General features: G+C 60.6%; 55 protein-coding genes and 1 riboswitch (2 of these 56 running past the window's edge). Of the genes, 26 read left to right on the top strand and 29 right to left on the bottom strand.

The genetic code is table 11. The annotated features are described in order from the left end of the window. Positions 1-491, bottom strand: partial view of a molybdenum cofactor guanylyltransferase MobA gene (mobA, locus tag AC13QO_RS06070; protein WP_488540160.1) — the 5' portion only. It extends 139 nt beyond the left edge of the window; 491 of the gene's 630 nt are visible here — the first part of the coding sequence; its start codon is at positions 489-491; its stop codon lies beyond the left edge, outside the window. Between the two features lie 9 nt (positions 492-500). Further along, on the bottom strand, positions 501-1,409 hold the full coding sequence (locus AC13QO_RS06065) for a DMT family transporter (RefSeq protein WP_285196041.1): 909 nt from the start codon (positions 1,407-1,409) through the stop codon (positions 501-503). A gap of 331 nt (positions 1,410-1,740) precedes the next feature. On the opposite strand from AC13QO_RS06065, the gene AC13QO_RS06060 reads away from it, so the two are divergent. Continuing rightward, entirely contained in the window at positions 1,741-2,508 is a 768-nt protein-coding gene (locus tag AC13QO_RS06060; protein ID WP_488540159.1) for an SDR family oxidoreductase, read from the top strand. A 259-nt stretch (positions 2,509-2,767) separates the two neighbouring features. Here the strand turns inward: AC13QO_RS06060 and AC13QO_RS06055 are convergent, their stop codons facing one another. The 5 genes from AC13QO_RS06055 to AC13QO_RS06035 all read right to left on the bottom strand — a co-directional run bounded on the left by AC13QO_RS06055 (position 2,768) and on the right by AC13QO_RS06035 (position 8,179). After that, positions 2,768-3,550, bottom strand: coding sequence for a glucose 1-dehydrogenase (locus tag AC13QO_RS06055; RefSeq protein WP_488540158.1), 783 nt, complete (start codon positions 3,548-3,550; stop codon positions 2,768-2,770). Between the two features lie 182 nt (positions 3,551-3,732). Beyond that, entirely contained in the window at positions 3,733-4,521 is a 789-nt protein-coding gene (locus tag AC13QO_RS06050) for an SDR family oxidoreductase (protein WP_488540157.1), read from the bottom strand. A 124-nt stretch (positions 4,522-4,645) separates the two neighbouring features. Beyond that, positions 4,646-6,124, bottom strand: a complete 1,479-nt coding sequence (locus tag AC13QO_RS06045) for a sugar ABC transporter ATP-binding protein (protein WP_488540156.1) — start codon at positions 6,122-6,124, stop codon at positions 4,646-4,648. Between the two features lie 28 nt (positions 6,125-6,152). Beyond that, positions 6,153-7,082, bottom strand: coding sequence for a sugar ABC transporter substrate-binding protein (locus tag AC13QO_RS06040; RefSeq protein ID WP_085778401.1), 930 nt, complete (start codon positions 7,080-7,082; stop codon positions 6,153-6,155). Positions 7,083-7,198: 116 nt separating this feature from the next. Further along, positions 7,199-8,179: an ABC transporter permease gene (locus AC13QO_RS06035; protein ID WP_434713332.1), complete on the bottom strand. Its 981-nt coding sequence runs from the start codon at positions 8,177-8,179 to the stop codon at positions 7,199-7,201. A 212-nt stretch (positions 8,180-8,391) separates the two neighbouring features. On the opposite strand from AC13QO_RS06035, the gene AC13QO_RS06030 reads away from it, so the two are divergent. The 4 genes from AC13QO_RS06030 (at position 8,392) to AC13QO_RS06015 (ending at position 12,661) form a co-directional block, all read left to right on the top strand. Continuing rightward, positions 8,392-9,201 (top strand): transketolase, encoded by an 810-nt coding sequence (locus tag AC13QO_RS06030; protein ID WP_488540155.1) that lies wholly within the window; start codon positions 8,392-8,394, stop codon positions 9,199-9,201. Beyond that, positions 9,201-10,157 (top strand): transketolase family protein, encoded by a 957-nt coding sequence (locus AC13QO_RS06025; protein WP_488540154.1) that lies wholly within the window; start codon positions 9,201-9,203, stop codon positions 10,155-10,157. The genes AC13QO_RS06030 and AC13QO_RS06025 overlap by 1 nt, the downstream gene beginning before the upstream one ends. 65 nt (positions 10,158-10,222) lie before the next feature. Beyond that, positions 10,223-11,689, top strand: a complete 1,467-nt coding sequence (locus tag AC13QO_RS06020; protein ID WP_488540153.1) for an FGGY family carbohydrate kinase — start codon at positions 10,223-10,225, stop codon at positions 11,687-11,689. A gap of 21 nt (positions 11,690-11,710) precedes the next feature. Continuing rightward, on the top strand, positions 11,711-12,661 hold the full coding sequence (locus AC13QO_RS06015; RefSeq protein WP_488540152.1) for a sugar-binding transcriptional regulator: 951 nt from the start codon (positions 11,711-11,713) through the stop codon (positions 12,659-12,661). Between the two features lie 239 nt (positions 12,662-12,900). On the opposite strand, the gene moaA is transcribed toward AC13QO_RS06015, so the two are convergent. Further along, positions 12,901-13,947 (bottom strand): GTP 3',8-cyclase MoaA, encoded by a 1,047-nt coding sequence (gene moaA, locus AC13QO_RS06010; RefSeq protein ID WP_488540151.1) that lies wholly within the window; start codon positions 13,945-13,947, stop codon positions 12,901-12,903. 183 nt (positions 13,948-14,130) lie between these two features. Between moaA and AC13QO_RS06005 the strand changes: the two genes are divergently transcribed. After that, positions 14,131-14,505 (top strand): gamma-butyrobetaine hydroxylase family protein, encoded by a 375-nt coding sequence (locus AC13QO_RS06005; RefSeq protein WP_020921463.1) that lies wholly within the window; start codon positions 14,131-14,133, stop codon positions 14,503-14,505. A 28-nt stretch (positions 14,506-14,533) separates the two neighbouring features. Further along, on the top strand, positions 14,534-15,724 hold the full coding sequence (locus tag AC13QO_RS06000) for a low temperature requirement protein A (RefSeq protein WP_488540150.1): 1,191 nt from the start codon (positions 14,534-14,536) through the stop codon (positions 15,722-15,724). Between the two features lie 103 nt (positions 15,725-15,827). Here the strand turns inward: AC13QO_RS06000 and AC13QO_RS05995 are convergent, their stop codons facing one another. After that, entirely contained in the window at positions 15,828-16,295 is a 468-nt protein-coding gene (locus AC13QO_RS05995; protein ID WP_097601483.1) for a MarR family winged helix-turn-helix transcriptional regulator, read from the bottom strand. A 47-nt stretch (positions 16,296-16,342) separates the two neighbouring features. Here AC13QO_RS05995 and AC13QO_RS05990 point away from each other — a divergent pair, with 47 nt between their 5' ends. Continuing rightward, positions 16,343-17,317: an alpha/beta hydrolase gene (locus AC13QO_RS05990; protein ID WP_488540149.1), complete on the top strand. Its 975-nt coding sequence runs from the start codon at positions 16,343-16,345 to the stop codon at positions 17,315-17,317. Between the two features lie 36 nt (positions 17,318-17,353). Then, positions 17,354-17,965 carry a pyridoxamine 5'-phosphate oxidase family protein gene (locus AC13QO_RS05985; protein ID WP_221112528.1) on the top strand — a complete coding sequence of 204 codons (612 nt, stop codon included), beginning with the start codon at positions 17,354-17,356 and terminating at the stop codon, positions 17,963-17,965. Positions 17,966-18,154: 189 nt separating this feature from the next. On the opposite strand, the gene AC13QO_RS05980 is transcribed toward AC13QO_RS05985, so the two are convergent. The 3 genes from AC13QO_RS05980 to AC13QO_RS05970 all read right to left on the bottom strand — a co-directional run bounded on the left by AC13QO_RS05980 (position 18,155) and on the right by AC13QO_RS05970 (position 21,452). Then, a complete protein-coding gene (locus AC13QO_RS05980; protein ID WP_085778392.1) occupies positions 18,155-19,222 on the bottom strand; it encodes a GGDEF domain-containing protein in 1,068 nt (355 codons plus the stop codon). A gap of 237 nt (positions 19,223-19,459) precedes the next feature. Beyond that, positions 19,460-19,642: a hypothetical protein gene (locus AC13QO_RS05975; RefSeq protein ID WP_488540148.1), complete on the bottom strand. Its 183-nt coding sequence runs from the start codon at positions 19,640-19,642 to the stop codon at positions 19,460-19,462. Between the two features lie 202 nt (positions 19,643-19,844). Next, positions 19,845-21,452, bottom strand: coding sequence for a fumarate hydratase (locus tag AC13QO_RS05970; RefSeq protein WP_488540147.1), 1,608 nt, complete (start codon positions 21,450-21,452; stop codon positions 19,845-19,847). 248 nt (positions 21,453-21,700) lie between these two features. Between AC13QO_RS05970 and AC13QO_RS05965 the strand changes: the two genes are divergently transcribed. Beyond that, the gene (locus AC13QO_RS05965) at positions 21,701-22,528 is read left to right on the top strand and encodes a VCBS domain-containing protein (protein WP_488540146.1); all 828 of its coding nucleotides are present in this window, start codon (positions 21,701-21,703) and stop codon (positions 22,526-22,528) included. Between the two features lie 178 nt (positions 22,529-22,706). On the opposite strand, the gene fumC is transcribed toward AC13QO_RS05965, so the two are convergent. Continuing rightward, positions 22,707-24,098 (bottom strand): class II fumarate hydratase, encoded by a 1,392-nt coding sequence (fumC, locus tag AC13QO_RS05960; protein WP_085778389.1) that lies wholly within the window; start codon positions 24,096-24,098, stop codon positions 22,707-22,709. Between fumC and AC13QO_RS05955 the strand changes: the two genes are divergently transcribed. Next, positions 24,097-24,426: a hypothetical protein gene (locus AC13QO_RS05955; protein ID WP_285196032.1), complete on the top strand. Its 330-nt coding sequence runs from the start codon at positions 24,097-24,099 to the stop codon at positions 24,424-24,426. The two genes, fumC and AC13QO_RS05955, sit on opposite strands and share 2 nt — an antisense overlap. 75 nt (positions 24,427-24,501) lie before the next feature. After that, entirely contained in the window at positions 24,502-26,403 is a 1,902-nt protein-coding gene (locus tag AC13QO_RS05950; RefSeq protein ID WP_488540145.1) for a L,D-transpeptidase family protein, read from the top strand. A gap of 584 nt (positions 26,404-26,987) precedes the next feature. Here AC13QO_RS05950 and AC13QO_RS05945 read toward each other — a convergent pair. Continuing rightward, positions 26,988-27,692: an HAD family hydrolase gene (locus tag AC13QO_RS05945; RefSeq protein WP_488540144.1), complete on the bottom strand. Its 705-nt coding sequence runs from the start codon at positions 27,690-27,692 to the stop codon at positions 26,988-26,990. 238 nt (positions 27,693-27,930) lie between these two features. Between AC13QO_RS05945 and rpiA the strand changes: the two genes are divergently transcribed. From rpiA to AC13QO_RS05930, 3 genes are all read left to right on the top strand, one after another. Further along, positions 27,931-28,629: a ribose-5-phosphate isomerase RpiA gene (rpiA, locus tag AC13QO_RS05940; protein ID WP_097599179.1), complete on the top strand. Its 699-nt coding sequence runs from the start codon at positions 27,931-27,933 to the stop codon at positions 28,627-28,629. Positions 28,630-28,644: 15 nt separating this feature from the next. Continuing rightward, the gene (locus AC13QO_RS05935; RefSeq protein ID WP_085778385.1) at positions 28,645-29,220 is read left to right on the top strand and encodes a DUF2059 domain-containing protein; all 576 of its coding nucleotides are present in this window, start codon (positions 28,645-28,647) and stop codon (positions 29,218-29,220) included. 94 nt (positions 29,221-29,314) lie between these two features. Beyond that, positions 29,315-29,599 carry an acylphosphatase gene (locus AC13QO_RS05930; protein ID WP_488540143.1) on the top strand — a complete coding sequence of 95 codons (285 nt, stop codon included), beginning with the start codon at positions 29,315-29,317 and terminating at the stop codon, positions 29,597-29,599. A 40-nt stretch (positions 29,600-29,639) separates the two neighbouring features. On the opposite strand, the gene AC13QO_RS05925 is transcribed toward AC13QO_RS05930, so the two are convergent. After that, positions 29,640-29,858, bottom strand: coding sequence for a hypothetical protein (locus tag AC13QO_RS05925; protein WP_041678876.1), 219 nt, complete (start codon positions 29,856-29,858; stop codon positions 29,640-29,642). 202 nt (positions 29,859-30,060) lie between these two features. On the opposite strand from AC13QO_RS05925, the gene gor reads away from it, so the two are divergent. After that, positions 30,061-31,446: a glutathione-disulfide reductase gene (gene gor / locus AC13QO_RS05920; protein WP_488540142.1), complete on the top strand. Its 1,386-nt coding sequence runs from the start codon at positions 30,061-30,063 to the stop codon at positions 31,444-31,446. A 6-nt stretch (positions 31,447-31,452) separates the two neighbouring features. On the opposite strand, the gene AC13QO_RS05915 is transcribed toward gor, so the two are convergent. Beyond that, positions 31,453-32,736, bottom strand: a complete 1,284-nt coding sequence (locus AC13QO_RS05915; protein ID WP_488540141.1) for a pilus assembly protein TadG-related protein — start codon at positions 32,734-32,736, stop codon at positions 31,453-31,455. Between the two features lie 187 nt (positions 32,737-32,923). On the opposite strand from AC13QO_RS05915, the gene AC13QO_RS05910 reads away from it, so the two are divergent. Beyond that, positions 32,924-34,297: a class II 3-deoxy-7-phosphoheptulonate synthase gene (locus AC13QO_RS05910; RefSeq protein WP_183700154.1), complete on the top strand. Its 1,374-nt coding sequence runs from the start codon at positions 32,924-32,926 to the stop codon at positions 34,295-34,297. A 55-nt stretch (positions 34,298-34,352) separates the two neighbouring features. Here the strand turns inward: AC13QO_RS05910 and AC13QO_RS05905 are convergent, their stop codons facing one another. From AC13QO_RS05905 to AC13QO_RS05865, 9 genes are all read right to left on the bottom strand, one after another. Further along, positions 34,353-36,191 carry an ABC transporter ATP-binding protein gene (locus tag AC13QO_RS05905; RefSeq protein ID WP_488540140.1) on the bottom strand — a complete coding sequence of 613 codons (1,839 nt, stop codon included), beginning with the start codon at positions 36,189-36,191 and terminating at the stop codon, positions 34,353-34,355. Between the two features lie 177 nt (positions 36,192-36,368). Beyond that, positions 36,369-38,258 (bottom strand): bifunctional sugar phosphate isomerase/epimerase/4-hydroxyphenylpyruvate dioxygenase family protein, encoded by a 1,890-nt coding sequence (locus tag AC13QO_RS05900; protein ID WP_488540139.1) that lies wholly within the window; start codon positions 38,256-38,258, stop codon positions 36,369-36,371. Positions 38,259-38,403: 145 nt separating this feature from the next. Next, on the bottom strand, positions 38,404-39,132 hold the full coding sequence (locus AC13QO_RS05895) for an ABC transporter ATP-binding protein (protein ID WP_207242350.1): 729 nt from the start codon (positions 39,130-39,132) through the stop codon (positions 38,404-38,406). Between the two features lie 2 nt (positions 39,133-39,134). Then, a complete protein-coding gene (locus AC13QO_RS05890; RefSeq protein ID WP_488540138.1) occupies positions 39,135-39,881 on the bottom strand; it encodes an ABC transporter ATP-binding protein in 747 nt (248 codons plus the stop codon). Then, positions 39,878-40,861, bottom strand: coding sequence for a branched-chain amino acid ABC transporter permease (locus tag AC13QO_RS05885; RefSeq protein WP_488540137.1), 984 nt, complete (start codon positions 40,859-40,861; stop codon positions 39,878-39,880). Before AC13QO_RS05885 ends, AC13QO_RS05890 begins: the two co-directional genes overlap by 4 nt. Next, complete coding sequence (locus tag AC13QO_RS05880) at positions 40,861-41,739, bottom strand: branched-chain amino acid ABC transporter permease (RefSeq protein WP_488540136.1); 879 nt, start codon at positions 41,737-41,739, stop codon at positions 40,861-40,863. Before AC13QO_RS05880 ends, AC13QO_RS05885 begins: the two co-directional genes overlap by 1 nt. 58 nt (positions 41,740-41,797) lie before the next feature. Further along, positions 41,798-42,934 (bottom strand): ABC transporter substrate-binding protein, encoded by a 1,137-nt coding sequence (locus AC13QO_RS05875; RefSeq protein ID WP_488540135.1) that lies wholly within the window; start codon positions 42,932-42,934, stop codon positions 41,798-41,800. Between the two features lie 84 nt (positions 42,935-43,018). Beyond that, a complete protein-coding gene (locus tag AC13QO_RS05870; protein WP_488540134.1) occupies positions 43,019-43,804 on the bottom strand; it encodes a shikimate dehydrogenase family protein in 786 nt (261 codons plus the stop codon). 218 nt (positions 43,805-44,022) lie between these two features. Further along, positions 44,023-44,970 carry a LysR family transcriptional regulator gene (locus AC13QO_RS05865; protein WP_488540184.1) on the bottom strand — a complete coding sequence of 316 codons (948 nt, stop codon included), beginning with the start codon at positions 44,968-44,970 and terminating at the stop codon, positions 44,023-44,025. On the opposite strand from AC13QO_RS05865, the gene AC13QO_RS05860 reads away from it, so the two are divergent. Continuing rightward, positions 44,915-45,145 (top strand): hypothetical protein, encoded by a 231-nt coding sequence (locus tag AC13QO_RS05860; protein ID WP_488540185.1) that lies wholly within the window; start codon positions 44,915-44,917, stop codon positions 45,143-45,145. The two genes, AC13QO_RS05865 and AC13QO_RS05860, sit on opposite strands and share 56 nt — an antisense overlap. Next, the gene (locus AC13QO_RS05855; RefSeq protein ID WP_488540133.1) at positions 45,142-45,543 is read left to right on the top strand and encodes a GFA family protein; all 402 of its coding nucleotides are present in this window, start codon (positions 45,142-45,144) and stop codon (positions 45,541-45,543) included. The genes AC13QO_RS05860 and AC13QO_RS05855 overlap by 4 nt, the downstream gene beginning before the upstream one ends. Before the next feature lie 17 nt (positions 45,544-45,560). Here AC13QO_RS05855 and AC13QO_RS05850 read toward each other — a convergent pair whose 3' ends face one another. Then, positions 45,561-46,091, bottom strand: coding sequence for a DUF1003 domain-containing protein (locus tag AC13QO_RS05850; protein WP_085778378.1), 531 nt, complete (start codon positions 46,089-46,091; stop codon positions 45,561-45,563). A gap of 189 nt (positions 46,092-46,280) precedes the next feature. Between AC13QO_RS05850 and AC13QO_RS05845 the strand changes: the two genes are divergently transcribed. Both AC13QO_RS05845 and AC13QO_RS05840 read left to right on the top strand, forming a co-directional pair. Then, positions 46,281-47,960, top strand: coding sequence for an NAD+ synthase (locus tag AC13QO_RS05845; protein ID WP_488540132.1), 1,680 nt, complete (start codon positions 46,281-46,283; stop codon positions 47,958-47,960). A gap of 115 nt (positions 47,961-48,075) precedes the next feature. After that, positions 48,076-48,903, top strand: a complete 828-nt coding sequence (locus AC13QO_RS05840; RefSeq protein WP_488540131.1) for a TolB family protein — start codon at positions 48,076-48,078, stop codon at positions 48,901-48,903. Here the strand turns inward: AC13QO_RS05840 and AC13QO_RS05835 are convergent. Then, positions 48,900-49,964: a 3-deoxy-7-phosphoheptulonate synthase gene (locus AC13QO_RS05835; protein ID WP_488540130.1), complete on the bottom strand. Its 1,065-nt coding sequence runs from the start codon at positions 49,962-49,964 to the stop codon at positions 48,900-48,902. The two genes, AC13QO_RS05840 and AC13QO_RS05835, sit on opposite strands and share 4 nt — an antisense overlap. A 281-nt stretch (positions 49,965-50,245) precedes the next feature. Continuing rightward, positions 50,246-50,431: riboswitch (cobalamin riboswitch) on the top strand. 42 nt (positions 50,432-50,473) lie between these two features. Between AC13QO_RS05835 and bluB the strand changes: the two genes are divergently transcribed. Next, positions 50,474-51,163, top strand: coding sequence for a 5,6-dimethylbenzimidazole synthase (bluB, locus tag AC13QO_RS05830; protein WP_085778374.1), 690 nt, complete (start codon positions 50,474-50,476; stop codon positions 51,161-51,163). 3 nt (positions 51,164-51,166) lie between these two features. On the opposite strand, the gene AC13QO_RS05825 is transcribed toward bluB, so the two are convergent. Further along, positions 51,167-52,267, bottom strand: coding sequence for a DUF2865 domain-containing protein (locus AC13QO_RS05825; protein WP_085778373.1), 1,101 nt, complete (start codon positions 52,265-52,267; stop codon positions 51,167-51,169). 279 nt (positions 52,268-52,546) lie between these two features. Here AC13QO_RS05825 and AC13QO_RS05820 point away from each other — a divergent pair, with 279 nt between their 5' ends. From AC13QO_RS05820 to AC13QO_RS05810, 3 genes are all read left to right on the top strand, one after another. Continuing rightward, on the top strand, positions 52,547-52,909 hold the full coding sequence (locus AC13QO_RS05820) for a YciI family protein (RefSeq protein ID WP_488540129.1): 363 nt from the start codon (positions 52,547-52,549) through the stop codon (positions 52,907-52,909). After that, positions 52,906-54,144, top strand: coding sequence for an RNA polymerase sigma factor (locus AC13QO_RS05815; protein ID WP_488540128.1), 1,239 nt, complete (start codon positions 52,906-52,908; stop codon positions 54,142-54,144). Before AC13QO_RS05820 ends, AC13QO_RS05815 begins: the two co-directional genes overlap by 4 nt. 77 nt (positions 54,145-54,221) lie before the next feature. Further along, positions 54,222-54,593 (top strand): VOC family protein, encoded by a 372-nt coding sequence (locus AC13QO_RS05810; protein WP_183700175.1) that lies wholly within the window; start codon positions 54,222-54,224, stop codon positions 54,591-54,593. A 93-nt stretch (positions 54,594-54,686) separates the two neighbouring features. Here the strand turns inward: AC13QO_RS05810 and AC13QO_RS05805 are convergent, their stop codons facing one another. Continuing rightward, a complete protein-coding gene (locus AC13QO_RS05805; protein WP_488540127.1) occupies positions 54,687-55,283 on the bottom strand; it encodes a demethoxyubiquinone hydroxylase family protein in 597 nt (198 codons plus the stop codon). 153 nt (positions 55,284-55,436) lie between these two features. Between AC13QO_RS05805 and AC13QO_RS05800 the strand changes: the two genes are divergently transcribed. Continuing rightward, positions 55,437-55,526, top strand: the beginning of a protein-coding gene (locus AC13QO_RS05800) for a ribonuclease H family protein (protein WP_488540126.1). It continues 438 nt past the right edge of the window; the window shows 90 of its 528 coding nt (coding positions 1-90); the start codon lies at positions 55,437-55,439; the stop codon falls past the right edge of the window.

The following is a 55,526-nucleotide window of genomic DNA, read 5'->3' as shown; positions in this document are numbered from 1 at the left end:
AAGTCGCGCACGCGGCGTTTCTCGTCGGTAGCGATCCAGGCTTCCAGATCGGCGGCCAGTGTCACCGGCCAGAGACCGAAGACCGGATGGCTGCGGCCCTCGGAGGCGGCAATGGCGATCTGCGACGGGCGCTCCAGGGCTGCGGCCAGACGGGCGACGAGATCGATGGGAAAGAACGGGCAATCCACAGAGACGGTTACGACATGGGAAATCGCCGGAAGGCCAGCGCCGTAGACCATGGCCGCGTGAATGCCGGCCATCGGCCCGGCCTTGCCAGGAATGCGGTCGGGAACCGCGGCCACGTCCTCGGCGACTGCGTCAGCGTTGACAGCAACTGAGATGACCTGCTGCGAGAGACGGAGCAGCACATGGCGAAGCAGGCTCTCGGTTCCGAGCATCACCTCCGCCTTGTCGCGGCCCATGCGTTGCGAGCGGCCGCCGGCCAGCACGACGCCTGCTATGTCGGATCTGTCGAGCGGGAGTTCAGCCATTATCCTGCCTCAAACCGGTGAGCGCGGCGCCGATTCCTGCGCGATCGGGGGCACGCGGCGCTTGGCTTCACGATAGAACGTATAGAGGCCGGAAGCGATGACGATTGCGGCACCGAGGAGTGTCCAGCTGTCAGGCACTTCAGCGAAGAAGAAAAAGCCGAGCAGCGAGGAGAAGATCAGGCTGGTATAACGAAAGGGCGCGACGAAGGAAATTTCCCCGGTGCGCATGGCGAGGATCACGGACTGATAGCCGACGAGTACCAGCACTGAGGCGAGAAGGAGGTGTCCAAGGGAAGTCACGCTGACCGGCTGCCAGCCGCCGAGCACAGGAATGAGAAGCGCGCCGAAGAAGGAGATGGAGGTCGCGGTGATGACGGTGATCATCAACGATGGAATCTCCGGATCGATCGAGCGGGTGGCGAGATCGCGGCCGGCCGTCGTCATGACCGCACCGACGCAGAGGAGGGCGGCCGCGGTGAACCCTTCGGGGCCGGGGCGGATAATGATCATCACGCCAACGAGGCCGACGATGATCGCCGACCAGCGCCGCCAGCCGACAGGCTCCTTGAAGAAGAGCGCGGCGCCGAAGGTGACGACCAGCGGCAGTGACTGCAGGATCGCTGAGGCATTGGCGATCGGCATCATGCCGAGCGCGGTGATATAGGTGACGGCAGAGAGCATCTCGCAGATGATGCGGAGAATGATCATCGGCTTCAGCACGACGCGCCAGGAGCGCAGCGCGCCCATTTTCCTCGCGATTAGGTAGACGAGCAGGCTTGTGAAAAGGCCGCGCAGGAACATGATCTCGCCCGCATTCATATGGGCGATCACCGATTTGGAGAGTGCGTCGCTCGCGGAAAAGCCGGCCATCGCCATGCTCATATAGATGGCGCCCTCGGTATTGCGTGACCGCGACATGAAGAGATTCCCTTTACCTGTGCGCTCCTTCTTAGTCGGGATGATAAATGAAGGGAATCGAATGAATGTCACACCCTGGGATAAATCGATGATGCAGCGCACAATGACGCTGACGTTACGGCAGGCGACTATATGGAACTTGCGTCAAATGCCGATCTAGCTCACGAATCCGATGTGGCCAGTATAATTTCCTTCCCAACCCGGTTGCGAAACTGATCGCTGATCAAGACCATCCGCATTCGCGAGTTTTGCCTTTGCGCGCGGGAAACGGGTGGCTGCATCGACTGATGTCTGAGATCTGGGATGCCTCGACAACTGAGGAGAAACGGACATGACACTTCTGAACGACAAAACCGCGATCATCACCGGCGCAAGCTCGGGCATCGGCCATGCGGCCGCGAAGGTTTTTGCACGCCAAGGCGCGAGACTGGTAATCAACGGCCGGCGGCAGGAGGCGCTCGATGCCGTCGTCGCCGAGATCGAGGCAGAGGGCGGGGAGGCTGTCGCCATTGCCGGCGACGTCAGGGACGAGGCGCTGCAAGCAAGGCTGGCCGAAACAGCGGTTTCGCGGTTCGGCACGCTCGATATCGCCTTCAACAATGCCGGTGGACTCGGCGAGATGGGGCCGGTCGGAGGAGTGTCACTGGAGGGCTGGCGCGAGACGATCGAGACCAATCTGACGGCCGCCTTCCTCGGCGCCAAGCACCAGTCGGCGGCGATGGGAGAGGGCGGCGGTTCGCTGATCTTCACCTCCACCTTCGTCGGCTACACTGCCGGCATGCCCGGCATGGGCGCCTATGCGGCGAGCAAGGCCGGCTTAATCGGTCTCGTGCAAGTGCTGGCCGTTGAACTCGCGTCCCGCAAAATCCGCGTCAACGCGCTGCTGCCTGGTGGGACCGATACGCCTGCCAGCATCACTAACGCGCCCGATGCCACCGCGGAACTGCTCGCCTTCGTCAATGGGCTTCATGCGTTGAAACGCATGGCGCTGCCAGAAGAGATCGCCAATGCGGCGCTCTTCCTGGCGTCCGACCTGTCTAGCTTCGTGACGGGGACGGCGATGTTGGCGGATGGTGGGGTGTCGATCAGCCGGACGTAATTGGGTGAGGGGCGTTCATTTTGTCTTCGCTGGTGCTCAGCGAAGCCAGGCAATGAAGGACGTGCCGTGTGGCCCCCTCATCTGCCTGCCGGCATCTTCTCCCCGAGGGGAGAAGGGACTCGTGGCGGCGCCTTGCTCCCTCTTCTCCCCAGCGGTGAGAAGATGCCCGTCAGGGCAGATGAGGGGGCGAGGAGCGTCGGCGGCAAGCGAAAGGTATGTGGCTGCTTCAGGTTCCAGCTTCAATGCCTTCCCAGCCCGCCTACGACATGATCAACCCGCCATCGACATTGATCGTCTGGCCGGTGATGTAAGCGGCGTCGTCGCTGGCGAGGAAGGTCACCAGGCCGGCGACGTCCTCGCCGGAGCCGGCGCGTTTCATCGGGATGCCCTGGACCCATTCCTTCATCAGCTCGCCTGGGCCGTAATTGCCGAGCAGCTTGCCCCAGGCCTGGTCGTTGTAGGCCCACATGTCGGTCTCGATGATGCCGGGGCAGAAGGCGTTGACGGTGATGTTATCGGTCGCGACTTCCTTGGCGAGGCTCTGGGTGATGCCAACGACGCCCATTTTCGAGGCGGCGTAGTGCGGCGTGAAGATGAAACCGTCGCGGGCCTGGCCGGAGGCGGTGTTGATGATCCGGCCTCCGCGCTTGTGCTTGCGCATTCTTGCAATGGCCTCCTGAGCGCAGAGGAAAACGCCCTTGGTGTTGACGGCCATGACCTTGTCCCACTCGTTTTCGGTCAGATCCTCGACGCGGGCGATAGTGATGACGCCTGCGTTCTGGATAGAGACGTCGACGGTGCCGAATTCCTTTTCGGCGGCATCGTAGAGCGCGATGACGCTCGCCTTGTCGGTAACGTCACCGATGAAGGAGATCGCCTTGCCGCCTTCGGATCTGATCCCTTCGGCAACGCCATGGACCAGATCCTCATTTGCCGAAACGACGAGATTGGCGCCTTCGCGCGCAAAGCGCCTGGCGATGGCGGCGCCGATACCGCGGCTGCCCCCGGTGATGACGACAGTCTTGTTTTCGAAGCGTTTCATGCTCTTTCCTCGTATTCTGACACAAACAACAAATCTGGAAGCGGATGACGGCTGCTCGGCGTGAAGGGCGGGCAGACGACGATATCGCGCGCCGTCGTGCCCGTTGGTCCCTTCAGCACCTCGGTCTCAGCCAGGGAGGGAGGCGAGACCGTTCATTTTTCAGCTGCCGGCTTCTCATCTCATCACCAGCAGCAGAAACCGCCGTCGACGAGAAGATCGACGCCGGTCACGAAACTTGCTGCATTCGACAGAAGGAACACCGCCGGACCTACCATTTCGTCGACGGTTGCCATGCGCTGCATCGGCGTCTGCTCTTCGAAGAGCTTGGTCTGGTGGACCATCTCAGGACGGGTGTTCATCGGCGTTGCGGTGTATCCGGGGGAGATGGTGTTGACGCGAATGCCGCGGCCGACCCATTCCATGGCCATAGACTTCGACATATGGATGACGCCCGCCTTAGAGGCGTTGTAATGCGCCTGGCTCAGTCCCCGGTTGACGATCACACCGGACATGGAGGCGATGTTGACGATGGAGCCGCGTCCATTCTTCAACATTGCGCGGGCTTCGGCCTGGCAGGAAAGGAATATGCCTTTCAGGTTGATATCCATCAGCGTCTGATATTGGTCCTCTTCCATCTCCTCCGCCGGGTTGGCGTTGGCGATGCCGGCAGCATTCACTGCAAGGGTCAGGGCGCCGAGATCGGCTTCGGTGCGCGCGACGGCGTCTGCAAGGGAGGCTTTGCTCGTGACGTCAGCCGCAATCTGGATCGAGCGGCGGCCGGCGGCGCTGATATGTTCGGCTGTCCTCGCCAGTCCGTCATCGGTCCGGCGGTCGAGCAGAGCCACGTCGGCGCCGCATTGGGCAAGGCCCATGGCAATGCGCTGCCCGATGCCGCTGCCGGCGCCGGTGACGATGGCGACCTGGCCGCTGAGATCGAAAAGCTTCGGGGCGTTCAGAGTGATGTCGGACACCGCTCTTCCTTTCTCTGGTTGTTCAGAGCATTTCCGCTTTTCTTCGAATCACGCAAATGCCCTACCTCTTTGTTTTCACGCAATTCCTGACGCAAAACCGCTTCACACTTTTACCGGAATTGCTTTAGATGGTAGCGAGCTCCATGACCGAAACGTCATTCGCCTGGTCACGATTAAGAATTCCCGCCTGCTTGCCTTGGGCAAGCACGAGAATGCGATTGGAGACGCCGAGGACTTCCTCGAGGTCCGAGCTGACGACGATCACCGCCACGCCCTGTTTGGCGAGATTTACGATAATGTCGTAGATGCCGGCGCGGGCGCCGACATCAATGCCTCTCGTCGGTTCGTCGAGCACGACGACCTTCGGATCGCGCATGAGCCACTTGGCGATCACGACCTTCTGCTGATTGCCGCCTGATAGGTCCGAGGCGTATTGCTCGGCACGGCCCTTGACGCCGAACTTGGCGACGGCCTTTTCCGCAAAGGAGCGCTTGATGCGCGGTGTGATCCAGCCGCCGCCCAGTTTGTCGAGATTGGCGTAGACGATGTTCTCGCTGATCCGGTGCCCGACGACGAGGCCTTGCTCCTTGCGGTCTTCGGGAACCATCACGATACCCCTCGCGATCGCGTCCGCGGGATCGCGCAGGCTCAGTTCCTCGCCTTCCAGCCTGATCGAACCGGCGCTGATCGGATCTGCGCCCGAAATCGCACGCACCAGTTCGGTGCGGCCGGCGCCGACCAGCCCGGCGATGCCGAGAATTTCGCCGGCCCGCACCTCGAAGGTAACGTCACGGAACGAGTTATCAGGCGAACTCAGGCCGGAGACTTGAAGCACCGGGCGATCTGTCGGAACGGGCAGGGCGGGGAACAGGCGGTCAAGCGGGCGTCCGACCATGCTCTCGACAATGGTTCGCACCGGGGTGGCGCTGTCTGCGAATTCCTGCACCCGCTCGCCGTCGCGAAGGACGACGATGCGGTCGGTGATCTTCTTGATCTCTTCCATACGGTGGGAAATGTAGACGATGCCCACGCCTTCCGACCGAAGCTTGCGAACCTGTTCGAAGAGAGCTTCTGTCTCCGCGCCGCCGAGGGCGGCCGTCGGCTCATCGAGGATCAGCAGCTTTGCGTTGAGTGCCAGCGCCTTGGCGATCTCGATGAGTTGCTGATTTGCCGTGGAAAGGCCGGCGACCTTCCGCGTTGCCGGTATGTGAAGGTTCAAGCGAGCGAGCTGGTCCTGGGCGCGGCGAACCATCTGGGCACGATCGACTGCGCCGTTCTTCATCGGCCAGCGTCCGATAAAGACGTTTTCGGCGACCGAGAGTTGTGGCAGAAGCTGCAGCTCCTGGTGGATCAGGACAATGCCCTTGTCGATCGCCTCCCTGGGATTGGCCGGGGCATAAGGCTGCCCCAGCCATGTCATCGATCCTTCGGACGGCGTGCGGGAACCGGCTATGATGCCCGACAGCGTGGACTTGCCTGCTCCGTTTTCACCCAGAAGAGCAACCACTTCGCCGGGATAGACGTCCAGGCTGACATTCTTCAGCACTTGGAGCGGCCCATACCACTTGGATATGCCCCTCAGGGAGAGAACGGGATCAGTCATGGCACACCTCTTCAAGACCTCGGCTTTATCAGGGATGGTTGGCGATGAAGCCTGCGACGTTTTCCTTGGTTGTCAGCGTGGCATCCATGAGCTGGACCGGGGGTACCTTCTCGCCGGCGACAAGCTTGGCGGCATTTTCAACGGCGTCGCGGCCCATCTTCTGTGTCTGCTGAGTGGCCGTAACGTCGAAGACGCCCTTGCTGAGGGCTTCGAGCGCTGCGGTGTCGCCGTCGAAGCCGCCAACCACGATCTTCTGGGAAGGTTTCGCGACCTTGATCGCCTGGGCGGCGCCGAGTGCAAGAGCATCAGCCTGAGCGAATACGATCGAAACGTCCGGGTTGGCCTGCAGCATGTTCTGCATGATCTGGAAGCCTTCATCCTGGCTCCAGATGTTGGAGTACTGCTCGGCGACGACCTTCACATCCGGGTTGGCCTTAAGAGATTCACCGCAGCCCTTCGAGCGATCGACTTCCGGGGTCGTGCCCTTCTGGCCATGAATGATGACCATCTTCCCCTTGCCGCCGGCTTCCTTCAGGATATAGTCGCAGACGGCCTTGGCTGAGGCGACGGAATCCGTTGCGAGGAATGTGTCGCCCGGGGCCCCCTCCGCGTTGCGGTCAACGTTAACCACTGGGATGCCGGCATTCTTGGCGAGCTTGACCGGAACGCTCGCAGCGGCCGCACCTGCCGGAATGTAGATAAGCGCGTCGATTTTCTGGGTCAGAAGATCCTGGATCTGGTTGACCTGTGTCGGCCCGTCGCCCTTGGCGTCGACCGTGATGACCTCGATGCCGCGCTTCTTGGCTTCGGCCTCGACCGATTGCTTGATCTGGTTGAAGAAGTTTGCCTGCAGGTTGGCGACGGCGAGGCCGAGCTTCTTCAGTTCCGCCGCGTGTACCGGACCAAGCATGAGACCGAGCAGTGCGGCAGATGCGAGCATGGTGCGCGCTATTTTCATTGTAGTTCCTCCGTTGTTAATGGCACCCTCGGGTATGTCCTCCCCCTCGGGTTATTGATCCGCCCCGATCTTTCAGGGCGGAATTCCGGGTCCGCCAAAGCGGCGGAGCCTGCTCGTCAGGCTCGACGCCGACGAATGGTTTCAGCGCCGACCGCAAGCACGATGACGATGCCGATGATCACCTGCTGAAGAAACGGTGAGACGTTGAGAAGATTGAGACCGTTGCGCAGCACTCCGATGATGAGAACGCCGATCAGAGTTCCTCCGATGCCGCCGGCACCGCCGGAGAGCGACGTCCCGCCGATAACGACTGCGGCGATGGTATCCAGCTCATAGCCGAGACCACTGGACGGCTGAACGGAATCCAGCCGGGCGGCGAGCACGACGCCTGCAAGCCCCGCGAGGACCGCACTCACGACATAGACGCTGATCGTTACAAGCGGAACATTGATGCCGGCCAGGCGCGCGACCTCGGGGTTTCCGCCCACCGCATAGAGCATGCGACCTTCGGACCGGAAGTGCAGGAAAAGCCATGCCGCCAGAACAACCGCAAGCATAAGAAAGACTGTGGCAGTCATGACGCCAAAGTGGCGATCGATCGCCAGCATCATGAACCAGTCGGGGAAGCCGACGATTTGCTGGCCGTCGGTGATCATGTTGGCGACGCCGCGGGCGGCCGACATCATTGCCAGGGTGGCGATAAAGGCCGGAACCCTGAACTGCGTCACCAGAAGTCCGACGATCAGTCCGCAAACAGCCGAGGCGATCAGCGCAAAGGCGATGCCGACGGGCAGGGGCAGGCCGGCGACGTTTGCGGTCCAGCCCATGACCATCATCGCCAGGGCGAGTGCCGAGCCGACGGAGAGATCGATGCCGCCGATCAGGATGACGAACGTCATGCCGACCGCCATAATGCCGAGAACGGTGATCTGGTCGAGAATGTTCAGGCCGTTTCGAACCGACAGAAACGTGTCCGTGCTGAAGCTCAGAAAGATGCATAGCGCGAGCAGACCCACGAGCGGGCCGGTAGCTCCCTTGAGCTTGCCCAGCCACGCACCGGACGAAAGCCTGTGTTCATTGATATCGAGCGCCACCATTGCTCCTCCCTATGCTTTAGGCCCTTATCCGTTATTCGTTCAGTGCAGAATAAATATTCATGCCTGCTGGAAAATTCATTAACAACTTGCTTTCCGGCTGTCAATAACATTTCCGATCACGTACGCTCTCGATAGCTCCGCCAGAGGGGTTGACTAATCGATCTGTTGTGCAAAAATATTGGAGATTGAATATTTATGCACACGAGGAGCCCATGGATACGACAGAACTCGAGCGTATCGCCCGCGAAATCCGATTGCGCGATCTCCAGGCGGTTTTTGAAGCTGGCGCCGGCCATATTGGTGGAGAGATGTCGGTCATCGACATTTTGATCGCCCTCTATTTTCGTGTGCTGAATGTCTGGCCTGATCAGCCCAAACACCCCGACCGCGACAGGTTCGTGCTTTCAAAGGGGCATACGGCTTGCGCTCTCTACGTGACGCTCGCAAAACGCGGCTTCATTCCGGAAGAGGAGATTTCCACCTTCTTGCAGCCGCATTCGAGGCTGAACGGACATCCGAATTGCAATAAGGTTCCTGGCGTCGAGACGAACACGGGGCCGCTCGGCCACGGTCTTCCGGTCGCAGTCGGAATGGCGAAGGCCGCCAAACTCTCGGGCGGGAAATTTCACACCTACGTCGTCACCGGAGACGGTGAGATGCAGGAGGGGTCCAACTGGGAAGCGATCATGGCGGCCGCCCAGTTCAAGCTCGATAATCTGACGCTGGTCATCGATCACAACAGGTTCCAGCAGGGAGCTGCGCTCGCCGAAACCAATGATCTCGCCCCTCTTCGTCCGAAGCTTGAAGCCTTCGATTGGGAAGTCACCGAAATCAATGGGAACAAGATGAGCGAAGTCGTTCCTGCTCTCGAACACCGGGGATCAAGGCCACATTGCATCGTCGCCCACACCAACAAGGGCCATGGAATCTCGTTCATGCAGGACCGGGTCGAGTGGCACCACAAGGTTCCGAGTAGGGAACAATACGAAATCGCATTGGCAGAATTGTCGGAGGCACTGTAATGAAGGCGCCAGTAAACCCACCCAAGCTTCACGATTGCCGCGACGCATTCGCCTCCACGCTCGAGCGGCTGGCTGCCGAAAACGAAACGATCGTTGCCGTCTGCAATGATTCCGTCGGTTCCTCCAAGCTCGGCGGCTTCAAGTCGAAGTTTCCGGAGCGCCTCGTCAATGTCGGCATCGCGGAGCAGAACATGGTCGGCGTCGGTGCAGGGCTTGCCAATGGCGGACGGCTGCCCTTCGTGTGCGGCGCTGCTCCGTTTCTCACGGGCCGGTCGCTGGAGCAGATCAAGGCCGACATTTCCTACTCGAACGCCAACGTCAAGTTGGTCGGCATTTCGTCCGGAATGGCATATGGCGAACTCGGCCCGACCCATCACTCGATCGAAGATTTCGCCTGGACGCGGGTCCTGCCCAATCTCCCGGTCATCGCGCCCTGCGACCGGATCGAAACCGCCGCTGCCGTCGCCTGGGCGGCAACCTACAGCGGGCCCTGCTTCCTGCGTCTGTCGCGGGTCGGTGTGCCCGACCTGCTTCGGGAAGGCCATAAATTCGAACTGGGCAAGGCGAATCTCCTTCGCCAAGGTTCCCAAGTCACTCTGATCGCCAACGGGACATTGACGCATCGCATCGTGAAGGCTGCCGAAATTCTCGCAGACCGCGGCATCGATGCCAGGGTGCTCAACCTCGCAACGGTTCGTCCGATCGACGAGGAGGCCATCATCGCCGCAGCTAGGGAAACCGGAGCGATCGTCACGGCCGAAGAGCACTCAATCTTTGGCGGGCTCGGCTCCGCGGTGGCCGAAGTGGTGGTCGACCATGCTCCAGTGCCGATGAAGCGTCTCGGGGTTCCCGGCGTCTACGCCCCGACCGGTTCAGCGGAGTTCCTGCTCGACGAATTCGGGATGGCGCCGTCCGCAATCGCCGACGCCGCGCAGTCGCTGATCGAGCGCAAGTAATTGGGATCACGTGACCGGCCGGGACGCTTGCCGTCCCGGCCAGCACCTGATCCGGGGAGGATAGAATGCGGGCAATTCTGGCAATCGACCAGGGCACGACCAATTCAAAGGCGGTTCTCGTTTCCGAGAAGGGAAAAATCATCGGCAGAGGTTCGGCTCCTGTCGGTATCGGCTATCCGAAGCCGGGCTGGGTCGAACAAGACCCACAACGGCTCTACGCATCGGTCTGCGAAGCGGTCGACGCCTGCCTGAAGGCTGGCGCCGATGTGACTATCGAGGCCGTAGCTATTTCCAACCAGCGCGAGTCCGTCACCGCCTGGGACGCCGACACCGGAGAGGCGCTCGGACCGGTGGTCAGCTGGCAGTGCCGTCGAACGGCACAGGATTGCGAACGTTTGATTGCCGAAGGCCAGCTTGCCCGGGTGCAGGCGCTGACAGGCCTGCCATTGGATCCAATGTTCCCGGGTTCGAAATTCCGATGGCTGCTCGACCGCATTCCGGCCGGGCGATCGGTGCGGCTGGGAACGATCGACAGCTGGCTCGTCCACTGCGTGACGGGGGGGCGCCGGTATGCCTGCGACGCGTCGAATGCCGCCAGGAGCCAGTTGTTCGATCTCAGGGAGCAGAGATGGAGCGAAGAGCTCGGCGAGATCTTCGGCGTCGATATCGCGCTGCTGCCCGAGGTCCTCGACAGCTCCGCCGATTTCGGCAGGACCCAAGGCTTGCCGGGTGTGTCTGACGGTACTCCCATCATGGCCGCGATCGGCGACAGCCACGCCGCCCTGTTCGGTCATGGGGCCTTCAAGCCGGGCGACGGCAAGGTGACCTTCGGGACCGGCTCTTCGGTCATGACGACGCTTTCCCAGTTCATTCCTCCACGCAACGGCATCACGACAACGGTCGCGTGGCGTATCGGGGGAAAGCCGACTTTCGCTTTCGAAGGCAATATTCTGGTTTGCGCCGCCAGTCTTCCCTGGATGGCTGACATTCTCGGCCTCGCGGATGTCGCGGCCCTTGTCGAACTTGCAGCGAGCGCCGAGCCGGGCGGACCTGGATTCGTGCCGGCGTTCGTCGGACTGGGTGCGCCTTACTGGAATGCCGATGCCCGTGCGCTGTTCTCCCAGATCAACTTCAATACCACACGCGCGCAGATGGCTCGCTCGGTAACTGACTCCGTCGCCTTGCAGGTGCATGACGTGATCGCGGCAATGCGGAGGCAGAGCGGTGGCGAACTTGGCGCGCTCTATGTCGATGGCGGACCGAGCCAGAATCGCTTCCTGATGCAGTGTGTGTCGAACCTGATCGAACATCCCGTGATCCAGTGCGAAGCACCCGAGGCGTCGGCCTTGGGCGCTGCATATCTCGCGGGGCTCTCGCTCGGCATGTGGAGCGATCTCCATGTTGTCGCGACGTTGCCGCGAAACACTGAGATCATCGAGCCGCAACCCATGGACCGCGCGGGACTTCTCGATACCTGGAATGATGCGCTCGCCCGCTCGACGTCCCGCGAAACACAGGCTAAAGGTGAATAAAAATTCAATCTGGGATTAGCGATGACTCGCCTCAACGAACTCCGCCTCATTTCAAGGGTCGCCCAGATGTACCACATAGAGGGACGGCGGCAGGCGGAGATCGCAGAGCACCTTCGCCTGTCGCAGGCGACGGTGTCGCGGATGCTGAAGCGCGCCGAGGCTGAAGACATCGTGCGAACCAGCGTGATCCCTCCCGTCGGCACCTATAGCGAGCTTGAGGGCGCGCTTCGCGAGAAATACGGTCTGCCGGAGGCGATCGTCGTCGAGTGTACGGAAGATCGGGACGGGGCCATCATGGCCCGTATCGGAGAGGCAGCGGCTCATCTCTTGGAGGTGACGCTGGCGCCAGGGGAGATCATCGGCGTTTCGAGCTGGAGCCAGACCATCTTCAAAATGGTCGAGAACATCCATCCTCAGAAGAGCGCTCAGGCGAAATTCGTCGTCCAGACCCTTGGAGGCATGGGCGATCCTTCGGTGCAGACGCATGCGACGCAGCTGACCACGCGGCTTGCGCGGCTGACCGGCGCCGAACCGAAGCTGCTGCCCGTGCAGGGCGTTACGACATCAAGGGAAGCAAAACTTCTGATGCAGGCCGACCCATTCGTGCGCGAGACGATGGACCTGTTCGGCAGCATAACGCTTGCGATCGTCGGAATCGGAGCCGTCGAACCGTCCGAACTTCTCGCGCGGTCCGGCAACATCTTTTCGTCCCGCGAGCTCTCCGATCTCGCGGAAGCGGGCGCCGTCGGCGATATTTCGCTTCGCTTCTTCGATAGGAACGGCAAGCCGGTGAAGACGCCGCTTGACGACCGGGTCATAGGGCTTCCGCTCGAGGATCTCGAACGGGTGGATCGGGTCATCGCTCTTGCCGGGGGGGCCAAGAAGACCGAGGCGATCGCAGGCGCGCTTCGCGTCGGGGTGATCGATATGCTTGTGACCGACAAATTTACCGCGCAGCGATTGATCGACTGACGGGGCGGGGTGCCCGCCTCGTCGTTCGAGGCTTCGTCCGATGGGCTACGCACCTCAGAGATTCACAAGCTCTCTGGATAAGGGCTGACCCTTGTGGCGGGAGGCTCTCGCGGGCGTTGCTGGATACTTCTGGATACTTGTAGAGTTTGTCGCACCCTATGCCGGCGCCTTCGCTTGGGCCCAGGGCGTTCGGCCTGCGATCTGTCACTGGATCGCTCCCCCCTTTGCGGGGCCGGGCCTCACCCGCCAGTTACACTCATGTGCCGCGCCACAGCGGGACGATTATGAGTCCGGTCGATGATGAAGTCGTGGCCTTTTGGCTTGCGGGTGATGGCTTCGTCGATGGCGGCGCAGAGGAGGGCGTCGTCCTCGGTGGCGCGGAGCGCGGCGCGCAGATCCGCGGCGTCGTTCTGGCCCAGGCACATATAGAGCGTGCCGGTGCAGGTGAGCCGAACGCGGTTGCAGCTCTCACAGAAATTATGGGTCATCGGCGTGATGAAGCCGAGGCGGCCGCCGGTCTCGGAAACCCTGACGTAACGCGCCGGGCCGCCGGTCTGGAAATCAATGTCAGTTAGCGTGAACTGACGTTCGAGGTCGGCGCGCAACTCTGAGAGCGGCAGGTATTGATCGGTGCGGTCCTCTTCGATCTCGCCCATCGGCATGGTTTCGATGACGGTGAGGTCCATGCCGCGACCATGGGCGAAGAGCAGGAGATCGGGCATCTCGGCATCGTTGAAATTTTTCAGCGCCACGGCATTGAGCTTGATCTTGATACCAGCGTTCTGCGCCGCGTCGATGCCTTCCAGGACCTTGTCAAAATCGCCCCAGCGGGTGATCTTGCGGAACTTGTCGCGATCGAGCGTATCGAGCGAGACGTTGATGCGGCGCACGCCGCAATCATAAAGCTCGGCGGCATGGCGGGAAAGCTGTGAGCCGTTGGTCGTCAGCGTCAACTCATCGAGACCGGAGCCGATCTTTTCGCCGAGCTTGCGCACGAGATACATGATGTTCTTGCGCACCAGCGGCTCGCCGCCGGTCAGCCTGATCTTGCTGACACCCTTTGCGATGAAGGCCGAACAGAGGCGGTCGAGCTCTTCGAGTGTCAAAAGATCCTTCTTCGGCAGGAAGGTCATATTCTCGGCCATGCAATAGGTGCAGCGGAAGTCGCAGCGGTCGGTGACGGAGACGCGGAGATAGGTGACCGCCCGGCCGAAAGGGTCGATCATCGGATGCGCATCTGCCGTGAGCGGCGATGCGTTGCCTATCGTTCCCACTCTCTTATTCACCAATTCCTCCGCGGCGGGGATTTGAAGCGCGCCGATCGGGATGGGCCCCGTTTTCGAGCGACATCTTTCTATTTGTGCATATGTGATTGCCCCGTCAAGGGAAATGGATTTCGCACCCGCTAATTTGCGCTTGCCTCGAAAAAGCCGAACGCCTACTTCTCCAAGGGAAAGAGGGTGATAGAGATGAGCGATATCTGGCCGAGCGAACTTCGCGTTTCTAAGGACCGGCAGCGGCTGGTGGTGACCTTCAACGACGGCCAGAGCTTCGATCTTTCGGCCGAACTCCTGCGCGTTCTGTCACCGTCGGCCGAGGTGCAGGGCCACGGGCCGGGACAGAAGGTGACGGTGCCGGGCAAACGCAATGTCGCGATCGTGTCGATGACGCCGACCGGCAATTATGCGGTCCGAATCGGTTTCGATGATATGCACGATACCGGCATCTACACCTGGACCTACTTGCGCGAACTGGGCGAACGGGGGGCGGAGCTGTTTTCGGCCTATGAGGACGAACTCCGGGAAAAGGGCATGAACCGCGACACCGCGGAAAAGCCGCGCTGAATCTCAATATATGGCCATCGGGGGACACATGGCGAAAGCGAATCGAAAGAACTGGCTGCGCGCCAAAGGCAGCGCCGCCGGCAGCAAGGTGACCTTCCTCGAACTGTTCTTCGATTTGGTCTTCGTCTTTTCGATCTCGCAGCTTTCGCATGCGCTTGCCGCCCATTACACGCCTCTCGGCGCTGCCGAAGCGGCAGTGATGACCTTCGCCGTCTGGTGGGTGTGGATATTCACCGCGTGGGTGACGAACTGGCTCGATCCCGACAAGATGCCGGTGCGCGGCATGCTGGTCGTGCTGATGATGCTGGGCCTAGTGCTTTCCGCCTCCATCCCCGAGGCCTTCGGCGACAAGGGACTGCTTTTTGCCGGCGCCTATGTGACGATGCAGGTCGGCCGCTCGCTGTTTGCCACCTATGCGATGACGCGTGTCGACCGGGCCAATACGCTGAATTTCGCGCGCATCACAAGCTGGCTTGCGGTCGCCGCCGTCTTCTGGATCGCCGGCGGGCTCTTGGAGCATGAAGCCCGGCTTATCGCATGGCTGATAGCACTTGCGATCGAATATGCCGGGCCAGCCGCGGGCTTTGCGGTGCCTGGGCTTGGCCGATCGAGGCCTGGCGACTGGGACGTTTCCGGCGCGCACATGGCTGAGCGCTGCGCGCTCTTCGTCATCATCTGCCTCGGCGAGGCGATTCTCGTTTCAGGCCGCACCTTTTCCGAGCTGCCGATTTCGGGTCTGACCAGCCTGATCTTCGTGACTGCCTTTATCGGCACGGTCGCCATGTGGTGGCTCTATTTCCGCTTCGGCCACGGGCGCGCCGCTCATCGCATCGAGCATGAGGAGACGCCGGGGGCTCTGGCGCGGCAGGCTTTCACCTACGCGCATATCCCGATCCTGGCCGGCATCATCGTGCATGCGGTGGCGGTCGAATTCATGTTCTCGCATCCGCACGAGACGGGTGACTTCGGCGTCGGGGCGGCGGTGCTCGGCGGCTCCGGTCTGTTCCTCGCCGGCAATCTCTGGTTCAAGGGCGCGACCAGCGGGCAGATGCCACTGTCGCATCTTGCCGGCCTCGTGTTGGTGATCCTGCTAGCTTTCGCAGCGCCATTCCTCGAGGTCTATCTGCTCGGCATCCTGGCAACGCTGGTGCTGATCATCGTCGCTGCCTGGGAATATCGTTCGCTGAGCGGCACATCGACGGCGCCGTCGCTGCATTGAACGTCAAGCGCCTCGTATCGAACTTGGTTCATGCGAGGCGCTTGAGGGTCTTTTTATGCATGTCGTCCTTCCAAAACCGCTGCCCACTTTTGGGCGGCATGCATCAGTCATCGTCGCGCAGATCTTTCAGCAGCACGGTGATGATGCGCTCCATCGAGGTGGCCGTCGCCATGCATTGTTCGATCGGCTCCTCAGAGAGGGTGCGTTCGATGAGATCGGTCTGGATCGCCATCGCCGCCTCGGTCACTTTGCGGCCTTCGCCGGTGAGATAAAGGCGCAGCACCCGCTTGTCGCGCTCGTCGCCGCGCCGCTCGATCAGACCCCGTTGCTCCATCTGCGGCAGCAGCATGCTCATATTGGAGCGGCCGACGAGGAGCTTGCGCGCCAGTTCCTGCTGCGAAATGGCCTCGAAACGGTAGAGATTGACCAGAATATCGAGGTGTGGCGGCTTGATATCGAGATCGGCAAGCGAGCGGGTCAGGGACTGCTGCATCAGCTGGCAGGCGCGCGCCACCGCAATCCAGCTGCGAAAACGCGGATGATCCCAGGGCAGGGATTGATTTTTGTTCATCTTTGTACTTTATTGTTCAGTGTTGAACAGTCTTTTGGATTCCCACTATGGCAAATTTCGCGCTTGAGGTCACCCGCCTCGGATTTCGGGTTCTGCAGGCGATATCGCCGCGGCTGGCGGGCAGGGCGGCATTCCTGCTGTTCTGCCGCACACCATCGCCGCGGCCGAAGGGAGAGAAGGCAAAGACGGCACATGCGGCTGGTGCGGCGCGGCTTGCCGGCGCGGAACGCTTTGTCCTCAGGCTTGCCGGCGGCGCCAAAGCGCATGCCTATCGCCTCAACGGCGGAGCGATCGGTCAGCGCAAGCGCTACCTCGTCACGCATGGCTGGGGCTCGAGCGCCGTCTACATGGCAGATCTCGTCTCGATGCTGGCGGCGACAGGTGCCGAGGTGGTGGCGCTCGATTTTCCCGGCCATGGGCACGCGGGTGGCCGTTTCCTGCATATGGGGCTTGCGGTCCAGGCGATCGCGGCAGCAGGGGAGCGCTTCGGTGCATTCGACGCGGCGATTGGCCATTCCTTCGGGGGCGCGGCGCTGATGGTCTCGGCGGCGGGCCTGATCCCGGATGCTGCGCCCGTTACCGGGGAGCGACTGGTGCTGATCGGCGCGCCGAGCGAGATGGCCTGGCTTTTCACTGATTTCGGACGGATGATCGGGCTTCGCGCCGGCGCGCAGGCTGCGTTGGAGAATGAGGTTCATCGTGTCACTGGGCGAAGACTCGGAGATTTCGACGCCAACAATACGGCGGGCTCGATCGGCCGGCCGGTCCTGGTGATCCACGCCGAGGACGACAAGGAAGTGTCAGCGGCCCATGCCCGGCGTTACGGCGCGGCGAGTAAGAGAGTGCGGCTGTTCTGGGCGAAAGGTTTCGGCCATCGGCGCATCATCGGCGCGCCTCCGGTGCTCGGCGCGATCGAGGCCTTTCTCGCAGGCGGCGCGGACGAGGGAACCGACGAAAGCATCAAAAAAGATGCGGAGATCATTCCGCTATTTGAGCTTCCGGCGAGGCGCGCGGCATTGTAGCGTCCGTGGCAAAGATCAGCCGCGGCGGGACGCTTCATGAAAATCATCAGCAGCATCGAAGAGCTCAATACCATCTATGGCGCCGGCCTATCACAGGCTTCGGTCGACAAGGTGACCAAGCGGTTGACGCCGCTTTACCGTCAGATGATCGAAATCTCGCCGTTTGCGGCGCTTGCGACCGTCGGGCCGGAAGGGCTTGATTGTTCGCCACGTGGCGATCTCGGCGGCGTAGTGCGCGTCGTCGACGACGAGACGCTGTATCTGCCGGATTGGCGCGGCAACAACCGTGTGGATTCGCTCTCCAATATCGTACGTGATCCCAGGCTCGCGCTGATGTTTCTGATCCCCGGCTCCAACACCACGATGCGCATCAACGGCCGCGGCGTCGTCTCGAACGACGAGGCGCTGCTTTCGAGTTTCGAGATGGACGGCAAACATCCGCGCACCGTCATCGTCATTTCGATCGACGAGGTCTATTTCCAGTGTGCGCGCGCCGTGATACGCGCCGAACTCTGGAATGCCGGGCATTTTACCGATCCGGCGAGCTTGCCGACGCCGGGCCAGATGCTGAAGGCTGCCGTCAGCGATTTCGATCAGGAAACCTACGACCGGGAATGGCCGGGACGGGCGGCGAAGACGATGTGGTGAACCGCTGTCATCTCATTGTGACGGGGCAATTTTGACAGAGTTCGCCCTTACTCGATGTTATCCTCGGCCTTGTGCTGCCTTTTGCCGAGCATCTGCTGCACCGGCGGTAGATGCTAGGCCAAGCCCGAGCATGACGAAAGAAGGGTTGTCACCTTGTGGCGACAGCGTGCTTATCATGAGGGTTCCGCGTCAGGCCTTGTAGATCAGCCAGCTCTTGCTGAAGTCCTTCTGCATGCCGTCCTGATAGAGGACGATACAGTTGCGGCCGGCGTTCTTAGCGCCGTAAAGGGCGATGTCGGTCTTGCTGTAAAGCTCGCCGGCATCCTCCGCATTCGAGGCCATGCAGATGCCGATGGAAACGGTGATCGGGCCGTAATTCACCCGCGTGCGGGAATTCTTGAACGGCGTAGTTTCCAGCGTGCGGCGGATGCGTTCGGCGATCGCCGTCACTTCCTCGGCTGTGTTGCCCTCGATGATCAGGGCAAATTCCTCGCCGCCGGCACGGGCGACGAAGACGTCTCGCCGGACATTGCTGCGGATGACGGAGGCGACGGTGGCGAGAATCTTGTCGCCGACGGGATGGCCGTAGGTGTCGTTTATCTTCTTGAAGTTGTCGATGTCGGCGAGCAGCAGGGCGGTTACCGGACGCATGCCGGGATTGTTGAAGACCGCTGACAGCCGGTCATCGAAGGCGCGGCGGTTGGAAAGGCGCGTCAGTGAATCGGTGTTGGCGATGCGCTTGTATTCATCGAGTTCCTTGCGGACTTGGTCCATCTCCTGCGAGCGCTGGACGACGTCCTCGACGGTGCGTTCGCCATGCGCCATGGTATCGCCAGTCGCCTGGCTCAAAAGTTCGATAGCGCTTTCGATCAATTCGGCGCTGGCATTGCTCTTGGAGGTGATGCGCTTATGGGTCTCGCCGAGCAGCCTTGTATAGCTTTCGAGCGAACTTTGCTCCTGCCTCAGGATTCGCAGCAGGCCGTCGAGTTCGCCTGATATGCGCGTATGGGCATCGTCGAAGACGCGTGCGGGGCTGCTGGTGAAATACTGCGCGCCCAGCGCATCAAGTTCGGCCTGGGTCGCCTGGCTGCCGAGAGCTGCGAGTTCACGGGTGAGCGCCGGATTGGAGCCGATATAGGCCTCGTAGAAGAGTTCGTAATTGCGGGGTATCGGCGCGACGCCCATCGAGCGCATTGCGTAGGTGATCTGGCCCGCTACGTCGGGAACCTGCACCTTGGGCGCGACAGCCGTATTCATCCGGCAAACTCCTCATTTCTTCGAAGGCAATATTTATTTGTTAGCTTAAATTTCTTGGGAAAAGATTAAAGCGACATATACCAAAGATTACATATGAAAACTTCGCGGTCGGTCAGTACTTCAAGTACGTCTATGATTTTTCAAGGAAAAACGTATCCTTATCGGGACAGTGCATACCCGTTGCGCGGGAGGCGGTATTTAAAAAACTTACAGTTCTTTTCTCCTTAGAGATCGTATTCATCTTGTCGACAGCAAGTTTTGGTTGTTTCCTATTTTCGGAAGCAATGCGGAATGACGGTTCACCGCCAAACCCGACACCGCCAAAAAGCCAGGACGTAAGATCATGGAAAGCGGCCGCGCCATTTTTTCGTCATCCTCGTTTTCATCGTCTTCGCAGGCGGTGCCTTGCTGCTGGAGCATGCCCGTCTCTTTGCCGGCGCATTCCGGACGGAGATTCTGGCGCGGGTGGATGATGGAGATGTGATAAGCGCCGCAGATAATCAGTAAGCGCGCAAATATCGGAAGGTCGCGCCGTGCGGCGCCTTATCCGGCAGGCGGATGAGGGGCTTTACGGCAAGCCGTCAGCTTCCCCTTCACCTGACTTCAAAGACACACCAGACAATCACCCCAAATTCAATTCCTGGAAGAAATCATTGCCTTTGTCGTCGATGACGATGAAGGCGGGAAAGTCTTCGACCTCGATCTTCCAGACCGCTTCCATGCCGAGCTCAGGATATTCCAGCACTTCGACCTTGCGGATGCAATCTTTGGCGAGGCGGGCGGCGGGGCCGCCGATCGAGCCCAGGTAAAAGCCGCCATGTTTCTTGCATGCCTCGCGCACAGCGCGCGAGCGGTTGCCCTTGGCGAGCATCACCATCGAGCCGCCGAAGGACTGGAACTGGTCGACGTAGCTGTCCATGCGGCCGGCCGTCGTCGGGCCGAAGGAGCCGGAGGCATAACCGGCCGGCGTCTTGGCGGGGCCGGCATAATAGACCGGGTGATTTTTCAGGTAGTCGGGCATGCCTTCGCCCTTCTCCAGCCGTTCGCGGATCTTGGCATGGGCGAGGTCGCGGGCGACGATAATGGTGCCCGTCAGCGAAAGGCGCGTCTTGACGGGGTGCCTCGATAGTTCGGCGAGCACTTCGGCCATCGGCTTGTTGAGGTCGATATGCACGGTCGATTCCGACAGTTTCGCTTCGTCGATCTCCGGCATGTATTTCGACGGATCGGTTTCGAGCTGCTCGACAAAGATGCCGTCGCGGGTGATCTTGCCCTTGGCTTGGCGGTCGGCGGAACAGGAGACGCCGAGGCCGATCGGCAGCGAGGCGCCGTGGCGGGGCAGGCGGATGACGCGCACGTCATGGCAGAAATACTTGCCGCCGAACTGAGCGCCGACGCCCATCTGCTGCGTCAGCTTGTGGATTTCCTTTTCCATTTCGATGTCGCGGAAGGCATGGCCGCTCTCGGAGCCTTCGGTCGGCAGTTCGTCGAGATAACGGGTCGACGCAAGCTTGACGGTTTTCAGGTTCATCTCCGCCGAGGTGCCGCCGATCACGATCGCCAGATGATAGGGAGGACAGGCTGCCGTCCCCAACGTCAGGATCTTCTCCTTAAGGAAGTCGATCATCCGGTCGTGGGTCAAAAGCGAAGGCGTACCCTGATAGAGGAAGGTCTTGTTGGCTGAACCGCCGCCCTTGGCGACGAAGAGAAAGTCGTAGGAGTCCGTGCCTTCCTCATAGATATCGATCTGCGCCGGCAGGTTATTCCTAGTGTTCTTCTCTTCGAACATCTTGATCGGCGCGAGCTGCGAATAACGCAGGTTCTTCTTTTCATAAGCGTCGAGCACGCCTCTCGAAAGCGCCGCCGCATCACCGCCCTCTGTCCAGACCCTGCGGCCCTTCTTGCCCATAATGATCGCCGTGCCAGTGTCCTGGCACATGGGCAGCACGCCGCCGGCGGCAATATTGGCGTTCTTCAGCAGATCATAGGCAACGAAACGATCGTTGTCGGTCGCTTCAGGATCGTCGAGGATGGCGGCAAGCTGCTTCAGATGGCCGGGGCGCAGCAGGTGGTTGATGTCGGCAAAGGCGGTTTCGGCAAGCAGCCGGATTCCCTCGGAATCAACCGCCAGGATTTCCTGGCCCTTGAAATTGTCGACCGAGACGTAATCGCTGCTGATCTTGCGATAGGGGGTGGCATCCTTGCCAAGCGGGAAGAGATCGTCAGCCATCCAAGTGACCTTTCTGGTGGGCGTGCGTCGCTAAAATTGGAACCGGTCTAAATCTGCTGCGAAGCAAATGCAATTAGGATGGGGCGGAGTCTGGAGCTGGGGCCATATGGTGCCACATTTTGCAACCTGCCCGGCACACGCAATAAGCGAGGCGAAAGCGAGATCTGTCGCGAAGCGGCCGACTTCAGGTTGCCTTCAGTTCAAGCCCGGTTCATATTCCCGGCAGCGTTAACCTGCCGGGGCTTCCAATGACAAATGCAAAGCCAACTGCTGTCGACGACCTTCTCGTTTTTTTCGAACATGACTGGATCAGGGGCGATCTGCTGCGCCTCGCCCGCGATCCCGAAGGAGCGGCCATGTATGTTCGCTTCGTCAATGGCGTCCGCATCGACGCCAAACATGGGCCTGACCACGAAACGATCATTGAGGGCAAGTACGGAACCTTCAAAGTGACACCTGACGGTCACTTCACATATGAGCTGGATTACACGCTCGACGTGGTGAAGAATTTGGGTAAGTCCGATCAGCTCATCGAAAAGCTGAATTACAAGATGTCCGATGGCTCCGGGGGCACGGATCTCGGCGTGCTGACCCTGGCGATCGACGGCGTCAACGAAGACGAAAAATACCACGAAGTCCTGGATTTCGATGATATGGGAGTCTTATCAAGGGCAGATGATTTCTCTCTTCCCAATTACCGTGGCTTTGCGCTCTCCGTGAACGGTAGCCACGACCTGACGCTTCTGAACGGCATCGTCTATGATAACATTCCGGGCGTCGACGCCATTACCGAGGACGGTTTCAGCGATACCGTTCTGTCGCCGGGTTCTGCGCCCGTAACCCTGAAAATGGTCGATGGCGGGGAGTTCACCTTTCAGAGCGTTTCGATCGCCGAATTGTCGGCGTCGCCCTTTCACCTGACGCTCACAGCCCTGAGCGACGGCCAGATCGTCTATCAGCAGGAACTCGAGGTTACCAGGCCCAATCTCGAGGTCGATATCGAAGACATCGAAGAAATCCGCTTCGACTTCATGGGCAATTCGGTGGTGATGGACAATTTTTCGCTGTTGGTTTGAGGCTTGTCTGGTGTGCCGTGTGTGCCCGTCACCCTAACCCTCTCCCCGTAAAAACGGGGCGAGGGGACGTGCCCTGCGAGAGGTTGGCGAGGGACTGAGAGGTTGCGGCTATCTCCCCTTCGCCACGCAAGCGGGAAGGTGCCGGCAGGCGGATGAGAGGCGTTGCGCCTGTTGTCCTTTACTTCGGTCCGATCATCGTTTCCGGGCGCACGATCGCGTCATATTCTTCCGACGTCACCAGGCCGCTGGCGAGCGCCTCCTCCTTCAAAGTCGTGCCATTCTTGTGCGCCGTCTTGGCGATCTTGGCGGCGGCGTCGTAGCCGATCTTGGGGGCGAGGGCGGTGACCAGCATCAGCGAGCGCTCGAGGCCGGCCTTGATATTGTCCTCGCGCGCCTCGATGCCGACAACGCAGTTGTCGGTGAAGGAGACGGCCGCGTCGGCAAGCAGCTGCACCGACTGCAGGAAATTATAGGCCATCATCGGATTGTAGACGTTGAGTTCGAAATGGCCCTGGCTATCGGCAAAAGTCAGCGCGGCGTGGTTGCCGAAGATGTGGATGCAAACCTGCGTTAATGCTTCGCACTGAGTCGGATTGACCTTGCCGGGCATGATCGACGAGCCTGGCTCGTTTTCCGGCAGTGCCAGTTCACCCAGGCCGGCGCGCGGGCCGGAGCCGAGCAGGCGAATATCGTTGGCGATCTTGAAGAGGGCGGCAGCCGCCGCATTGATGGCGCCATGCGAAAAGACCATGCTATCATGCGAGGCGAGCGCTTCGAACTTGTTCGGCGCGCTGACGAAGGGCATGCCGGTGATATCAGCGATCTCTTCGGCGACCTTCTCGGCAAAGCCGACCGGCGCGTTGAGGCCGGTGCCGACGGCGGTGCCGCCCTGGGCGAGCTCGCAGAGGCCCGGCAGGGTCATCTCGATGCGCTTGATGGCCGAGCCGACCTGGGCGGCATAGCCGGAGAATTCCTGGCCGAGCGTCAGTGGTGTGGCATCCTGAGTATGGGTGCGGCCGATCTTGATGATGTGGCTGAACTCGGTGACCTTCATATCCAGGGCGGCATGCAGGTGCTTCAGCGAGGGCAGCAGGTGATGGGCGATCCGTTCGGCGCAGGCGATGTGCATGGCCGTCGGATAGGTGTCGTTCGACGACTGGCTCATATTGACGTGATCGTTCGGATGCACCGGCTTCTTGGAACCCATGACGCCGCCGAGCATTTCTATGGCACGATTGGAGATCACCTCGTTGGCATTCATGTTGGACTGTGTGCCGGAACCGGTCTGCCAGACGACCAGTGGAAAGTGCTCGTCGAGCTTGCCGTCGATCACTTCCTGGGCGGCGTCGACGATGGCCTTGCCCAGCGCCGGATCGAGCTGGCCGAGCGACATGTTGGCGCGGGCGGCCGCCTGTTTCACGATGCCGAGCGCGCGCACGATCGACAGCGGCTGCTTTTCCCAGCCGATCTTGAAATTGCCGAGCGAACGCTCGGCCTGGGCGCCCCAATATCGGTCGGCGGCGACATCGATGGGGCCAAAAGTATCGGTTTCGGTGCGGGTTGCGGTCATGAGCCTTGCCTTCCTCTCGCATGCTGTTTTCTGGCATCTTCGAAAGATGTGGTCTTATAGGTTGGAAACCAGGGTAAGAAAACAGGATGCTGTGCGAAATATTGATACTCACAGTCATGTTTGCGCCGGCCGAGCGGCGTGCTTTTTCGGCCACGTTGGAAATTTTATGTATCGGCACGTTTTTGCCGTACTGGTCCGGCGGCGAAAATTCGGTAAAAAATTAACTAATAATTTCATAATTTTGTGTGAACTGCTGTGCGGCGCCGCGCAGGATTCCTCTCACATGAAATTGAGTCCGCCAGCGCTGGCGGCGAAGGCCGGTTTCTGATCAATGAGGCCCTACGCTGCTTGAGTTTCGCGGGATTTGAGCTGAGAACAGCATGACATCGGGACTGGAATATATATGACGTTCGTTTTGAAAAGCGCGGTATCCGCATTGGCAGTTTCCTGCGGCCTGGCAATGATGGCCGCTCCCGCGCATGCCTATACGCTGATGGATATGCTGCGCGGCGACAGGCAGCGGACCCAGAGCACCATTTTCATGGATCAGATGCCGCCCGGGCGTGTGGCGCCGCGTGGCGGCGAAGGCGGATCGCTTGGCGGGCTTGACCCGGAGGCGCCGCTGCCGAAGGTGAGCGGTCCGCGTTATTACACCTATAAGACCGAAGGCCTGCAGTTCGTCGATACCAGCAAGTTTGCCGATCCTATCGTCACTGGTGCGGTTGCTGAGGTTTCGCCGGGGAGCGATTCCGAACCGGTGGTGCAGCGCCGCTTCCTGGCGCAGGCCAAGGTTCGTGCCAATGCCGACGTCGCCAAGGCGCTCGAAACCTATTACAGCGACAGCCGCAATCCGCTCGTCTGGGTCGACGGCAACCAGATCAACGAGCGCGCCCAGTCGGCAATGGCGGCGCTGGCCGATGCGGCTTCCGTGGGTCTCGACCCTGCCGATTACGCCGTGCAGGCGCCGGCCGTCGATCCGGCCAATCCCGATCCTGCTGCGCGCGACCGGGCGCTGACGCAGTTCGAGCTGGAACTTTCGGCCAAGCTGCTTGCCTTCGTGCAGGACACGGTCCGCGGCCGCATCGATCCGAACAAGATTTCCGGCTATCACGATTTCCAGCGCAAGGTCGTCAATCTGGCGCCGGTGCTGAAGCTTGCCCGCATGAGCCCCAATGCCGGCGCCTACATCGCCAGTCGTTCGCCCGATAGTACGCAGTTCGAGGCGCTGAAGGCGGAGCTTGCCAAGCTTCGCGCTGCCGACAGCAATGAGGAGCAGATCGTCATTTCGCTCCAGGGCCTGCTCAGACCCGGCGACAGCTCGCCCGAGATCGCCAATATCGTCAAGGCGCTGCAGAAGCACGGGTCCGAGACACTGAAGACCGATCATGCGGCGACGTTCGCAGCTTACGCCGGAGGCAGCGACTATTCGCCAGACATCGTCTCACTCGTCGAGGACTTCCAGAAAGAGCACGGCCTGAAGCCGGATGGTGTTATCGGCCAGGCGACGGTGCGCGCCATGACCGGCGGCGACACCAATGCCTCGAAGATCGAAAAGCTCGTCGTCGCCATGGAACAGGTCCGCTGGCTGCCGGAAGATCTGGGTTCCCGTTACGTCATGATCAACCAGCCGGCCTACATGGCCTACTACCACAATGACGGCAAGGAACAGCTGTCTATGCGCGTGGTGGTCGGCGGCAAGAACAACCAGACCTATTTCTTCAACGACGAGATCGAAACGGTGGAGTTCAACCCGTTCTGGGGCGTGCCGCAGTCGATCATCATCAACGAAATGCTGCCGAAGCTGCGCTCGGACCCCAACTACCTCGATCAGCTCGGGTATGAGGTTGAGGTGAATGGCCATGCCGTCGCCTCGTCCAGCGTCGACTGGTACGGCTCGACCGCGAATGTTTCGGTGCGCCAGCCGCCAAGCGGCGATAACGCCCTCGGCGAACTGAAGATCCTGTTCCCGAACAGCCACGCGATCTACATGCACGATACGCCCTCGAAGAGCTTCTTCAAGCGCGACATGCGGGCGCTCAGCCACGGTTGTGTCCGTCTTGCCAATCCGCGCGCGATGGCGGCCGCCGTGCTCGGCACGACGGTTGACGATGTCGCCAGGCAGATTGCAAGCGGCCAGAACCATGCGGTGAAAGTGCCGCAGAAGATCCCGGTCTACGTCTCCTATTTCACCGCCTGGCCGAACAAGGACGGCGTGGTGGAGTATTTCGATGACGTTTACGGCCGTGACGCCTATGTCGAGAAGGCTTTCGACGCGACGACCAAGGCGCGTGGGGCGCAGATCTAATACAGGTTTATTGGGCTATTGAATGGGCGGTCTTCGGGCCGCCCGTTTCGTTATTGGGGTGTCTGCGTGCTGCAATATGAGGATCGGATGCGCCGTGCCGCCCCCCATCCGACCCTTCGGGCCACCGATGAAAAAAATGTAGGATATTGATGCTTGCCGGGCGAGTGGCCGCCCGCCCGGCAGCTGGTTGTCGGATCGTCACCTTCTTAGCCGTTTTGGGGCTGTGGGGAGCAGGATCGCAACCGGCTCTTCATCTGGCCCGTGTGGTTGCAGGAACCTTGGGGTTCGTATCCAAGACAGGGACGACGAAGATGACCGATAATAGCATGATCTGTGCCGGAATCGATGTCGGCAAAAGCCATCTCGACATTGCCCTCCATCCCGGTAAGGCAAGGCTGAGGGTCACGTACGACACCGCTCCCCGCTGGGTAGAAGGGGGAACAAGCGGCGCACACCTCGTAACAATGGGACGTTTTGATGGGAGCAGGGGATCAGAGGCTTGTCCCTTCTACCCAGCAGGGAGAAGGTGCCGGCAGGCGGATGAGGGGGCTACAACTGCAGGGCATCGGCGAAGTTTCCAGCCCTCAAACAGCAGCCTTCTCCGCATTCTCCCGCAGCAGCCTTTCCACCAACTCCACCGTTAGTTCATCATAGTGCGTGATGATCACGTCCGGGTTCAAAGTCGAGACCGGCACATCCGAGTAGCCGAAGGGAACGGCAATCGCCGGCACGGCGGCGTTTCTGGCCACGGCGATATCGTTGATGCTGTCGCCGATCATCACGGTTCGGGAAATATTGCCGCCGGCGCGCTCGATGGTGCCGGTGAGGTGACGGGCGTCGGGCTTGCGGTATTGGAAGGTGTCGCCGCCGATGACTGCTTTGAAATAGTGGGCGAGATCGAGCTTGCCGAGCAGACCGAGCGCGAGGCTCTCCATCTTGTTGGTGCAGACGGCGAGGCGGTAGTCAGCGGATTTCAGGCGGTTCATCGCGGCGACCAAACCGGGATAGGGTTCCGTATGGCCGGGCATATTGCCGGCATAATGGGCGACGAAGCGTTCCACCAGCAGCGGCAGGCCGTCTTCCGCGAGCGAATGGCCGCGCAGCCGGCAGGCGCGCTCGATCATCACCCGCGCTCCCTGGCCGACGAGGTGAGTGAGGTCGTCATAACTGACCGGTTCGAGGCCGAGGGCTGCGATCGTATGGTTCAGGCTTTCGACGAGATCGGCATGGGTGTCGAGAAGGGTGCCGTCGAGATCGAAGACGACGAGCGGGGCGGGGGCAGGGGTCAAGGGGTTTGCCTCTTTGAGCGATGGGCGTCTTGCGAGCGGCTTCGATGGACGACGCGTCATTCCCAGGAATGATGATATCGGTAGGCGATCGTGGGGAGGAAAGCAACGGCCTGAGGATTAGCGGGAAGCCGCAGGCGTTTGTTTCGGCTTTTCATTTTCCGTGATGATTTTGACTTTCGTTTGCCAGGCGAGCCGTGTAAACAGCACATCCAACGCAATAATTCGGAGCTGGCGGCGCATGGATGCGCGCGAAATGAAGATCAAGGCCGCCGAGGCCGCGCTCGCCCATGTCGAAAGCGGGATGCGTCTCGGCATCGGAACTGGGAGTACAGCGGAAGAATTCGTCCGTCTGCTGGCGGAGAAGGTCGCAGGCGGCTTCCAGGTCGAAGGTGTTCCGACGTCCGAACGAACGGCGCGGCTCTGTGTCGAGCTCGGTGTGCCGCTGAAGTCGCTCGACGAGCTGCCGGCGCTCGATCTGACGGTTGACGGTGCCGACGAGGTCGATCCGGCGCTCAGGCTGATCAAGGGCGGCGGCGGCGCGCTGCTGCGCGAAAAGATCGTCGCCGCCGCTTCGCAGAGGATGATCGTCATTGCCGACGAGAGCAAGCTGGTCGAGACACTCGGCGCCTTCGCGCTGCCGATCGAGATCAATCCGTTCGGTCTCGTCTCGACGCGGATCGCGATTGAAAAGGTCGCCGCTCGGCTCGGGCTTTCCGGCGAGCTCAACCTGCGCCAGTCCGGTGACGGAGAGTTTACGACGGATGGCGGCCATTACATCATCGATGCATCTTTTGGCCGCATTCCTGATGCAGAGGCGCTTTCGAGCGAGCTGAATTCCATACCCGGCGTCGTCGAACACGGGCTCTTTATCAATATGGCGGCACTTGCGATCATCGCCGGTCCTGCGGGTGCGCGCACGCTGCAGGCAAACAGATAACAGGAGCATACACTTATGATGAACATTGCAGGTCTTGGCCGTCTTGCCGCTGCGACCATCGTTCTTTCCGGGCTTGTCTTCGGCTCCGCCGTCAAGGCGCAGGAAGTTTCCGAAGAGCAGCTGAAGGCGGCGCGCGCGGCGATTGACGCGATCGGTGCCACTGCCCAGTTCGACAATATCCTGCCCGGCCTCGCCGAGCGCCTGAAGGCCGGCCTGATCCAGGATTCGCCGAACTATCAGGACATCATTTCATCGACCGTCGACGCGCAAGCGCTGAAGCTGGCGCCGCGCCGCGGTGATCTGGAAAAGGAGGCGGCGCTCACTTATGCCAAGGCCTTCACGGTCGACGAGCTGAAGGCGATTGCGGATTTCTATAATTCCGACGTCGGCAAGAAGCTGCTGCGCGATGGTCCAGTCGCCTCCCGCGAAACGGCCAAGGCTGCCGACATCTGGGCGCAGGGCATTTCGCGAGACCTGGAAAAGCAGAGCAATGCCGAACTGTCCAAGGTCATCAAGGCGCCACCGCCGGCAACCGAGAGCCCAGTGGCTCCTGCACCCGCTCCGGCGCCGGCCCCGGCTGCCCAGAAGTAAGGGCTGCCTCCGCAGATTTGCAAAAGCCCGGCATCGTCCGGGCTTTTTTGTTATGATGGATACGGCAATAACGGCGAGGTTTGGGTGAGGCTACATGTCCGATCATCACGAGGCGGTGCAAGTGCGGATATCAGGCAGGGTCCAAGGTGTCGGTTTTCGCATGTGGACTCGCGATGAGGCGCTGCGGCTCGGCGTAACGGGTTGGGTGCGCAACGAAGCGGACGGATCTGTCTCCGTCTTGATCGCTGGAGCGGATAATGCGATTTTGACGATGATCGAGCGTTTGAGGCGCGGACCTGCAGGGGCATCGGTCTCAAGCGTCGAGACGGAAGCGGCTCAGCTCGAGAATATGCCGAGGGATTTCCGCATTACCGGCTGAGAGCGTCAAATCCTCGAGAGAGAAAATACGCCACGGGCGATCAGCCCCAATCCTTCGAACTCTTGGCCAGCTGCCATACGCCGGTCTCATCCGGCTCTACGCGCTTGTTGCCGCGGTAGAAGATCGGCAGCCCTGTTTTCTTGTCCATGGCAAAGCGGCTTGGCGTGAATTTTTCGCCCTCGTGGCCCTGGATCGCGAGGTTGAGCGCTTCCTTGAACTTGCCGGCCCTGCACAGGTTGGCGAAGAGAGTTTGATCCATCTTTTGCTCCGGCATCCTTTCAGTCTCGTGCATTGCCTGCCAGCCTCTGCCGACGCGGTCAACCGTAAACGGTGACCGGGGCACCTTCCGATCAAGATTCGGCCATGGAGTACGGGAAGACGCAGCAGCGGGGCTTTTGTTTTTATGATGATCACCCCTATATCAGCAACGTCCTTCCAGCGATTCCCTTCCGGAGCTTCTCATGTCTTCCTATGATTACGACCTTTTCGTCATCGGCGGTGGTTCCGGAGGCGTGCGCGCTGCGCGCGTCGCCGCCTCGCTCGGCAAGAAGGTGGCGATTGCCGAGGAATATCGCTATGGCGGGACATGCGTCATCCGCGGCTGCGTGCCGAAGAAGCTCTTCGTCTATGCTTCGCAATTCCACGAGCACTTCGAGGATGCGGCGGGTTTCGGCTGGACGGTCGGCCGAAGCAGCTTCGACTGGAAGAAGCTGGTGGCCGCCAAGGATGCGGAGATCGCGCGGCTGGAAGGCCTCTACAAGAAAGGGCTCGCCGGCGCCAATGCCGAGATTCTGGAAACGCGCGCTGAACTCGTCGATGCCCATACGGTGCGACTCGTGAAAACAGGGCAGACGGTGACGGCTAAGACGATCGTGATCGCCACCGGCGGACGCCCGAACCCGCATGTCGCGCTTCCCGGACACGCGCTTTGCATTTCTTCCAACGACGCATTTCATCTCGAGGAACTGCCAAAATCGATCGTGATCGCAGGCGGCGGTTACATCGCCGTCGAATTCGCCAATATCTTCCATGGCCTCGGCGTGGCGACGACACTGATCTATCGCGGCGCCGAGATCCTGTCCCGCTTCGACGAGGATCTAAGGCGGGGGCTGCACGAGGCGATGGTCGCCAAGGGCATCCGCATCCTCTGTCATGACACGCTGCAGCAGGTTTCGAAGACCGACGATGGGCTGGTGCTGGAGACGCTGAACAGCGGCACGCTGCAGGCCGATGTCGTGATGCTCGCGCTCGGGCGCGATCCGAATACGGAAGGCCTCGGTCTCGAGGCAGCCGGCGTCGCCATCGACGAGCGTGGCGCCATCATAGTCGATGATTATTCCCGTACAAACGTCGAAAATATCTATGCTCTCGGTGATGTCACCAATCGGGTACAGCTGACGCCGGTGGCGATTCACGAGGCGATGTGCTTCATCGAGACCGAGTACAAGAACAATCCGACCCGGCCGGACCATGACCTGATCCCCACCGCCGTCTTCTCACAGCCCGAGATCGGCACCGTCGGCCTGTCGGAAGAGGAGGCGGGCAAGCGTTATGGCGAGCTCGAAGTCTACCGGGCCCGGTTCCGGCCGCTGAAGGCGACGCTTTCGGGCCGGTCCGAGCGGATGATCATGAAGCTGATCGTCGACGCGGCGAGCCGCAAGGTGGTGGGGGCTCATATCCTCGGGCACGATGCCGGTGAGATGGCGCAGCTGCTCGGCGTCACGCTCAAGGCCGGCTGCACCAAGGACGATTTCGACCGGACGATGGCGCTGCACCCGACCGCGGCCGAAGAGCTCGTCACCATGTATGCGCCGAGCTACCGCATCCGTGATGGGCAGCGCCTCTGAGCCCTGCTAACTGGTGATGCGCGGCGCGCGGATGACTTTGAGGAAAAGCGCCTTCATCGCGTCGGCGATGCCGTCGGTGGGCGTGACTTCGAAATAAAGGCCGGGCGAGGCGCAGGCCTGCATTTTCGTCGGTATCTCGCTCTGGAAGGGCTTGATCCAGGTGTTGTACCAGTTGTTGCTGGGCAGCGGCAGGTAAGTGGTATAGAGCACGGCGATCTTGACGCCTCGGTCCTTCAGCGGCTTGCAGAAAGACGTGTCGATCGGCTCCTGGCAGCGACCGCCGGTCGTCTTCTTGGTACATGTCGAGGGCTTGTAGCTGTCGCCGACGCCGTCGGCGACGAAAAACAGGATTTTTTCAGGGCTGATATTCGAGGTTCCGTCGCCCGCGGGGTCGATGATTGTGTTGATCTGCGTCATCGCGCTGTCGAAGCTCGTGAGCTGGTCACTGTTGTAATTCTGGTAAGGAATTGTCATCAGGTCGACCGCGTCGGTATAATTCTTGACTTTTGTCAGGTCGGAGGTGAGGCCGGAAATCGTCGTCAGCTTCGCGTCCTCGGCCCTGGTGCCGAAAATGTAGACACCCATCCGAAACTGATCGCTGCTGACGCGCTCGGCCTTGGCCGTATCGGTCAGCGCCTGGGTAGCCTGGCGAACCACGTCGATGCGCATGGTGACGCCGAGGCTCTTGGCTATGGTGTAGTTGTTGGTGCTCTGGTCCATCTGGTGACAGGCGAAAGCGCAGCCGGTCTTGGCTTGCAGCTTCGAAACGTCGGTTGCGGTCGCGCCGACGCCCATGGAAGGCGTGTTGTCGAGCAGGATGTAGAAATCCATGAAGGCGGCAGTCTGGTATTCAGCTGTCGCCGTGCCGGAGATGGTGATCGAATCCCGGCCAAAAATGCGCATGAAGGTAGTCGGCACGGTCGCGGTGAAGGAAACCTGCGAGTTCAGCTTATTGGCGGTCTTGGTGACGTCGATGCCGAGATCGATATGAATGTCGGTCAGCTCACCCGACGTCTGCGACATGAAGATGTTGCGGGCGTCGGTGTTGCCAAGCGAGACCGTGCCGTTGCCGTTCATTGTCATTGCGGCGGCGACTGCGCCCGATTTTTCGGCGATCGAACCGACGGCCGCAGCATCGGCGGCGGCGTAGAGCTGCGTTCTCAGGCTCAGTGCGTGGGCCACATCGACCGCCATGCCGGCCGCACCCACGAGCGGCACCATCAGCAATGCCGTCATGATGCCGAAATTGCCCGAGCGGTCCAATATGAAGCCGGGCGGAAGGATCGCCATGACATGTCCCCGAATTGAAATTCCTTCAGCTTCTACATGCAAAGTCTGAAATATGGGGAAATCGACATGGTATATGCTGGTTTAAAGCTTCCGGTGATTGGCCTTTGCAAGCTTGATCTAAAGGTCTATAAGCCGCCGGATATTAAGACAGGGCATCCGAGGAATGGATGTGAGTGAGGTTGGTAAAATGGCAGAGAACTGGACCCCGAGCAGCTGGCGGCAGAAACCGATCCTGCAGGTTCCCGAATATCCCGATGCAGCCGCTTTGGCGGCAACAGAGGCCACTCTCGCCAGCTATCCGCCTCTCGTCTTCGCAGGCGAAGCGCGCCGCCTGAAGAAGCATCTCGCCAATGTCGCTGAGGGCAACGGTTTCCTGCTGCAGGGCGGCGACTGCGCCGAGAGCTTCGCCGAACACGGCGCCGACAACATCCGCGACTTCTTCCGCGCTTTCCTGCAGATGGCCGTCGTGCTGACCTTCGGCGCGCAGCTGCCGGTCGTCAAGGTCGGCCGCATCGCCGGTCAGTTCGCCAAGCCGCGCTCGTCGAATGTCGAGAAGCAGGGCGACGTGACGCTGCCCGCCTATCGCGGCGACATCATCAACGGCATCGAATTCACCGAGGAGTCGCGCATCCCGAACCCGGAACGCCAAGCCATGGCCTATCGCCAGTCGGCCGCGACGCTGAACCTCCTGCGCGCCTTTGCGATGGGCGGTTACGCCAACCTCGAAAACGTGCATCAGTGGATGCTCGGCTTCGTCAAGGACAGCCCGCAGGGCGAGCGCTACCGCAAGCTTGCCGACCGCATCAGCGAAACCATGGATTTCATGAAAGCGATCGGCATCACTTCGGAAAATCACCCGAGCCTGCGCGAGACCGATTTCTTCACCAGCCACGAGGCGCTGCTGCTCGGCTACGAGGAAGCGCTGACCCGCGTCGATTCCACCTCCGGCGACTGGTATGCCACGTCAGGTCACATGATCTGGATCGGCGACCGCACGCGCCAGGCAGATCACGCCCATATTGAATATTGCCGCGGCATCAAGAACCCGATCGGCCTGAAATGCGGCCCGTCGCTGCAGGCCGATGATCTGCTGCAGCTGATCGACATTCTGAATCCCGCTAACGAAGCGGGCCGTCTGACGCTGATCTGCCGCTTCGGCCATGAAAAGGTCGCCGAAAACCTGCCGCGTCTCATTCGCGCCGTCGAGCGCGAAGGCCGCAAGGTCGTCTGGTCCTGCGACCCGATGCACGGCAACACGATCACGCTCAACAACTACAAGACCCGTCCCTTCGAGCGAATCCTGTCGGAAGTCGAAAGCTTCTTCCAGATTCACCGCGCCGAAGGCACACATCCAGGCGGTATCCATGTCGAGATGACCGGCAAGGACGTGACGGAATGCACCGGCGGCGCCCGCGCCGTCACAGCCGACGATCTGCAGGACCGCTACCACACCCATTGCGACCCGCGCCTCAATTCCGACCAGGCGCTCGAACTCGCCTTCCTGCTTGCCGAGCGGATGAAGGGCGGCCGCGACGAGAAGCGCATGGTCGTCAACGGCTGAGGATAGCCCGAAACAGATGATGAAAAGCCCGGCTCGACCGGGCTTTTTATTGGCTTCAGATGCTGGCCTGAACGCTGTGCAGGTTGGCGTAGACGCCGCCTTGCGCCATCAGATCATCATGCGTGCCCTGTTCAACAATGCCATCGCCCGTCAGGACCAGGATGCGGTCGGCGTGGCGGACGGTCGACAGGCGGTGGGCGATGACCAGGGTGGTCCTGCCATTCGCCAGACTGAGCAGCGCCTGCTGCACCGCCCGCTCGCTCTCATTGTCGAGGGCGCTGGTCGCTTCGTCGAAGATCAGGATTTCCGGATCTTTGAGGAAGGCGCGGGCGATGGTGATGCGCTGGCGCTGGCCGCCCGAAAGCTTGACGCCGCGCTGGCCGATATCGGTGTCATAGCCGTTCGGCAGAGCCATGATGAAGTCGTGCGCATTGGCGGCGCGGGCGGCCGCTTCGAGCTCGCCATCGGTCGCGTCCAGCTTGCCGTAACGCAGGTTTTCCGCAACGGTGCCGGCAAAGAGATAGACGTCCTGCTGCACCACCCCGACATGGCGTCGCAGCGAAGCCAGCGTCACGTCGCGGATATCGGTTCCGTCGATGCGGATCGCCCCAGCTTCGACATCGTAGAAGCGCGGTATCAGCGCGCAAAGCGTGCTTTTGCCCACTCCAGAAGGGCCGACCAGCGCGACAAACTCTCCGGGGGCGATGGTGAGGGAAAGCCGCTCCAGCACCCTGGGACCATCGGCTTCGTAGCCGAAGGCGACGTCGGAAAAACTGATCTCGCCCCTTGGCGCCGGCATCGGATGGGCGTCCGGTCGATCGGTGATATCGGGATCGATTTCCAGGATCTCCATGGCCCTCGTGAAGCCGGTATAACCCTCCTGCCAGAGGCGCACGAAATTCGCGAGCCGCTGCACGGGATCGACCAGCACGCCGACGCAGAGCAGGAAGGTCAGCATATCCGGGACGGTCAGGTCCGCTGTCAGGATGCGCAGGCCTCCTGCGATGATCACCAATATGGTGACGAGCTGGGCGAAGGTTTCGGTGCCTACCGAAAACCAGGCCTCGCTGCGGTAGCCGTCGGCGCGGCTTTGCAGGAAACGCTGGTTTTGTGTGGCGAAGCGCTGCCGTTCCAATGCTTCGTTGGCGAAGGACTGGACGACACGGATACCGGCAAGCGCATCCTCGACACGCTCGTTGACAGCGGCGACCTGGCGCTTGCTGGCTTCGAGCGCATGGTTCATGCGCCGGTTGAAATAAAGTGCATAGGCCACCGCCACCGGAGTGAGCAACAGGATGAGGGTTGCCAGCAGCGGGTCGATGAAGAACAAGACCAGCATGGCGCCGCCATATTTCAGGACGGCAATGGAGAGATCCTCGGGGCCGTGGTGAAAGAGCTCGCCCAGCCAGAGGGAATCGTTGGTGATGCGGCTCATCAACTGCCCGGTGCGTTGGCGATCGTAGAAGCTGAAGGACAGCTTCAGGTAATGCTCGAAGAGTTCCTGCCGCACCGTCGCCTCGATGCGGGCGCCCATGACATGGCCGCGATAATCGACGAAGAAAATCGCCGCTACCTGGACGGCCAGAACGGCGAGCATCACACCGCCCATCGCAAGGATTTGAGCGAAGGCGTCGGGGGCATCCGGCAGAGCGAGAAGCCGGCTGGTGACGATGTTGGCACAGAGGGGCAACGCCACGGCGGTGGCGGCGACGAGGACGGCGCAAAGCAGATCCGCCAGCAGCAAAGGCAGATGCGGGCGGTAATAGGAGATGAACTTGCGCATGCGCGACCAGCGCCGCTCGCGTTCAGCGGCGTTCGGGTAGTCGCGGAAGAAATTCAGGAAGAGGTTATGGCGTCGCGAGCTTTTCCTCGCGCGGGAGAACCGAATATTCATGAGGCAGAATGTCCTTGTGGGCGATGTTTCCTTTCTGTCTGGACAGGGTCGCTCTCATGTCAGTCTCCCAAGGGTTGAATAAATTGAGCCTGTAGTATCACCGATAACAGCTTCCGGTTCAACGCGGCGACGCGAGGAGATCGGCAGGTGTTGTCGAGGGGCAACAGCTTGGGGTCATCAAGCTTTCGGCATGCCGTCGGGCCTCAGATGCTTCTTCTGGGCTGCGATGCGAAAAATCGAATTGCCCGCTCCGTAGCCTGCATAGCCCCGACGCTGTATGATCTCGAAGAAGAAACCCTCGCCGAACGTCGGGCCATAGAGCTGGAAATACTCTCCGTGCTCGTCCCTGTCGTACAGGATGTTTTCCGCCTTCAGCCGATCGCTGACTTGCGTATCCAATCCGAAGCGCGCTTCGAGGTCGTCATAGTAATTCGGCGAAATCGCGAGTGGTTTGAAACCGTTCTGTCGCAGGCTGGCTGCTGTCGCGAAAATGTCGTCGGTATGGAAGGCAAGGTGCTGCACGCCGGAGCCGAACGTCTCGGCCATGAAATGGCCAGCCAGCGTACGCCTGTTTTCCGCGCCGTTCAGCGTAATGCGCAGCGAGCCGGATGCGTTTTCGATCACCTGACTGTGTACCACGCCAGCGGGATCTATGATGTCGACCATCGGCGTTTTCTGCGCTTCGAAGATCGCGGTGTAGAATAAAAGCCAGGTCGGCATCTCGTCATAGGCGACCGTCTGCGCAACGTGGTCGATATGGAGCAGATGGGCGGAAACGACCTCGGTTTCGTCTTCAACGGGCAAAAAATCGATTTCCGAAAACCGGCCGAGATTGCTTTTGTCATCTATCAGGTAGATCACTCCTCCGCCTACGCCGCGGATTGCCGGAATTTCCACCTCGCCCGGCATGACCGGTTGGCGGAAGGGCTCCGCGTCGAGGGCGACGGCACGTTCGAGAGCATTCGTGGCATCGTCGACCACCAGGGCGACCGCGTAAGCCGACGTTCCATGGATGGCAAATGAGGAGCCGGCAAAACCATGTCGATCCGTATTGATGATAAGACGTATGTCGCCTTGCCGGTAAAGGTTTACGTCCTTGCTCCGATGGATTGCCTCCTTGTGGAAGCCTAACGTTTCCAACATACGGACAAGGTCGGCCGCCCCTTCCTCGTCCGCCGAAAATTCCACGAAGGCAATGCCCTTGACGGTGGCGCGCGCGGGCATCGGCTGTATCGACAGATTTGGGACGGCGGATGCGCGGCGGATCTGATCGCCAAGATAGATCAGCGAACGATGTCCGTCGGTGGCGATCGAACGTGTGGAGCCTCCGCGGAACTGGTCGTTGAATATTTCCAGAGAAAAGTAGCCGTCATAGCCAGTATCGGCGACGGCGGCGGCAAAGGCTGCAACAGGGAGATCTCCTTCGCCGGGCATGTTGCGGAAATGCCGACTCCAATAAAGCAGATCCATATCGATCAAGGGCGCATCGGCAAGCTGCACCATGAAGAGCTTTTCCTTGGGAATCGATCGGATCGAGTTGATATCGACCTTGCGCGAAAGCGTGTGGAAACTGTCGAGGATCAGGCCGACATTCGGGTGATCGGCCCTACGTACGATTTCCCAAGCATCCCGATGATCGTTGATGTGCTTTCCCCAGGCGAGGGCTTCGTAGCCGACCTTCAAGCCACGCTTGGCCGCCCGCTCGCCGAGCTCGTGAAAATCTGCCGCTGCCCGATCAATGCCGCCGAGTGCGGCGGAAGAAACATTGGAACAAACGAGGATTAATTCGGTTGCGAGTTGCTGCATCACGTCGAATTTGCGCTCGGCGCGGTCGAAGGTGCGGCTGCGGAGGGGCTCCGGCATGCCCTCGAAATCACGGAAGGGCTGAAAGAGCGTGATCTCCAGTCCGTGGTCGCGGACCATCCTACCGACATCCGCTGGGCTCCCATCGAAGGCCAAGAAGTCATTTTCGAAGACTTCCACGCCGTCGAAACCTGCTCTGGCGATCGCCTCCAGCTTTTCCGGGAGTTCGCCGCTGGTCGATACCGTCGCAATCGAAGTTTTCATGGGGCAACTCCACTAGCAGCCAATCACCTTGCCCTTCGGATCCTAGCTCCACAGCGCTGGAGCCAGGACATCCATCCACCAAAGCCGCCGGCTCGCGCCGCACCGGATCGGGCAGTCTCCCAAGCTTGCGACGACGCCTAGCGCTTCAATGTGCATGTTCGGTCTCGATGTGGCCGCCGAGGAAGAGCTGGCCGACGCGCGGGTCGGCGAGCAGGGCGGTCGCCTTGTCGTGCATGCGGGTCTGACCGAGCTCGAGGACGAGGCCGTAATCCGACATGGCAAGCGCCGATTTGGCGTTCTGCTCCACCATCAGGATGGTAACGCCCTGGTCGCGCAACCGGATCAGGGTCTGGAAGACCTCTTGCACGAGATTGGGCGACAGGCCGATGGAAGGCTCGTCGATCAGGATCAGCTTCGGGTCGAGCAGGAGGGCACGAGCCACCTCCAACTGCTTCTGTTGCCCGCCGGACAGTTCGATGGCCTTGCGGTTGCTGAACTTGCGCAACATGGGGAACTGGTCCATCACCATGTCGATGCGCTGGCGCACTTTCGCCTGGTCGCTTGCGGTGATGCCGCCGAGCTCCAGATTATGGTAGACCGAGAGCTGCGGGACGACGTTGCGTCCCTGCGGAACGTAAGTGACGCCGTGGGCGATCATCTGGCGCGGCGTTTGCCGGGTCACATCCTTGCCGTCGAGCAGGATCTGGCCCGAATGAATGTTCAGGAGGCCGAAAATCGCCTTGAAGACGGTCGACTTGCCGGCGCCGTTCGGCCCGATGACGGTTGTGATGGACGCCTTCGGGATCGAGAACGACACGCCGTTCAGGATGGTGATCTTGCCGTAGCCGCCTTGGATGTTTTTCAGTTCAAGCATTTTCAGCCTCCGAGATAGGCATCGATGACGGTCTGGTTCGACCGGATTTCGCCCGGCGTGCCTTCTGCGATGATGCTGCCTTCGGCGAGAACGATGATGCGGGAGCACAGGCTCATCACGAATTCCATATTGTGCTCGATGACGACGAATGTCGTTCCGTGTTCGGCATTGTAGGCGATGAGCCGATCCTTGAGATTGGCGAGCATCGTCAGGTTGACACCGCCGGCCGGCTCGTCGAGCAGGACGAGGCTCGGCCCCGCCATGAAGGCCATGGCGGCGTCGACCAGTTTCTGCTGGCCGTATGAAAGAGAGCCGGCTAGCGTGTCTTTCAGGTGACTGAGGCGGAAGAAGGAGATCATCTTTTCGGCTTCCGCCGTCAGGCCGGCATCACCCGGTCCGAAGAGGCGCGACAGCATCGTGCCGTGATGTTCCTGTCCGGCAAGGATGATATTGTCCAGCACAGACATTTTCGGAAAGACCGAAAGCTGCTGGAAGGTGCGCCCGACCCCGAGCTTGTTGAGGTCGGAGGCGCGCATGCCGGAGACGTTCCTGCCGTTGACGGCCACGTCGCCAGTATCCGGGGTCAATTGGCCGAGGATGCAGTTGAAGAGCGTCGACTTGCCCGACCCGTTGGGGCCGATCAGCCCCAGGATCTCGCCTTTGCCGACTTCGAAGGAAACATTGTCGACGGCGCGGATTCCGCCGAAGCTCTTGCCGATATTGCGAACGGAGAGAATGGGCGCGTTCATTTCAGGCTTGCTCCTTCGGCCATGTCTGCACGGACCTGCTTTTTCGGCCAGAGTTTTGCGCGGATCCTGGCGCCGACGCCGATCAGCCCTGAGGGGACGAAAATGAGCATGACGATGACCAGCGCCGAATAGATGATGAGATAATATCCCTCGGTGAAGCGCAGGACCTCCGGAAGCAGAATGACGACGCCCGCTCCCACCAGCGGCCCGAAGAAATATCCCGCGCCGCCGACGATCACCATCAGCAGGATGCGTAGGGAATGCGCGAGCGCAAAGGAGCCGGGTTCGATGAACTGCACGAGGGGTGTGATCAAAGTTCCAGCCAGCCCGCCATAGGCTGAGCCGATGGCGAAGGCGAGCAGGGTGATGCGGCGAGTGTCGACGCCGAGGCTCTCGGCGCGTACGGGATTTTCACGCAACGCCTTGAAGGCGCGTCCCCACGGCGAGCGAACGATACCCCACATGGCGAGTGCTGCGAGCACCGTGACGGCAAGCGTGAAATAGTAGAACGGCAGCTGCTTCATCGTCGAGAACAGCCCGAAGTCCGGACGCGGCATGCCGACGAGACCAATGCTGCCGCCGGTCAGCCAATCCTCGTTCCTGAGGACGAGGAAGACGAGCGTGTTGAAGGCGAGCGTCACGAACGCCAGGAAGTGACCCTTGACGCGTAGCGCGGGATAGCCGAGCAGCAGACCGACGACGAAGCATGCGAAGAGAGCCAGCGGCATCGCGACGATCCAGTGCCAGCCGGCCAGCGTCAGCAACGCGGTGATATAGGCGCCGATCGCCATGAACGAGGCTTGCGCCAGCGAAATCTGGCCGGCATAGCCGAGCGTCAAATTCAGTCCCATGGAGGCGATGGTAAAGATCATCCACGATGTCAGCACATAGATGATGTAGTTCTTGTGGCCAATCGGTGCGGCGATGGCGAGCGCCAAGAGCGCGATGATTATGAGCAAGCGCAATTTGGGAGTCAGCATCAGACCGTCCTCCCTTCCGACGTTCCCAGGATACCTTGCGGCCTGACGAGGATGATGACGATCAGGAGAACCAGGGGCAGGGCGGCACGGTACTCCGCGGTGACGTAGGCGGCGGTCAGGTTGTCGAGAACACCGATTAGCAGCCCTCCGACCAGCGCGCCGCGAATCTGGTTGAAGCCGCCCACGATCGCGGCGATGAAAGCGATCAGGCCGAGCGTTTCACCATTCGAAAACTTGGCGAGATAGACGGGGGTGATCAGATAGGACGCGAGGGCGGCGAGCGCGGCATTGATCAGGAAGGTATAGAGGATCATCCGCCTGACATCGACGCCGAGGATCTCCGCGACGCCGGGATTTTGCGCGGTAGCCTGCATGCAGCGCCCGGTGCGCGTGCGGTTCAGGAACAGCGTGAGGAGGACGACGATACCGAGGCAGAGTACGAGGTTGAATATGTCCTGCATCGAAAGGATCGCGCCGAAAACGTCGATCGGGTCGTTCGGGAACATGGCGGGGAACGGCTGGGCTTCCGCCGAGTAGAACTCCTTCACGCTTTCCTTCAGCAGGATGCCCAGTGCCATTGTCGCGATGATCAGCGTGATACCGCCATGGGGAAGGATGGGCTCTACCATGAGCTTTTTGAAGAGGACGCCGAGAATGACCATCGATAGTACGAGGCCGGCCAGCAGGGCCATCCAGAACGGCATTCCGAGGATGCTCATGCAGGCCAGCACGAAAAAGGCAGGCAGCATCACGAATTCGCCCTGGGCGAAGTTAACGGTTTGCGCGGCCTGCCATACCAGCGTAAAGCCGATGGCGACGAGCGCGTAGATGGAGCCGGTCGCCAGACCGGACAAGAGAACCTGTAGGGATTGGGACATCGTGCCACTCTTTCGATGGCCGCGGCAGGAGAGGCTGCCGCGGCGAAGCGGAGGTTGATCAGTTGGCGGGGACCGTGCCGATGACAGTGGCCTTGCCGTCCTTCACCTGCACGATGAAGCTCGGACGCGACATTTCTCCGTTCTCATCCCAGCAGGTGTCGAGAAGGATCTGCGGATAATCCGCCGCCTTCAGGCACAGACCATGCATCTTTTCGGCGAAGGATTCACCGTCCAGCTCGCCGACCATCTCGGTGACGTATTTGGTCGTCCACGTTCCGATATAACCCTTGATCGCGTCATGGGTGGGCTTGCGCTTGAAAGTCTCCTCGAATTTCTTGTCGAAGGCGCCGATGCCCGGAACATCCGTTGCCGCGGCCGTTAGGCCGACATGGGCGATCGCGCCATCGGCGGCCGGGCCGGCCAGCTCCACCACCTTGGCTTCCGTAAGCGTAACCTCTCCGACGAGCGGCATGGCCAGGGACTGCTTCCTGGCCTCGATCAGGAAACGCGCCGATTCCTCCTGATTCATGTAGACGAAGACGGCATCCGGCTGGGCTTGCTTAAGTTTGGCGATATCGGCGGCGTAGTCGGCCTGGCCCTGTTCGGACGAGACGTCGGCGACGACCTCGATACCGGCTTTCTTCATCTCGCTTGCGAAAACATCGTGGCCGCCCTTGCCGAATTCATTGTTCACCCAGGCGATGCCAACCTTCTTGGCCTTGAGCGTGTCGGTGAAATAATTCGTCAGCGCGGGAATGCCTTTCTGGGAACCAGACGACGTGCGGAAAACAAAGGGATTGCCCTTCTGGACGATGCTCGGCGATTCCGACCCGACGAATTGCGGCGTGCTGTTCTGCTGTGCCACCAGCATGTTGACCATCGTCGAACCGGAATAGATCGTGCCGAGGATCGCATATGCTCCCTCATCGATCGCCTTCTGAACGAGTGCGCGCGAAACCTGAGGGTCGGTCTGAGTATCGTATTCGCCGAGTTCGATCTTCTTGCCGAGGATTCCGCCTTCGGCATTGATTTCCTCGACCGCGATCTTGACGCCGTCACGCCAGTTGGTGCCAGCAGGAGCGCCGGCGCCGGACAATTCGACGACCATGCCAAGCTTCACGGTATCTTCGGCTCGGGCCGCGCCCACTCCGATGAGCAGCGTGGACGAGATTGCGAGCAGATATTTACGGTACATGCAGTCCTCCCAGTAAAAACAGACCGGTTCTTAAGGGCGCCGTCTCCACGCGCCACCGGCCTTCACGTCAGCAGGAGACGAAAGTCAGTCTCGTTTCAAGCCTACTTCCCGTTCGCTCGGTCGCGTCAGCAGGAAGTCCACAAGCGTCGCGGCCTGCGCGTCGAACATTCCGGCACCCGTCATGGTTCGGCATCCGCGCCGCCGCGCCTCCTCGATCAGCGGCGGAACTTCCGGTTTTGTGACCACGCAGGCCACGAATTGTCGCGATTCCAGTTTGGATACATCGATCGGCAGGGGATCCTCCGGCCGCATGCCGAGGGGCGTGGCATTGGCAACGAGATCGTAGCCTGCCGGATCTGCGCTGCCGACGACAACCCGACCGCGATAATGCCTGTCAAGCTTGGCGATGACGGCATCTCGCCGCTCGCGATCGATGTCGTGGATCGCAAGCAATGACGCCCCGCGTCTCATGATTTCGAGCGCGATGGCCGATCCCGCCCCACCGCATCCGATCAGCAGGCATTTGCGGCCGGCAACGGCAAACCCCTGTCTTTCGATCCCGTCCAGATATCCCAGCCCGTCGGTATTGTCTCCGTGCCAGCCGTCATCCAGCCGCCGCACGACATTGGCGGCTTCCACGAAAGCAGCGCGATCCGTCGCCGTTGCACATAAACCGAATGCCTCCTGCTTGTGCGGAACAGTCACGAGGATTCCGCCGATGTTGCGAACCGTATGCAGCGCCTGGAAAAGGGTAGGTAGATCGGCGGCGGCCACATGCATCGGAACGACGACGGCTTCTTCACCCTGGTCAACCAGAAGGCGGGTGAGGACGCTTGGCGATCGCACCTGGTCGATGGGATCACCCACCACTGAAAAAAGCCTTGTGCTTCCCGAAGGAATGAAACCTGTCATCGATCGTCCATCTCATCGCTGGAAGTCGAGCATCGACCCAGCGGTTGGCCGATGTAACTCCCGAGAAAAATCTAGCGATAGCTGGCCGGTAGATCGAGTATCATTTTTGCAGCCTTCCATAACATGATGTTAATGGCGTGCGTAAGCCATAACGAACGGATGGTCAGCGGCTTCATCTATCGCGATGTTGCTGAAGAGGTTTTCCTTCGCTTCGAGGATCCGGCAGCCTTGATCGAACTCGCGCTTTTCATCTCGTGGCGCAAAAGCTGGCGAAAGTGCTCGGCATAAGCGGACAGGGGCAGGTCCCTGCGATAGGCGATGTAGGTATGAAAAATACTGTCGGCGTCGATTTCGATGCTCTTCAATCCCCGAACCATGCCATGCGCCACAGTGAATTCATCAATGATGGCTATGCCGAGACCGGCAGCGACAAGGCTGCAAACCGTCGTGCCGAAACGGGCCTTGATGTTCATCCGGTAATCGATGCCGTTGTTGATAAACATTGCCGCCATGATCGCCCCGTAGGGATCCTTGGGATTGATGCCGATCAGCGGATGGTCGGACATTTCCTGCGGTGTAATCTTGTCCTTTGCGGCTAAAGGGCTGGTCTCCGGAACGATGCATAACAGCCTGCCACTTGCCAGCGGCTCGAATTCTATCAGCGGATGGTCGAAGCGGGACGAGATGGCGACCAATTCGCCGCGTCCGAGCAGCAAGTAGTCGATCGCCTCTTCGATTTTGAGAATGTTGACGTCGAGCGAGAGATCCGGAAAGCGTTGCCGCAGCTTCGCGATGGCCCGCGGAACCATGACGTTGGCGATGCTCGGGACGGATGCGATGCAAAGCTCTTGGCTCTGGCCGCGGCCAAGGCCTGCCACGGCGGACTGCAGATCGTCGATTTTTCGGTGGACGGTGTCGAGCAGATCGAAGATGTTGCGTGCCTGCGAGGTCGGTACGTAGCGTCCGGCACGCCTGTCGAACAGCCTGATGCCGAGGGAATCCTCGGTGTATTTCATGAGGCGGCTGAGGCCAGGCGCCGAGACATTCAGCAGCCGTGCGGCGCCAGCGATGCTGCCGGTGACCATGATGGCCCTTATTACCTCAATTTGTCGTAAAGTCAGCATCGACAGCCAAGCCATGGTGAAATGCAAGAACGACCAGCATGCCTTACCGGCCAAAGCTTTCGCAAGAGTGGGATTGGCGGCCTTCAAGAATCCTGATCGTTCGTTCAGGGAAACGGATTTGACGCCGTCTGCGATCGGCGGCACCCTGGCGCAAGCAAAGGGAGACGACCTATGAGCGAAGAACATACAGGCGGCTGTCTTTGCGGCGCCGTGCGATTTTCAATTCGGGGGAAACCCGGACCTGTCGTCGGTTGCCACTGTTCGCAATGCCGCCGCCAGACGGGACTTTATTATGCTGCGGTCAACGTGCCGCGCGCGGCGCTTTCGGTGGAAGATCCCGGCGCAGTCCGGTGGTATCGGTCGAGCGGCGAGGCGCAACGCGGCCTCTGCGGCAATTGTGGCTCGGCGCTGTTTTGGCAGGGGGATGAATCACCGGAGGTTTCGGTCCTGGCCGGAGCCTTCGACGAACCGAGCGGCCTTTCCTTCAGCCATCACATTTATTGCACCGACAAGGGTGATTTCTACGAGATAACAGATGGTCTGCCGCAATATGACAGGTATCCGCCCCGTTGATTTGAGAGTGCCCCGCCTCAGGTCTTGGTCGCGAGCGCGGCGCTGAGACGAGCGACGTCTTCGCGCAGCGCCGTCAGCTCCGTCAGGACGCGCATATCGATCTTCTGGTGCAAGGAGAGCACTTCGAGTTCGGCCTTGAGATTGACTTCGTAATCCTTGGCCGCCTCGAAGCGGTCGCGCTCGGCCTGACGGTTCTGCGACATCATGATGATCGGCGCCTGGATGGCGGCGAGCATCGAAAGGATCAGGTTCAGGAAGACGAAGGGGTAGGGATCGAAAGCGCCACTCGCCAAAACGATGGTGTTGATCGCCGTCCAGACGACGAGGAAGGCCAAGAAGCCGAGGATGAACGACCATGAGCCGCCGACACGGGCGATGCTGTCGGCGATACGTTCTCCAAAAGAGGCCTCGGCAGAAAAGGCGGCGTTGACGTCGGTCGAGATGATCTTGCGCTCGTGCGCTTTCGCCAGCACGCGCTTTTCCGTGTCGCCGAGTTCGTCGGCCGGTTTGTCGAAATGATGGTGCACGAAGTTCGAAAAGTTATTCATGGCCTGTTTCCAATGACCGTTATCGATGCTGCCGCGTTCGTGCGTCAGTATTCCGCTCCGCCGGTAAATTGCAATGCATCGGTGCCGTAAGCCTCCAGCAGGCCTGTTCACAAAAAATTCGTGAGCCGGATGCAACGCTTTGGCCGCGAACGTGTTGCGGTAACGGGAGCCGCAGGCTAAACAAATGACATGACACAGGAAAACGCTCTCTCCGATATCTTCCGCATCGCTATCGGCCAGCTCAATCCGACAGTCGGCGATGTCGCCGGCAATCTCGCCAAGGCGCGCGAAGCCCGTGCCGATGCGGGCCGAGAGGGCGCGCATCTGCTCGTGTTGACCGAGCTTTTCATCTCCGGCTACCCGCCGGAAGATCTGGTGCTGAAGCCGGCCTTCATCCGTGCCTGCTGGAAGGCGGTGGAAAGCCTTGCGGCCGATACCGCCGATGGCGGGCCGGGCGTCATCATCGGTTTTCCCCGGCAGGACCAGACCGGACGCTATAATGCCGTCGCCGTGCTTGACGGCGGCAAGGTCGTCGCGGTGCGCGACAAGGTCGATCTGCCGAATTACGGCGAGTTCGACGAGAAGCGGGTCTTCGTGCAGGGAGCCATGCCGGGGCCGGTGAATTTCCGCGGCGTGCGGCTCGGCATTCCGATCTGCGAAGATATCTGGGGTGATCTCGGCGTTTGCGAGACGCTGGCCGAAAGCGGGGCGGAGATCCTGCTGTCCCCGAACGGGTCTCCCTATTATCGCGGCAAGGTCGATATCCGTCACCAGGTGGTACTGAAGCAGGTGATCGAGACCGGCCTGCCGCTGATCTATGCCGCCCAGCTCGGAGGGCAGGACGAGCTCGTGTTCGACGGGGCGAGCTTCGCCTTCAATGCCGACAAATCGCTCGCCTTCCAGATGAGCCAGTTCGAGACGGCACTTGCTGTGACGACGTGGAAACGTGGGGAAGCCGGCTGGCGCTGCGCCGAAGGACCGATGGCGCGTATTCCCGAGGGCGAGGAGGCCGATTATCGCGCCTGCCTGCTCGGCTTCCGCGACTACGTCAACAAAAACGGTTTCAAAACCGTCGTTCTCGGCCTTTCCGGCGGCATCGACTCGGCGATCTGCACAGCGATCGCGGTCGATGCTCTCGGAGAGGAGCGGGTGCGAACGGTGATGCTGCCCTATCGTTACACCTCGGAAGATTCACTGAAGGATGCAGCCGACTGTGCCAAGGCGCTCGGCTGCCGCTATGACATCGTACCGATCGAGCAGCCAGTAACCGGCTTCAGCAGCGCGCTGTCCAACCTCTTCGAGGGAACGGAGAGCGGAATCACCGAGGAGAATTTGCAGAGCCGCGCGCGCGGCGTCATCCTCATGGCGATCTCCAACAAGTTCGGCTCGATGGTGGTGACGACGGGCAACAAGTCGGAAATGTCGGTCGGCTACGCCACGCTGTATGGCGACATGAACGGCGGCTTCAATCCGATCAAGGACCTCTACAAGATGCAGGTCTATGCGCTGGCGCGCTGGCGCAACCAGAATGTGCCGCCGACTGCGCTCGGGCCGTCGGGCGAGGTGATCCCGCAGAATATCATCGACAAGGCACCCTCGGCCGAGCTTCGCCCGGACCAGAAGGACCAGGATTCGCTGCCGCCCTATCCCGTCCTCGACGATATTCTCGAGTGCCTGGTGGAGAAGGAAATGGCGGTCGAGGAGATCGTCGCGCGCGGCCATGACGTCGCCACCGTCCACCGCGTCGAGCACCTGCTTTATCTTGCCGAGTACAAGCGCCGGCAATCGGCGCCGGGCGTGAAGATCACCAAGAAGAATTTCGGGCGCGACCGGCGCTATCCGATCACCAACCGGTTCCGGGATCGCTAGCGCAATCGGGATCGCTAGCGCAATCGGGATTGCTGACGCGATCGGGATCGCTGACGCAATCGAGATCGCTGACGCATCTAGATCGCTGACGCAATCGACATATCAGGGAGGCAACATGCGCAGCTCGGTCGAGATCTACAATGTCAGGACGGGCAGGGCTCGCGAGGTCTGGCAGACGGACAGGCTGGTGGAAGCGCCGAATTTCTCGCCCGATGGCTCCTATCTCCTGCTGAACGGCGACGGGCTGCTCTTCCGGCTGCCGCTCGATGGCGGCGAGGTGGTGAAGGTCGATACCGGCTTTGCCGTCAATTGCAACAATGATCACGGCATTTCGCCTGATGGCACTGAGTTCGTCATCTCGGACAAGACGGAATTCGGCAAGTCGACGATCTATATCCTGCCGGTCGAGGGGGGCACGCCGCGGCTCATCACGCAAAACCGGCCGTCCTATTGGCATGGCTGGTCACCGGATGGCCGCCAGCTCGCCTATTGCGGCATTCGTGACGATCATTTCGACATTTATACGATCTCCGTCGATGGCGGCGTCGAGACGCGGCTGACGCATGGCGAAGGCCGCAACGACGGGCCGGATTATTCCGCCGACGGCCAATGGATCTATTTCAATTCCAGTCGCACCGGGTTGATGCAGATCTGGCGCATCCATCCGGATGGCACAGGCCTCGAACAGGTGACGTCGGACAATCAGGGGAACTGGTTCGCCCATCCGTCGCCCAAAAACGACAAGGTGCTGATCCTGTCCTACGATCCTTCCGTCTTCGACCATCCGCGCGATCTCGACGTGCGGCTGCGGCTGATGGATATGGACGGCGGCAACCTGAAGACGCTGTTCGAGCTTTTCGGCGGGCAGGGCACGATCAACGTGCCCTGCTGGTCACCTGATGGTGACGAGTTTGCCTATGTCAGGTATTTTCCGGCGGCCTAAGCCGCTGCCGCTCGGCGCCGCCTGCGAGCGGCGTCCGCCAGATCTTCCAGCACACTCACCGACATCTCCCAGTCAATGCAGCCATCGGTGATGGACTGGCCGTAGACCAGCGGCTTGCCGGGAACGAGATCCTGGCGGCCGGCAACGAGGCTGCTTTCGATCATCATGCCCTTGATGTGGTGATTGCCCGCGGAGATCTGTCCCGCGACGTCCTTGACAACCCGTGGCTGGTTCATCGGATCTTTGCTGCTGTTGGCATGGCTGGCGTCGATGAGCATGCGCGGGGTGACCCCGAGTTTCAGGCATTCCGCTGTGACGGCTCCGACATCGGCCGCCTCATAATTCGGCCGCTTGCCGCCGCGCAGAATGATGTGGCAGTCTTCATTCCCCTTCGTCGAAGCGATTGCCGCCTGTCCGTCCTTGGTGACGGCCGGGAAGTGGTGCGGCTGCGAAGCGGCCAGGATCGCGTCGATCGCGACGCGAGCGCCTCCGTCGGTGCCGTTCTTGAAGCCGATCGGGCAGGAGAGGCCGGAGGCGAGCTGGCGATGGATCTGGCTCTCGGTCGTGCGGGCGCCGATCGCACCCCAGCTGACGAGATCGGCAATGTATTGCGGTGTGATCGTCTCGAGGAATTCGACACCCGCCGGAAGGCCCATCGCGTTGACGTCGAGCAGCAGGCGCCTGGCAATTCTCAGCCCTTCCTCGATACGGTAGCTGCCATCGAGATGCGGGTCGTTCATCAAGCCCTTCCAGCCGACTGTGGTGCGGGGCTTTTCGAAATAGACGCGCATGACGATTTCCAGATCACTGGAGAAGCGCTGTCGCTGCTCGGCCAGCCGCGCGGCATATTCGCGTGCAGCAACCGGATCGTGGATGGAGCAGGGGCCGATGACGACGATCAGGCGGTCGTCTTCACCCTTGAGAATCTGGTGGATGGCATTGCGGTTGCTGGTCACCGTCTCGCTGACTGAAGCGGTTCGGGGAATTTCCGCGATGATATCGGCGGGTCTGGTCAGCGGGGTGATCTCGAGAATACGCAGATCATTGATGGTGTCGGGCAAGGCATGGCTCCTGTTTGGTCATACCGTGCGGAACAGAAAAGCCGCCAGGTAGACTAGCGGCTGTTCGGGTTGTCGTCGCGTTGAATTCAGTTACGCACAGACCCGCATCCGCTGGAAGCAGCGGTACGAATAAAATCGCGAGGAGGCGTAGGCTGAAGTCGTCGACATTGCGCGTATGTAGCGTCGCGGCCGCTCATTGTCACGCAAAATCTGCGAGGCGAAATCACGGGTTCGCCTCTTTGAGGCTGACGTGCCGACGCTTGCCTCCGTTCCGATTTCCTGAAATAGATGCGCCGTCAGGTGCCCGCCCTCGAGGCGGGAGAATCGGGAATCCGGTGCAAGGCCGGAACGTGCCCAACGCTGTAAGGCCGACGTCTGCCGCTTCATCACGCCACTGGCTTTGCCGGGAAGGCTGCGGCAGATGGATGAAGCCAAGTCAGAAGACCGGCCTGGCGCGATAGACCCAACCCGCGCGGACGGCGGGCGGTTGCGTTGTTGGGGATTTGACGATGCGACCCTTTGATGCGGATGCCCTTTCGGCGGTGTCCGGTTTTTCGCCGGCCGAGCGCGAAGCCGTGTATCACGCGATCATGACGCGGCGTGACGTGCGCAGCCAGTTCCTGCCCGATCCCTTGCCCGACGATGTCGTGGCACGGCTCTTGACTGCCGCCCATCATGCGCCCTCGGTCGGCTTCATGCAGCCGTGGAATTTCGTCCTGGTGAAAAGCGAAGCCGTGCGAGCACGCGTAAGGGATGCCTTTGCGAATGCGAATGAGGAGGCGGCACTGATGTTCGAGGGCGAACGCCGGCAGACCTATCGCTCCCTGAAGCTGGAAGGCATCGTCGAGGCGCCGCTCGGCATATGCGTGACATGCGATCCCACCCGCGGCGGCAGCGTCGTGCTGGGGCGGACGCACAATCCGCGGATGGATTCCTATTCGACCGTTTGCGCTATCCAGAATCTCTGGCTTGCCGCCCGCGCCGAAGGGGTCGGCATCGGCTGGGTCAGCATCTTTCGCGAAGGCGACCTGAAAACAATTCTTGGCATACCGGAGCATATCGAGGTGGTCGCCTGGCTCTGCGCCGGCTTTGTCGACCGTCTTTATGACGAACCGGAACTTTCGGTCAAAGGTTGGCGGCAGCGGCTGCCGCTCGAGGAACTCGTTTTCCACGACGGATGGGGACGCAACGACCCGTAGCAATTACTGCTGCTGTGGTTGCGGCCCCGGCGTCGCCGGATTGGCAAGGTCGATCGAGCCCTGGTCGCCGGCAAGGAATTGCGGGCCGACCTGACGAACCTTGTTCTGCGTGGGGTCGTAGGGACGTTCGGCAACGGATGGCTGCGGCGGGGCTGATGCTGCCGCAGTATCTTTCGTCGGCGGTTTAGTGCGGACCGTCGTTATCGAGCCCTGCTCCGGCGGTTCGCTCAGGGCCTGCTTGCCGCGCATCTCCTCGTAATAGGCGGTGAGATTGCAGGCGCAGGAATTTTTCTCGCCAGGCGCGCGGTTCTTGTAGACAAAAGCGTTCTTCATGGCGCTATAGGGCGCGCCCGTTGCGACCGAGATCATGTTCGAGGAGTCGGTGCTGGTCACGTCGCGATAGAAGAGCTCGGTTTCAATGCCGGGGCACATCTTGGCGCAGGTCTGGGCATCGCGGCCGAAATCCACCGAAGTGGTATTTGAGCTGATCGGGAAGAAGCCACCGTCGCAGCTGCGCACGCAGATGGTGCTGATCGGTGAAAACATTTCGGCCCTCGGCAGGCCGTAACGCAGATCGGTCTCTTCACCGCCGCCGAGCGGAATGAAGGTATCGGTGCGCATCGCCTGTTCCTCGACACTCGGGGCGGGGTCGTCTGCGCTACGCTCGGTCGGGGCATAGAAATTGTCGCTGTTGCAGCCGTTGCGTTCGAGTGCCGCCGTCAATTCTCGGCGCGCGTCGTCAGTGCCGTCGCCCTGGTTGCGCAGTTCGTCGCGGCGCTCCTGGAGATAACGGATATTGTCGATCATCCGGGCTTCGGCGTCAGAGAGTTCGGCGCAAAAATCGGCGTTGTCACTGCCAATCACGACCATGCTGCCGGAAGTGCATCCGTTATTGCGCAGATCGTTGCGGACCTTGCGCAGCTCGAGGTTCTGCTCGGCCATGGCATTTGCATATTGGCGCGCTTCCGGCCCGTTATTGCTACCGATCGATCGTGGCAGGTCGGCAAGGCGACCGCGCAAGTCGTTGCAAATAGCGCTGGTCTGTGCGGCGGCCGGTGATGCCAGCGCAAGCATAAGAGCAAGAGACAGATTTCGGCGTTTCACGGCGTCGTCCGGGAATGAGAAAATGTCGATCGGTCAAAGGTGGCGTCCATCCGCCGTACCTTGTCTCTTAACGTGTTTCTCTTAATAAGCTTGGATGAATTCCTAGCGCATTTTCGAGATTTTAGCCAGAAGATGTGGGTAATCTTCCGTTAGGTAAGTAGAACAGCATTGCACCCGGAGGCGGACACAGCAGCCGTCAACAGCAGTTCCCTTCTTCATACGAATTGTTATTCTTGGCGCTCGTTCCCGCGGGGAGTTGGTTTCACTGAGGATAAAGCGATGCGCTACATGCTGATGCTGCATGCGGACGAAACTGCCGGGAAGTCCATAGCGCCTGAGGACATGGGGCGCTTCATGGAGCAGATGCATGCCTATCAACAAGCGCTGGAGAAGGCGGCAGCATTTGTCTCCAGCAATGCGCTCGTCAGTTCCTCTGAGGCCAGTCTCGTTCGTGCTCAAGGAAACGAGGTCAGCGTTTTGGACGGCCCTTATGCCGATGTTCGCGAACAGTTCGGTGGGTACTTTATCATCGACGTCGCCGATATGGACGAGGCCAACAAATGGGCGGCACGCTGTCCTGCCGCGACCTGGGGAACGGTTGAGGTTCGTCGCATCAGGGATGCGTCGGAATATGCGGGATGACGGTTTCTGGTTCCAGCGTTGCCCGAGGTGTAGCAGAGCGGGTGGCGCGCGAGAGCTATGGACGACTCGTCGCTTACCTTGGCGGGCGTTTGGGTGATATCGCGTCCGCGGAGGATGCGCTCGCGACGGCTTTCCTCACGGCTCTCGCAAAATGGCCTGTCGATGGCGTGCCCGACAACCCCGATGCCTGGCTGTTGACCATCGCGCGCAGGCGCAAACTCGATGACTGGCGCAAAGACAAAGTGAAGGCGAAGAGCGCCGATCATCTTGCCCTCGTTACCGAGGAACTCTCGGCCGCGGCGGAAATGGACGAGGAGATTGCGGACAGGCGACTAGCGCTCATGTTTGCCTGCGCACATCCTGGCATCGATGCGTCGGCGCGAACGCCGCTGATCCTCCAGACCGTGCTAGGCCTGACCGCTGCGGACATCGCCGCGCGGTTTCTCGTCTCTCCGAAGGCCATGGGGCAGAGGCTTGTAAGAGCCAAGGCGAGGATCAGGGATGAGAAAATTCCGTTCCTCGTGCCGGAAAAGGAGGAACTGTCGGACCGCCTGCCGCCAGTACTCGCCTCCATCTACGCCGCCTATACCAACGGGTGGATCGACATCGACGGGGCGGAGGCGCTTGGACATGAGGCAATCTGGCTTGCAAGCGTGGTCGTATCCCTGCTTCCGCAAGAGCCGGAACCGAAAGGTCTTCTCGCGCTGATGCTTTATACGGAGGCGCGGCGATCGTCTCGCAGAGGCCCCGATCGCGCATTCGTATCGCTGGACAGCCAGGATGTCGGGCTTTGGGATCATGAGCAATTGCGCCTCGCTGAAGGTCTCCTCAGAGAAGCAAATGCAAACGGTCCGACCGGCCGCTACCAAATCGAGGCGGCCATCCAATCTGCTCATGTCGCGCGCCGTTTGAGCGGCATCTTAAACTGGCAGGCCGTGATTTCCCTCTATGACGTGCTGGGCAGGATTGCTCCGTCGCCCGTCGTGACGCTCAATCGGTCCGTGGCTCTCATGCGGATAGGGCAGGCAGAGGCGGCTCTTGCTGACATACATGCTCTTGCCGGGGATCTGCGAATGGCCGACTACCTGCCGTACTGGACGGCCCGCGCGCAGATTTGCGCCGATCTAGGCAGGCTTGTCGAGGCGGCGGAAGCTTTCACGGTCGCTATCGGATTGTGTTGGTCGGAGGCAGAACGACGCCACCTCGAAGAACAGCGCTCGAAAGTTTTGTATTGACGCGAGCTTTTTTTGCGCGGCCTGTCGAAATCGAGAACTCCTGCACGACATCCACTTGTCCAACCAAGGAGTACGACATGACCACCACTTCAATAATCGTCCAGAGCATCTTCGCCTCCGCCACCGTTTCCAACTTTGACGAGGCGCTCGTCTGGTATGAGAAGTTCATGGGACGTCCCGCAGACAGCAAACCGATACCGGGCATGGCTCAGTGGCGTAATATGGGCGAAGCCGGCCTGCAGGTCTGGAAGGATGACGAACGCGCCGGCAACGGGATCATAACGATCGTCGTACCCGAGCTCGAGGTTGAGCTCGAAAGGCTTTCGCACCAGGGCTTGCAACCCGCCAACAAAATCGAAGGCGACTTTGGGCGCGTGGCTCAGATATTCGACGGTGAGGGCAACCGGATCAACCTGGCCGAGCCTCCCAAACGATCTGCGAACAACTGACTTCGCCGTCTCCAGACCATTAAGCCTTGGGCCCAGAGCAATTTGGGCCAAGACCGGTGATAACTGAATGGCACGGAAGCGGCTGCCAGACCATCAAACACCCTTGGAGCGCGCCATTTCGGCGCGCATCCAGCTTGAGTCTCCCCATGTCGAGAGCCAGATCATCATGTCGGTGAGCGCGGCGACGACTGGCAGAAGCAGGGCGTGGCCGATGCCGCGTTTCGTCTGGTTGCTCTCAGCCTCCCTGAGATGCGCCAACTCCTCTTCCTGGATCGAGGCGATGAGGCCGTGAAGCTCCCGATCACGGGTCGTGAGGAATGCCAGTTGATCTTCGAGATGGCGGTGAACCGTGCTTTCGACCGCCTCGGTGCAGATCCAGACCATGTTGCGTCCACCGAGGGCCGTCAGCAAACCGAGCAGATAACCGCCGAGGCTCCAGAATGCCATGACGCGGCATGGTCTGGCATTCCTGGATGGCATCGCGTCGTGAAACAGGCGGCAATGCTCGATCTCGTCGTTCCGCATTTTGCGAAGTGCTGGCACGATATCAGGAAACAGCCGATCGGCCATCCAGATCTGCGCTCCGTAGATGCGAATTGCGCCGAATTCGCCGGCGTGATTGACCTTGAGAATGCGGCGAACGGTTACGGCATGATCGCGCTTGCCGGCGCTGCTCAACGGATTGTCCATGGCGCTGCCCCTCACAGTTTCCCATCGGCAGTAGGCGCTTTCTGTGCCACCGTCGTCAATAGTTGACACGAGGGGACGTGCAATTCCAATGTCGGCTTCGGGTGGCCGTCGCAAATCGCGCAGGTCAGTGCGGGGGGCGCAGCGAAGGCGAAAATGGCAGGCATTTGCAAGGAGCTAAGCTCCCCCATAACGACGGCCCCGACAGCCCAACACGGTCTCCACGTCTTCGTGGATGGTTGTTAT

It is taken from the genome of Rhizobium sp. CNPSo 3670 (assembly GCF_057784555.1).
Note: the sequence above shows the minus strand (reverse complement) of the source record. Positions and strands in the feature narration are given on the sequence as shown.

Excerpts from the sequence above, each read along its gene's own strand:
- AC13QO_RS05925 (WP_041678876.1), bottom strand. The coding sequence starts at position 29,858 with ATGGATCAAACTCTCTTCGCCAACCTGTGCAGGGCCGGCAAGTTCAAG.
- AC13QO_RS06015 (WP_488540152.1), top strand. The coding sequence starts at position 11,711 with ATGACTCGCCTCAACGAACTCCGCCTCATTTCAAGGGTCGCCCAGATG.
- rpiA (WP_097599179.1), top strand. The coding sequence starts at position 27,931 with ATGGATGCGCGCGAAATGAAGATCAAGGCCGCCGAGGCCGCGCTCGCC.
- AC13QO_RS05855 (WP_488540133.1), top strand. The coding sequence starts at position 45,142 with ATGAGCGAAGAACATACAGGCGGCTGTCTTTGCGGCGCCGTGCGATTT.
- gor (WP_488540142.1), top strand. The coding sequence starts at position 30,061 with ATGTCTTCCTATGATTACGACCTTTTCGTCATCGGCGGTGGTTCCGGA.
- bluB (WP_085778374.1), top strand. The coding sequence starts at position 50,474 with ATGCGACCCTTTGATGCGGATGCCCTTTCGGCGGTGTCCGGTTTTTCG.
- AC13QO_RS05935 (WP_085778385.1), top strand. The coding sequence starts at position 28,645 with ATGATGAACATTGCAGGTCTTGGCCGTCTTGCCGCTGCGACCATCGTT.
- AC13QO_RS05910 (WP_183700154.1), top strand. The coding sequence starts at position 32,924 with ATGGCAGAGAACTGGACCCCGAGCAGCTGGCGGCAGAAACCGATCCTG.
- AC13QO_RS06035 (WP_434713332.1), bottom strand. The coding sequence starts at position 8,179 with ATGGTGGCGCTCGATATCAATGAACACAGGCTTTCGTCCGGTGCGTGG.
- AC13QO_RS05975 (WP_488540148.1), bottom strand. The coding sequence starts at position 19,642 with ATGCTCCAGCAGCAAGGCACCGCCTGCGAAGACGATGAAAACGAGGAT.
- AC13QO_RS06040 (WP_085778401.1), bottom strand. The coding sequence starts at position 7,082 with ATGAAAATAGCGCGCACCATGCTCGCATCTGCCGCACTGCTCGGTCTC.
- AC13QO_RS06005 (WP_020921463.1), top strand. The coding sequence starts at position 14,131 with ATGAGCGATATCTGGCCGAGCGAACTTCGCGTTTCTAAGGACCGGCAG.
- AC13QO_RS05950 (WP_488540145.1), top strand. The coding sequence starts at position 24,502 with ATGACGTTCGTTTTGAAAAGCGCGGTATCCGCATTGGCAGTTTCCTGC.
- AC13QO_RS05860 (WP_488540185.1), top strand. The coding sequence starts at position 44,915 with ATGCTGCCGGTGACCATGATGGCCCTTATTACCTCAATTTGTCGTAAA.
- AC13QO_RS06030 (WP_488540155.1), top strand. The coding sequence starts at position 8,392 with ATGGATACGACAGAACTCGAGCGTATCGCCCGCGAAATCCGATTGCGC.
- AC13QO_RS05985 (WP_221112528.1), top strand. The coding sequence starts at position 17,354 with ATGAAAATCATCAGCAGCATCGAAGAGCTCAATACCATCTATGGCGCC.
- fumC (WP_085778389.1), bottom strand. The coding sequence starts at position 24,098 with ATGACCGCAACCCGCACCGAAACCGATACTTTTGGCCCCATCGATGTC.
- AC13QO_RS05815 (WP_488540128.1), top strand. The coding sequence starts at position 52,906 with ATGACGGTTTCTGGTTCCAGCGTTGCCCGAGGTGTAGCAGAGCGGGTG.
- AC13QO_RS06065 (WP_285196041.1), bottom strand. The coding sequence starts at position 1,409 with ATGTCGCGGTCACGCAATACCGAGGGCGCCATCTATATGAGCATGGCG.
- AC13QO_RS06060 (WP_488540159.1), top strand. The coding sequence starts at position 1,741 with ATGACACTTCTGAACGACAAAACCGCGATCATCACCGGCGCAAGCTCG.
- AC13QO_RS05865 (WP_488540184.1), bottom strand. The coding sequence starts at position 44,970 with ATGCTGACTTTACGACAAATTGAGGTAATAAGGGCCATCATGGTCACC.
- AC13QO_RS05810 (WP_183700175.1), top strand. The coding sequence starts at position 54,222 with ATGACCACCACTTCAATAATCGTCCAGAGCATCTTCGCCTCCGCCACC.
- AC13QO_RS06045 (WP_488540156.1), bottom strand. The coding sequence starts at position 6,124 with ATGACTGATCCCGTTCTCTCCCTGAGGGGCATATCCAAGTGGTATGGG.
- AC13QO_RS05840 (WP_488540131.1), top strand. The coding sequence starts at position 48,076 with ATGCGCAGCTCGGTCGAGATCTACAATGTCAGGACGGGCAGGGCTCGC.
- AC13QO_RS05915 (WP_488540141.1), bottom strand. The coding sequence starts at position 32,736 with ATGGCGATCCTTCCGCCCGGCTTCATATTGGACCGCTCGGGCAATTTC.
- AC13QO_RS05965 (WP_488540146.1), top strand. The coding sequence starts at position 21,701 with ATGACAAATGCAAAGCCAACTGCTGTCGACGACCTTCTCGTTTTTTTC.
- AC13QO_RS05805 (WP_488540127.1), bottom strand. The coding sequence starts at position 55,283 with ATGGACAATCCGTTGAGCAGCGCCGGCAAGCGCGATCATGCCGTAACC.
- AC13QO_RS05995 (WP_097601483.1), bottom strand. The coding sequence starts at position 16,295 with ATGAACAAAAATCAATCCCTGCCCTGGGATCATCCGCGTTTTCGCAGC.
- AC13QO_RS05890 (WP_488540138.1), bottom strand. The coding sequence starts at position 39,881 with ATGAACGCGCCCATTCTCTCCGTTCGCAATATCGGCAAGAGCTTCGGC.
- AC13QO_RS05850 (WP_085778378.1), bottom strand. The coding sequence starts at position 46,091 with ATGAATAACTTTTCGAACTTCGTGCACCATCATTTCGACAAACCGGCC.
- AC13QO_RS05990 (WP_488540149.1), top strand. The coding sequence starts at position 16,343 with ATGGCAAATTTCGCGCTTGAGGTCACCCGCCTCGGATTTCGGGTTCTG.
- AC13QO_RS05930 (WP_488540143.1), top strand. The coding sequence starts at position 29,315 with ATGTCCGATCATCACGAGGCGGTGCAAGTGCGGATATCAGGCAGGGTC.
- AC13QO_RS05880 (WP_488540136.1), bottom strand. The coding sequence starts at position 41,739 with ATGTCCCAATCCCTACAGGTTCTCTTGTCCGGTCTGGCGACCGGCTCC.
- AC13QO_RS05955 (WP_285196032.1), top strand. The coding sequence starts at position 24,097 with ATGAGCCTTGCCTTCCTCTCGCATGCTGTTTTCTGGCATCTTCGAAAG.
- AC13QO_RS06000 (WP_488540150.1), top strand. The coding sequence starts at position 14,534 with ATGGCGAAAGCGAATCGAAAGAACTGGCTGCGCGCCAAAGGCAGCGCC.
- AC13QO_RS05905 (WP_488540140.1), bottom strand. The coding sequence starts at position 36,191 with ATGAATATTCGGTTCTCCCGCGCGAGGAAAAGCTCGCGACGCCATAAC.
- AC13QO_RS05970 (WP_488540147.1), bottom strand. The coding sequence starts at position 21,452 with ATGGCTGACGATCTCTTCCCGCTTGGCAAGGATGCCACCCCCTATCGC.
- AC13QO_RS05885 (WP_488540137.1), bottom strand. The coding sequence starts at position 40,861 with ATGCTGACTCCCAAATTGCGCTTGCTCATAATCATCGCGCTCTTGGCG.
- AC13QO_RS05875 (WP_488540135.1), bottom strand. The coding sequence starts at position 42,934 with ATGTACCGTAAATATCTGCTCGCAATCTCGTCCACGCTGCTCATCGGA.
- AC13QO_RS05900 (WP_488540139.1), bottom strand. The coding sequence starts at position 38,258 with ATGAAAACTTCGATTGCGACGGTATCGACCAGCGGCGAACTCCCGGAA.
- AC13QO_RS06055 (WP_488540158.1), bottom strand. The coding sequence starts at position 3,550 with ATGAAACGCTTCGAAAACAAGACTGTCGTCATCACCGGGGGCAGCCGC.
- AC13QO_RS05895 (WP_207242350.1), bottom strand. The coding sequence starts at position 39,132 with ATGCTTGAACTGAAAAACATCCAAGGCGGCTACGGCAAGATCACCATC.
- AC13QO_RS05980 (WP_085778392.1), bottom strand. The coding sequence starts at position 19,222 with ATGAATACGGCTGTCGCGCCCAAGGTGCAGGTTCCCGACGTAGCGGGC.
- AC13QO_RS06020 (WP_488540153.1), top strand. The coding sequence starts at position 10,223 with ATGCGGGCAATTCTGGCAATCGACCAGGGCACGACCAATTCAAAGGCG.
- AC13QO_RS06025 (WP_488540154.1), top strand. The coding sequence starts at position 9,201 with ATGAAGGCGCCAGTAAACCCACCCAAGCTTCACGATTGCCGCGACGCA.
- AC13QO_RS05820 (WP_488540129.1), top strand. The coding sequence starts at position 52,547 with ATGCGCTACATGCTGATGCTGCATGCGGACGAAACTGCCGGGAAGTCC.
- AC13QO_RS05845 (WP_488540132.1), top strand. The coding sequence starts at position 46,281 with ATGACACAGGAAAACGCTCTCTCCGATATCTTCCGCATCGCTATCGGC.